The organism is Kovacikia sp. CALU 1929, assembly GCF_056784235.1.
Genome location: NZ_JBXBCF010000082.1, coordinates 1 through 57,671, shown reverse-complemented (window position 1 = coordinate 57,671; position 57,671 = coordinate 1). Strand labels below are relative to the sequence as shown.

The 57,671-nt window shown below is 50.9% G+C and carries 49 protein-coding genes and 1 pseudogene (1 of these 50 running past the window's edge); 22 read left to right on the top strand and 28 right to left on the bottom strand.

The genetic code is table 11. From position 1 onward, the window contains the following. Positions 1 to 368, bottom strand: partial view of a CHASE2 domain-containing protein gene (locus AC1S52_RS21970; RefSeq protein ID WP_482031181.1) — the 5' portion only. It extends 922 nt beyond the left edge of the window; only the first 368 of its 1,290 coding nucleotides appear in the window; the start codon lies at positions 366 to 368; its stop codon lies beyond the left edge, outside the window. Between the two features lie 132 nt (positions 369 to 500). Here AC1S52_RS21970 and AC1S52_RS21965 point away from each other — a divergent pair, with 132 nt between their 5' ends. From AC1S52_RS21965 to AC1S52_RS21950, 4 genes are all read left to right on the top strand, one after another. Continuing rightward, complete coding sequence (locus AC1S52_RS21965; protein ID WP_482031180.1) at positions 501 to 1,781, top strand: hypothetical protein; 1,281 nt, start codon at positions 501 to 503, stop codon at positions 1,779 to 1,781. A 282-nt stretch (positions 1,782 to 2,063) separates the two neighbouring features. Further along, entirely contained in the window at positions 2,064 to 2,804 is a 741-nt protein-coding gene (locus AC1S52_RS21960) for an LmeA family phospholipid-binding protein (protein WP_482031179.1), read from the top strand. A gap of 370 nt (positions 2,805 to 3,174) precedes the next feature. Next, on the top strand, positions 3,175 to 3,696 hold the full coding sequence (locus AC1S52_RS21955; RefSeq protein WP_482031178.1) for a DUF2231 domain-containing protein: 522 nt from the start codon (positions 3,175 to 3,177) through the stop codon (positions 3,694 to 3,696). A gap of 261 nt (positions 3,697 to 3,957) precedes the next feature. After that, complete coding sequence (locus AC1S52_RS21950; RefSeq protein ID WP_482031177.1) at positions 3,958 to 4,812, top strand: lipopolysaccharide assembly protein LapA domain-containing protein; 855 nt, start codon at positions 3,958 to 3,960, stop codon at positions 4,810 to 4,812. 28 nt (positions 4,813 to 4,840) lie between these two features. Here the strand turns inward: AC1S52_RS21950 and AC1S52_RS21945 are convergent, their stop codons facing one another. Both AC1S52_RS21945 and AC1S52_RS21940 read right to left on the bottom strand, forming a co-directional pair. Then, on the bottom strand, positions 4,841 to 5,401 hold the full coding sequence (locus AC1S52_RS21945) for a hypothetical protein (RefSeq protein ID WP_482031176.1): 561 nt from the start codon (positions 5,399 to 5,401) through the stop codon (positions 4,841 to 4,843). A gap of 123 nt (positions 5,402 to 5,524) precedes the next feature. Then, positions 5,525 to 6,604: a RuBisCO accumulation factor 1 gene (locus AC1S52_RS21940; RefSeq protein WP_482031175.1), complete on the bottom strand. Its 1,080-nt coding sequence runs from the start codon at positions 6,602 to 6,604 to the stop codon at positions 5,525 to 5,527. A gap of 406 nt (positions 6,605 to 7,010) precedes the next feature. Between AC1S52_RS21940 and pstS the strand changes: the two genes are divergently transcribed. The 5 genes from pstS to psb27 all read left to right on the top strand — a co-directional run bounded on the left by pstS (position 7,011) and on the right by psb27 (position 11,970). Further along, positions 7,011 to 8,114 carry a phosphate ABC transporter substrate-binding protein PstS gene (pstS, locus tag AC1S52_RS21935; RefSeq protein WP_482031174.1) on the top strand — a complete coding sequence of 368 codons (1,104 nt, stop codon included), beginning with the start codon at positions 7,011 to 7,013 and terminating at the stop codon, positions 8,112 to 8,114. A gap of 181 nt (positions 8,115 to 8,295) precedes the next feature. Next, positions 8,296 to 9,249, top strand: coding sequence for a phosphate ABC transporter permease subunit PstC (gene pstC, locus AC1S52_RS21930; RefSeq protein ID WP_482031173.1), 954 nt, complete (start codon positions 8,296 to 8,298; stop codon positions 9,247 to 9,249). Positions 9,250 to 9,477: 228 nt separating this feature from the next. Beyond that, on the top strand, positions 9,478 to 10,380 hold the full coding sequence (gene pstA, locus AC1S52_RS21925) for a phosphate ABC transporter permease PstA (RefSeq protein ID WP_482031172.1): 903 nt from the start codon (positions 9,478 to 9,480) through the stop codon (positions 10,378 to 10,380). A 69-nt stretch (positions 10,381 to 10,449) separates the two neighbouring features. Further along, a complete protein-coding gene (pstB, locus tag AC1S52_RS21920; RefSeq protein ID WP_482031171.1) occupies positions 10,450 to 11,256 on the top strand; it encodes a phosphate ABC transporter ATP-binding protein PstB in 807 nt (268 codons plus the stop codon). A 306-nt stretch (positions 11,257 to 11,562) separates the two neighbouring features. Further along, entirely contained in the window at positions 11,563 to 11,970 is a 408-nt protein-coding gene (psb27, locus tag AC1S52_RS21915) for a photosystem II protein Psb27 (RefSeq protein WP_482031170.1), read from the top strand. A 140-nt stretch (positions 11,971 to 12,110) separates the two neighbouring features. Here psb27 and AC1S52_RS21910 read toward each other — a convergent pair whose 3' ends face one another. Further along, entirely contained in the window at positions 12,111 to 13,166 is a 1,056-nt protein-coding gene (locus AC1S52_RS21910) for an adenosine deaminase (protein ID WP_482031169.1), read from the bottom strand. A gap of 425 nt (positions 13,167 to 13,591) precedes the next feature. Between AC1S52_RS21910 and AC1S52_RS21905 the strand changes: the two genes are divergently transcribed. Continuing rightward, positions 13,592 to 14,956, top strand: coding sequence for an adenylosuccinate synthase (locus AC1S52_RS21905; protein WP_482031168.1), 1,365 nt, complete (start codon positions 13,592 to 13,594; stop codon positions 14,954 to 14,956). 86 nt (positions 14,957 to 15,042) lie between these two features. Next, entirely contained in the window at positions 15,043 to 15,636 is a 594-nt protein-coding gene (locus AC1S52_RS21900; RefSeq protein WP_482031167.1) for a 50S ribosomal protein L25/general stress protein Ctc, read from the top strand. 79 nt (positions 15,637 to 15,715) lie between these two features. On the opposite strand, the gene AC1S52_RS21895 is transcribed toward AC1S52_RS21900, so the two are convergent. Together AC1S52_RS21895 and AC1S52_RS21890 are read right to left on the bottom strand one after the other, a co-directional pair. Next, the gene (locus AC1S52_RS21895) at positions 15,716 to 16,348 is read right to left on the bottom strand and encodes a hypothetical protein (RefSeq protein WP_482031166.1); all 633 of its coding nucleotides are present in this window, start codon (positions 16,346 to 16,348) and stop codon (positions 15,716 to 15,718) included. Between the two features lie 435 nt (positions 16,349 to 16,783). Then, on the bottom strand, positions 16,784 to 17,965 hold the full coding sequence (locus AC1S52_RS21890; RefSeq protein WP_482031165.1) for a pyridoxal phosphate-dependent aminotransferase: 1,182 nt from the start codon (positions 17,963 to 17,965) through the stop codon (positions 16,784 to 16,786). A 265-nt stretch (positions 17,966 to 18,230) separates the two neighbouring features. Here AC1S52_RS21890 and kefF point away from each other — a divergent pair, with 265 nt between their 5' ends. Next, on the top strand, positions 18,231 to 18,929 hold the full coding sequence (gene kefF / locus AC1S52_RS21885) for a glutathione-regulated potassium-efflux system oxidoreductase KefF (protein WP_482031164.1): 699 nt from the start codon (positions 18,231 to 18,233) through the stop codon (positions 18,927 to 18,929). Continuing rightward, positions 18,922 to 20,790 carry a monovalent cation:proton antiporter-2 (CPA2) family protein gene (locus AC1S52_RS21880; RefSeq protein WP_482031163.1) on the top strand — a complete coding sequence of 623 codons (1,869 nt, stop codon included), beginning with the start codon at positions 18,922 to 18,924 and terminating at the stop codon, positions 20,788 to 20,790. Before kefF ends, AC1S52_RS21880 begins: the two co-directional genes overlap by 8 nt. Here AC1S52_RS21880 and AC1S52_RS21875 read toward each other — a convergent pair. From AC1S52_RS21875 to AC1S52_RS21835, 9 genes are all read right to left on the bottom strand, one after another. After that, a complete protein-coding gene (locus tag AC1S52_RS21875; RefSeq protein WP_482031162.1) occupies positions 20,787 to 21,131 on the bottom strand; it encodes a hypothetical protein in 345 nt (114 codons plus the stop codon). The genes AC1S52_RS21880 and AC1S52_RS21875 overlap by 4 nt on opposite strands. Positions 21,132 to 21,797: 666 nt before the next feature. Further along, a complete protein-coding gene (locus tag AC1S52_RS21870) occupies positions 21,798 to 22,748 on the bottom strand; it encodes a PRC-barrel domain-containing protein (protein ID WP_482031161.1) in 951 nt (316 codons plus the stop codon). A gap of 46 nt (positions 22,749 to 22,794) precedes the next feature. Next, positions 22,795 to 26,517, bottom strand: a complete 3,723-nt coding sequence (gene smc / locus AC1S52_RS21865; RefSeq protein WP_482031160.1) for a chromosome segregation protein SMC — start codon at positions 26,515 to 26,517, stop codon at positions 22,795 to 22,797. A gap of 190 nt (positions 26,518 to 26,707) precedes the next feature. Next, on the bottom strand, positions 26,708 to 27,886 hold the full coding sequence (locus AC1S52_RS21860; RefSeq protein WP_482031159.1) for a nucleotidyltransferase family protein: 1,179 nt from the start codon (positions 27,884 to 27,886) through the stop codon (positions 26,708 to 26,710). Between the two features lie 515 nt (positions 27,887 to 28,401). Next, complete coding sequence (locus tag AC1S52_RS21855; RefSeq protein ID WP_482031158.1) at positions 28,402 to 29,253, bottom strand: segregation/condensation protein A; 852 nt, start codon at positions 29,251 to 29,253, stop codon at positions 28,402 to 28,404. A gap of 210 nt (positions 29,254 to 29,463) precedes the next feature. Further along, positions 29,464 to 29,829, bottom strand: coding sequence for a lipopolysaccharide assembly protein LapA domain-containing protein (locus AC1S52_RS21850; RefSeq protein ID WP_482031157.1), 366 nt, complete (start codon positions 29,827 to 29,829; stop codon positions 29,464 to 29,466). A gap of 168 nt (positions 29,830 to 29,997) precedes the next feature. Then, on the bottom strand, positions 29,998 to 31,086 hold the full coding sequence (locus tag AC1S52_RS21845; protein ID WP_482031156.1) for an AI-2E family transporter: 1,089 nt from the start codon (positions 31,084 to 31,086) through the stop codon (positions 29,998 to 30,000). A 129-nt stretch (positions 31,087 to 31,215) separates the two neighbouring features. After that, complete coding sequence (locus AC1S52_RS21840) at positions 31,216 to 32,043, bottom strand: DUF3153 domain-containing protein (RefSeq protein WP_482031155.1); 828 nt, start codon at positions 32,041 to 32,043, stop codon at positions 31,216 to 31,218. Between the two features lie 77 nt (positions 32,044 to 32,120). Continuing rightward, positions 32,121 to 32,648 carry a hypothetical protein gene (locus AC1S52_RS21835; protein WP_482031154.1) on the bottom strand — a complete coding sequence of 176 codons (528 nt, stop codon included), beginning with the start codon at positions 32,646 to 32,648 and terminating at the stop codon, positions 32,121 to 32,123. 282 nt (positions 32,649 to 32,930) lie between these two features. Between AC1S52_RS21835 and AC1S52_RS21830 the strand changes: the two genes are divergently transcribed. Further along, entirely contained in the window at positions 32,931 to 33,551 is a 621-nt protein-coding gene (locus AC1S52_RS21830; protein WP_482031153.1) for a hypothetical protein, read from the top strand. 22 nt (positions 33,552 to 33,573) lie between these two features. On the opposite strand, the gene AC1S52_RS21825 is transcribed toward AC1S52_RS21830, so the two are convergent. Both AC1S52_RS21825 and tmk read right to left on the bottom strand, forming a co-directional pair. Next, complete coding sequence (locus tag AC1S52_RS21825) at positions 33,574 to 34,548, bottom strand: DNA polymerase III subunit delta' (protein WP_482031152.1); 975 nt, start codon at positions 34,546 to 34,548, stop codon at positions 33,574 to 33,576. 131 nt (positions 34,549 to 34,679) lie between these two features. Beyond that, positions 34,680 to 35,372 carry a dTMP kinase gene (gene tmk, locus AC1S52_RS21820; protein WP_482031151.1) on the bottom strand — a complete coding sequence of 231 codons (693 nt, stop codon included), beginning with the start codon at positions 35,370 to 35,372 and terminating at the stop codon, positions 34,680 to 34,682. 156 nt (positions 35,373 to 35,528) lie between these two features. Here tmk and AC1S52_RS21815 point away from each other — a divergent pair, with 156 nt between their 5' ends. Next, on the top strand, positions 35,529 to 35,876 hold the full coding sequence (locus tag AC1S52_RS21815) for a hypothetical protein (protein ID WP_482031150.1): 348 nt from the start codon (positions 35,529 to 35,531) through the stop codon (positions 35,874 to 35,876). A gap of 34 nt (positions 35,877 to 35,910) precedes the next feature. On the opposite strand, the gene AC1S52_RS21810 is transcribed toward AC1S52_RS21815, so the two are convergent. The 5 genes from AC1S52_RS21810 to AC1S52_RS21790 form a co-directional block, all read right to left on the bottom strand. Further along, on the bottom strand, positions 35,911 to 36,333 hold the full coding sequence (locus tag AC1S52_RS21810; RefSeq protein WP_482031149.1) for an FHA domain-containing protein: 423 nt from the start codon (positions 36,331 to 36,333) through the stop codon (positions 35,911 to 35,913). 429 nt (positions 36,334 to 36,762) lie between these two features. After that, on the bottom strand, positions 36,763 to 37,356 hold the full coding sequence (locus AC1S52_RS21805; RefSeq protein WP_482031148.1) for an FHA domain-containing protein: 594 nt from the start codon (positions 37,354 to 37,356) through the stop codon (positions 36,763 to 36,765). Positions 37,357 to 37,534: 178 nt separating this feature from the next. Beyond that, positions 37,535 to 40,036 (bottom strand): heavy metal translocating P-type ATPase, encoded by a 2,502-nt coding sequence (locus AC1S52_RS21800; protein ID WP_482031147.1) that lies wholly within the window; start codon positions 40,034 to 40,036, stop codon positions 37,535 to 37,537. 189 nt (positions 40,037 to 40,225) lie between these two features. After that, entirely contained in the window at positions 40,226 to 40,447 is a 222-nt protein-coding gene (locus tag AC1S52_RS21795) for a hypothetical protein (protein ID WP_482031146.1), read from the bottom strand. 37 nt (positions 40,448 to 40,484) lie between these two features. Further along, positions 40,485 to 41,999 carry a CPBP family glutamic-type intramembrane protease gene (locus AC1S52_RS21790; protein WP_482031145.1) on the bottom strand — a complete coding sequence of 505 codons (1,515 nt, stop codon included), beginning with the start codon at positions 41,997 to 41,999 and terminating at the stop codon, positions 40,485 to 40,487. A gap of 142 nt (positions 42,000 to 42,141) precedes the next feature. On the opposite strand from AC1S52_RS21790, the gene AC1S52_RS21785 reads away from it, so the two are divergent. Continuing rightward, complete coding sequence (locus AC1S52_RS21785; protein WP_482031144.1) at positions 42,142 to 43,506, top strand: histidine phosphatase family protein; 1,365 nt, start codon at positions 42,142 to 42,144, stop codon at positions 43,504 to 43,506. A 50-nt stretch (positions 43,507 to 43,556) separates the two neighbouring features. Further along, positions 43,557 to 44,891, top strand: a complete 1,335-nt coding sequence (locus tag AC1S52_RS21780; protein ID WP_482031143.1) for a dihydroorotase — start codon at positions 43,557 to 43,559, stop codon at positions 44,889 to 44,891. Positions 44,892 to 45,041: 150 nt separating this feature from the next. On the opposite strand, the gene lepB is transcribed toward AC1S52_RS21780, so the two are convergent. After that, positions 45,042 to 45,647 carry a signal peptidase I gene (gene lepB / locus AC1S52_RS21775; RefSeq protein WP_482031142.1) on the bottom strand — a complete coding sequence of 202 codons (606 nt, stop codon included), beginning with the start codon at positions 45,645 to 45,647 and terminating at the stop codon, positions 45,042 to 45,044. A gap of 252 nt (positions 45,648 to 45,899) precedes the next feature. Between lepB and AC1S52_RS21770 the strand changes: the two genes are divergently transcribed. Both AC1S52_RS21770 and AC1S52_RS21765 read left to right on the top strand, forming a co-directional pair. Further along, complete coding sequence (locus AC1S52_RS21770; RefSeq protein WP_482031141.1) at positions 45,900 to 47,231, top strand: dihydroorotase; 1,332 nt, start codon at positions 45,900 to 45,902, stop codon at positions 47,229 to 47,231. Between the two features lie 407 nt (positions 47,232 to 47,638). After that, positions 47,639 to 48,229 (top strand): DUF2808 domain-containing protein, encoded by a 591-nt coding sequence (locus AC1S52_RS21765; RefSeq protein WP_482031140.1) that lies wholly within the window; start codon positions 47,639 to 47,641, stop codon positions 48,227 to 48,229. Between the two features lie 63 nt (positions 48,230 to 48,292). On the opposite strand, the gene tsaE is transcribed toward AC1S52_RS21765, so the two are convergent. Then, entirely contained in the window at positions 48,293 to 48,772 is a 480-nt protein-coding gene (gene tsaE / locus AC1S52_RS21760; RefSeq protein WP_482031139.1) for a tRNA (adenosine(37)-N6)-threonylcarbamoyltransferase complex ATPase subunit type 1 TsaE, read from the bottom strand. Between the two features lie 135 nt (positions 48,773 to 48,907). Then, on the bottom strand, positions 48,908 to 50,287 hold the full coding sequence (locus tag AC1S52_RS21755; protein WP_482031138.1) for a gluconeogenesis factor YvcK family protein: 1,380 nt from the start codon (positions 50,285 to 50,287) through the stop codon (positions 48,908 to 48,910). 687 nt (positions 50,288 to 50,974) lie between these two features. Here AC1S52_RS21755 and AC1S52_RS21750 point away from each other — a divergent pair. Next, positions 50,975 to 51,757 carry an ABC transporter ATP-binding protein gene (locus tag AC1S52_RS21750; RefSeq protein WP_482031137.1) on the top strand — a complete coding sequence of 261 codons (783 nt, stop codon included), beginning with the start codon at positions 50,975 to 50,977 and terminating at the stop codon, positions 51,755 to 51,757. Positions 51,758 to 51,905: 148 nt separating this feature from the next. Beyond that, positions 51,906 to 53,132, top strand: a complete 1,227-nt coding sequence (locus AC1S52_RS21745; RefSeq protein ID WP_482031136.1) for an MlaD family protein — start codon at positions 51,906 to 51,908, stop codon at positions 53,130 to 53,132. Between the two features lie 788 nt (positions 53,133 to 53,920). Here AC1S52_RS21745 and AC1S52_RS21740 read toward each other — a convergent pair. The 3 genes and pseudogenes from AC1S52_RS21740 to AC1S52_RS21730 form a co-directional block, all read right to left on the bottom strand. Beyond that, entirely contained in the window at positions 53,921 to 54,760 is an 840-nt protein-coding gene (locus tag AC1S52_RS21740; protein WP_482031135.1) for an alpha/beta hydrolase, read from the bottom strand. 18 nt (positions 54,761 to 54,778) lie between these two features. Beyond that, entirely contained in the window at positions 54,779 to 56,995 is a 2,217-nt protein-coding gene (gene recJ / locus AC1S52_RS21735; protein ID WP_482031134.1) for a single-stranded-DNA-specific exonuclease RecJ, read from the bottom strand. A 134-nt stretch (positions 56,996 to 57,129) separates the two neighbouring features. Beyond that, positions 57,130 to 57,567: pseudogene (locus tag AC1S52_RS21730) on the bottom strand (IS1 family transposase); the annotation flags it as partial. Between AC1S52_RS21730 and AC1S52_RS21725 the strand changes: the two are divergent. Then, positions 57,481 to 57,671, top strand: a 191-nt coding sequence (locus AC1S52_RS21725; RefSeq protein WP_482031189.1) for a sigma factor-like helix-turn-helix DNA-binding protein, incomplete at its 3' end; no start/stop codon positions are given. The pseudogene AC1S52_RS21730 and the gene AC1S52_RS21725 overlap by 87 nt on opposite strands.

Here is a 57,671-nt window from a genome sequence, read left to right as displayed (position 1 = left end):
GCTGGATAGTTGCGATAGATATCCAGACCAATTGCCAGTGGCACTGCCTGTTCTAGCTTTGCCAGCAACCGATTCAGCGTCCGATCCGACAGGGAAGCCACCCCCCGTTCTGCCACGGGTTGGGATTCCACATCCTGCTCGGTAATTGTTACCAGCAATAACCGCTGGTCTGGTCCTTCCTCTGGACGCAGCCGCAGGAGTTGATCAAAGGCAGTCAGTTCCCAGCGTTGCAGTATCCCCAGCGATCGCAGACCAATCAACCCGCCTGCTATCAACAGTCCAGCGGCGAGTCCGCTCCAGATGGGCAGCATGGGTGCAACCGATTCAGCCATGCCCAATTCCTGGCGAACCCACCGTCGGTCGAACACGGTTTGGTAAATCCGGTTAAAGACGACAAAGTAGCCTCAGTAGATCGCAATAACGTCTTCCGATTATCGACGGATTCTACGATTCAAGTTATCAATGCGGGTCTTAGCATTAGCTTCTGAGGAGGAACCATCATGCGATTCTTTGCGATTTCTGCCCTGTTTGCGAGTGCCCTATCTCTCCTGGTTCCATTCAATGCCCATGCGGTGACCGTCAGTCCAAGGGGTGTAAACGTTCGTACTTTTGGTCCAACCACCGTATTTCTTACCTTCTTTGGGTTGGATGAGGGGCAGCGTCCCGCGGAAGCCCTCTGGTGTGGTGCCATCAATGCCGACCAGTCCTGTGTTCCCGGTACAGTGTTTGGGCGTTTGCCCGTTCGCAGTAATCTGGCAAAGCGTAGTGGTATAAACAATCTCACAGATATTATGACGATTCCCGCTTCGGTTGCTCGCCGTGCCTATCAGGATGCATTACGGGGGAACTCTTCCGAATTCTTCTATGTCCGGCGATTTGTCAGTCGGACAGGCGGACCGGATGAATTTGTTGCTGTCACCTGTCGCTTAGCTGGAGGTGGCGCACGAGTTCCCTTGGCGTTAACGAATGTGCGACTAGATTTCCTGAGCAGTCCGGGGTCTCGCCAAACTCCATCCAGTCCAGTGATTCAAGTTGTGTCACAGGGGCAGCAACCACCCGCGCTGCAAGCCAACATTCGTTACAACGGATCAGGAAGACTCAAAGGGCGTTGGGAAGTCGTGTTACCGGGCGACAGCCCCCCTACCCGGCAAGATTTATTGACCGAAGCAACCCTGCCCATTGAGCAGCGGGGGCAACAACGTCGGTATACGCTTGTGGAGGCGTTCGATCGCTTCCTACCACCCACGGGTGAAGTGAGTCTGCCCGGTCCCGATCCAGCAAAGTTGCCCCAAAATACAACCGGGCTGCACCTGCTTCTGTTGCGGATTGAAGCAACGGACGATCGCGAGGGAAATTCGTTTACCGGCGTGGGCACGGTGAATAGCGGTGGAGTCGCCGGGTTTCCGATGCCCGTATTGCGCTACTATGTCAGCCCCGGTGCCATTCCCCCAGAGGCATCAACGGACTTAAAACCGCTGTCACTGCTAGAACCCGCTGCCAACGCTCAACTGGTTCCGACTGCACCCATTACGTTTCGCTGGCAAAGTATTCCCAATGCCAGGGCATATAAACTCGAAGTTCGACAGCAGGGCAGTGAAGCTTCAATACTATCTGCTGTTCTCAATCACGAAACGACCAGTTACACTGCACCTCCCTGGCTCCAGGAGACAATTGGACCGTCCCTCAGTTGGCGGGTGGTCGCAATTGGGACAGAGGGCAGGGTTGTTAAGGAATCTGACTGGCGCGACTTTCAGTTGCAGCCTGACAATAAAACCCGATAAAACTGACTTTTGCCATTTCCGACTCTGCTTACAGCCGTTTCCGCTTGCATAAGCCACCCATCCACCCATCCACCCATCCACACGCCATTGTGGTTTACTCATCTGAAGATTGCTGTAAGGCGAACTGGGAAGCATTGGGAACTGAGCCTCAGGCTAATAGTTCATGATTACTGCTCCCGTAGACAGATGATGATCGAAACTCTCCCTTCTGACATATGAACATTTTGTTCAATCTTTGTCTGATAGAACTACGCAACCGATTGCACTGTCAGGAGATAAGAGATGACCAGCGGTGAGCCAGACATTGGTGAAAAGGCGATCAGCAAAATAGCAGAAGTGGCAATTAGCAGCCAGCTAGATGGGGCAGAAGATTTGAATGTTGACATTCGGACTAACCCACTTAAAGTAGTTCAGGGACAAGTAGATTCTGTTGAGATTGAAGGCAAAGGTATTGTTGTTCAAAAAGACTTACGAGTAGAGGCATTCAAGATCAGCACAGATAGTGTTGCAATTGACCCTCTGAGCCTACTGTTTAACGGAATTGAGCTATCTCATCCCACCAGTGCTGAGTCCAGAATAGTTTTGACAGAAGCCGATCTAAACCGTGCCCTCAATTCTGAGTATGTGCGCCCTAAATTGCAGGACTTAAAGATGCAAGTGCAAGGGAAGCCCGTTACGATTGACCTGCAACGGGGAGAGATTCAGTTACCCGATCATGAAAAGCTTCTGCTGAATGTGGAGTTCTTAGTCCGGGAAACGGGTGAACGCAAACATTTCACAGGAACGGTTGTCCCTAAATTGGAGCAAGATACACAGCGTATTTCGCTGGAAATTTTGTCTGCTGAAGGGCAGGGATTAACTTCAGAACTGATTTATGCCCTGCTGGAACAACTCACAAACCTTCTCGATCTGAGTAACTTTGATATTCCTGGAATATCACTTCAACTCAGAGAGTTTGGTGTTCAGCCAGGGCAAATGGTCCTTTTTGCCAACACAATCATTGAGGAAATTACATCGGATTAGTGATCGTCAACAATTATTTCGTGGGTTGAAAACCCCAAAATAATAACCCTTTTTCTATCCCAGACTCAAAAACAAAAAGTTGACAAACCGCTAGTCTCTTTCTCTAGAGAGAAGTCAAACCAGTTGCTGTTTTTTACACTGATGAGATCTTCATCCTGTCAATTGGAGGATCTCACACGATTCTTCAGTGACAGGATAGAAGAAGCGCGATTGAACGCTTGTCTGAGCCTTAACCAGCTATGGAAAAGGCTGCTCCGAGACAAGCAGGAGATCTTATTGAGCAAATACTGTTTAGCTAGCAAGAGTGGCTAACACAACATTGACTGACATAAGCAGAAATTGGTAACCAGCAATCCTTCAGGAGAACATTATGACGCAAACTCCCAATATTCCACCCTTTGTTGAAAGTGATGAGCGCGAGTATCGTGACAGTGGTATCGTCAGCACGGTTGCGATCGCCGGACACCCGCTTCATCCCCTACTTGTCACTTTCCCAATTGCCTTTCTGACGGGTGCTTTCGGCACAGATGTCGGCTATTGGTTAACCCATGATCCTTTCTGGGCAAGAGCTTCCTTATGGCTACTAGGAGCAGGTTTTGTTTCTGGATTGGTGGCTGCGGCTACAGGAATGCTGGATTTCCTCAAAATTGATCGGGTCAAAAAGCATAGTGCTGGATGGATTCACGCGGTTGGCAATGCTGCCGCTCTGGTTCTGACACTGGTTAATTGGATCCAGCGCTGGAATAATGTAGAGAGTGCAGTTTTACCCGTTGGGTTGGTTCTCTCGCTGTTTGTGGCAACCTTGCTGGGGATCACGGGCTGGTATGGTGCAGAACTCGTTTACCGACATAAAGTTGCGGTAATTGGTTATAGCAGCCGAAACGAGCCGTAAATTGCGTCAGCGGCACCTATGGGTTGCGTCAGAGATGGAATTTATTGGTGTTGCTGAGCCGCAGGATAAACAGCAGGATGAATTGAGACTTCGGTTCAATTCATCCAACTCTAAACTCATCCCCAGAATCAGCCCGGCCGTAGAATTCTTCCAAAAGGAAAATACAGTGTACCAGATTTTATTCAGGCACGTAAGATAAGCTGATAACGTGAACTCATTTTGAGTGACTGGCAAACTGCTAGTAGTCAACAGTCAGATATCATGCTTTTTCGTCTCGTACTGCTGTTCGCGATCGCCAGTGGTTTGATCATTTTTACCTGGTCAAACCTGCAACCCATCACAATTACATTTCTGGGCATTCAGACGCTACAATTTCCTCTGGCGTTATGGGTTCTGGGAGCGATCGTGGCGGGTATTCTGACCACGATCGTGATTAATACTCTGTTCAGCATCTCTAGCTTTGCGACTGGTCGAGAGGTGCGCTCCCAGTTCAAACAAACGACCCGCAGCCGATTTGAGCAATTACGGCGCGATAGAGTTTCAGCCGACTCTCCTACCCCAGAGTCTGTTTCCTCATACCCTCAGTCTCCCTCCGCCAAAAAGCAAGATGATGCCGCCTGGAGAGATTGGGAAGGCTACGAAGAGCCGGTCGATCGCCAGCAATCAGTCAGGCAACCCGCTCCTACAAAAGCTCTGGATGATGACTGGAATCTTAGCCCTAACGATGATTGGGAAGTTTCCTCCCAAAGCACTCCTGTAGACCGACCTAGAACTGATGCTGCTCCCAGGTCGGGCACTGACTATAAAGTAACGCCGCCGTCTGGAGTGGCACAGCCTGAAGCGGCACCACAGCCTAAGTCATCTTCTCAGGCAGGGTCGGTCTATTCCTACGGCTATCGAGACCCTGCTGAGTCTGGTGTGGGCAGGCAAGAAAAGGTTGTGGATGCTGAATATCGGGTGATCGTTCCCCCCTATATGCCGTCTGTGCCTCCGCCTCCCACTTCACCCGCTGCAACCGATCCTACGGTAGAGAGTAAGGATGAAGAAGATGCGGATGACTGGTTTGATGATGACAGCGATGGTGCTGGAGAGGATGATCGGTGGAGGTTCAGGTAAGAAATTGTTCGTAGACGAATGCCAGGGATTAGTTCGCGATCGAATAGATCCCATCAAACTTGCCCCCGGTCAAAATTAAGTGGGCATCAACCCGGTTTAGTTCTGCCTGCATGAGCAGGAGTTGCATCATATTTTCAGTTGTGATGGAAGAACTGAGATAGCTGGGTGGGTTGGGGCGCAGCATAAGTCGCTGATTAATATTTCGCCGAATCCGAGGAAACTCGGCAACGACTTTCTCCAGTTCACCATCCCGACAGGTTGCTTGCAGATTTCTGGCGGGTTCCTGATCGCACTTCCAATACCTGAAGGCTAAGGCGTATGCAGTTGATGAACTTTGCAGCAGCTCAACCACACGCGGAGGAGTGTGTTCTGGAAGCCGGTCAATGGCTGTATTGACATGAGCAACCAAATAGGGATAGCGGGAGGGACTGAGTCCAGATTTGACCTGACGTTCAACATGCTTGAATGCTTGAATGGATTCAATAAATTCAGCGTCGATCGCTCCTGACTTACGCGGGGAATAGCTGAAAGCAGCCACGGCTGCGATGGGAATACAGAGAAACAAAAGAAGCGATCGCTGAATAAGCATGTTCTTAAAGAATAAAGGAGTATTAAACTCTTACCGGATCGGCTGAACTGCTGCAAATGGTCTTGGAGCCAATGTTATCGCTAAATAAACGATTCCAACAGATACTACGTCATGTCTTTTGCCTTACTCGTCAATCTGCCAAATCTCCTTAGTGTATTCTTCATCCAGCACCTTCTTAGGACGCATTATCAGGATAACCTGTCCCAAAAGGGGGACTTCAGGCTGATTCTCAAACCACTGGATTTGCAGTTGGTCTGTCTGCTCAACGACGCAGTAGCGGCGGGAATCCCACTCCCGATCTGCCCGGTCTATCACCACTAACACCTCTTCCGGCTTGCCAGGGAGCGGCGTTGGCAATGCTTCACTATTACACAGGATAACGACCGGATCTTCGGCTGCCAGGATGACCTGCCAACCAGGGATAGGCACCCAGGCACCTGTGCCCGAAAATTTGACTATCCGAAACGGCTGAATTTCTTCCACCAGTGGAACTGCCTGAAGGTCTGCTTTGGTCAGGGGAAATTTTCCAACCACAGGCAGCAGCCGGGGCAACTCTTCGGTGTCTTCCAGGCGATACACCGGCAGCCGGGGAGGCGGAGTGACCGGGGCAACGGAGAAGTCGGTCAGCAGTTGCTCAATCTGCTTACGGGCAGTCTTGCTGTGGGCAAAGCGTAGCCCTTTGGCAATCAGGCGCGATCGCTCTTGCAGATCAGCCTGTTGCCGTGCCAGTTTCCATGATTGATAAGCGATCGCATCCCCCGGATGGTCTATAAATCCTTCCGGTTTTTGACTCAAACGGGAAAAATCCTTCATCGCTTTGGCAGCGTCGTGCGCCTCATCCATATCCAGGCTTTTCTCCAGCGCAAACTCTGCCATCGCTGCCCGCTCTGTTTGGGTCAGAACACGAAATTCATACAGCACATCGCTGCCTCGGGAGCCAAAGTGTTGCTTAACAGACTCTGGCACTCCTAAGTTAAGGATGCTGGTGTAAACCTGGCTTGCAACCGTAATCTGGTTCTGCTGAATCGGTTCAAACCCTGTCTCTTCAAAAATGGTTTGAGGGTTGTAGCCAGCCTTTTGCAGGGTTTGGCACGCTTGTCCCCACTCCACCCAGGTGCCCTCTTTACGCCGGAGCGATCGCAGCAGCCCTTCTATATCTACTTGAGCATCAGACTTGGGAGAATCTTGAGGAGTTTCAGTCATAGGTTCTGGGGTCATTCGTCATTCGTCATCTATATGTACTTGTCAATGTAGATATAAATAAAGGGAAATTGCTGTTTCTGAGGATGGAACAAGGTACTCGATGAATTAAAACGTTCGCCTGAGCACTCACGTCAAAGGCTTCGGATCAACCTATCCAGCTTCTCAGCACGCCCATCAAGGATCTCCTCAGCAACAAATGGCTTGCCATCAAATTATCGCGCTATCCCTTGATAAAGACCAGTCTCCAATCAGAGGAGTATCTATCCCCTCATCTCCCCACCCCCTCTCCCACCCTCCCCCTTACAAAACTTAATTTCTCTCAATAATCCTATGGACTCAGCTTAACCTTGTCTTTACTGACCTGGTGTAGTGTAAGGGGGAAAAGTTCACCGAGCTACAGAAATTTATGTTTTCGTCTCTGAAGGTAACTCGTAGGGCGGTTTCCGTTTCCGCAATTGCCCTGGCGCTGGGTTTGGCATCCTGCGGACCCACCTCTACCACTCCCCCGGCAGCGACTGACGGTGCCAGTCCGGCTGCAACGACTGGCGGTGGAACTGTCTCCCTTAGCGGCGCAGGCGCTACATTCCCCGCTCCTCTTTATCAGCGCTGGTTTGCTGAGTACAACCAGCAAAACCCCAATGTCCAAATCAGCTACCAATCTGTGGGTAGTGGTGCAGGTGTGCAGCAGTTTCTTGCAAGAACCGTGGATTTTGGTGCATCAGATGCGCCCCTGACTGACGAAGAGCTTAAAAAATATCCTGCTGAACTGGGTAAGCCTTTACAGATCCCCATGACTGGGGGAGCGGTTGTATTCGCCTACAACCTCGAAGGTGTAGACAACCTGAGGCTTTCCAGAACTAGCTACTGCGGCATCGTAGCAGGTGAAATCAAAACCTGGAACGATCCTCAACTGGTTAAGGATAATCCAGGCGTTAACCTGCCAGGTTCAGCCATTACCTTTGCCCATCGCTCAGACGGTAGTGGTACTACCTTTATTTTCACGAACCACATCAGTGCTGCCTGCCCTAACTGGAAGGCAGGGGCAGGTAAGTCGGTTGAGTGGCCCACTGGAACTGGCGGTAAGGGGAATGAAGGTGTGACAGCGGCGATTCAGCAAACCGCAGGTTCAATCGGGTATGTGGAATACTCCTATGCCAAAGAAAACGGGTTGAGCATGGCAACGATTGAAAATAAATCTGGAGAATTCATTACCCCTTCTCCAGAGTCTGCTGCTAAATCGCTTGAAGGACTCACCATTCCGGCAGACTTTGCGCTGGTGGTTCCCGATCCAGAAGCCAAGGAAGGCTTCCCCATTGTTGGGTTAACCTGGCTGCTGGTTTACGGTAAGTACGATGATCAAACGAAAGCGAATGCACTGAAGAGTGTGATCAAATGGGCATATGCTGATGGTGCCAAGTTCGCTACTGAGCTGGGCTATCTGCCAATTCCCAATGATGTGTCCAGCAAGGCACTTGCCGCATTGGATACGATCCAGGTTGCAACCAAGTAGGTTGGGTTTTGTTGATTGCTGTAGTCTGTCTAAAAAGGTTTGCAGTCAGACTACAGCCCAAAGCCAACTATTCTCTGGTGATGCCGAGTTGCTAGTATGGAGTAGTTGGCGTGGTAGGTTTGCTATTCAGTTTGGATTTTATTGCTGCCAAACGCCGTCCAACAGCTTTCTGATTTAACCTATGGCTCCGATAGTCGATACCTCATCGGCACCTTCCTGGAAAAGGACCGATACTTCCCGCCTTGTTGACAATGGCTTTGTCTGGTTGACTGCTGCTTTTGCCATTGCAGTAGCGATTTTGCTTATTGCGATCGCCTTTCAAGTTGGCGATCAGGCATTTCCAGCCATTCAAGCCTTCGGACTGGGATTCATAGTTAGTAGCCGTTGGGATCCGGTTTCCAACATCTATGGCGCATGGCCCCAGATTTACGGAACGATTGTTACTTCCCTGATTGCGCTTGTCATTGCCATGCCTATCGGGGTAGGGATTGCATTGTTTCTTAGCGAAGACTTTTTACCCTCAAAGATCAAGCAGCCAATCGTGTTTCTGATTGAGCTACTAGCGGCAATTCCCAGCGTGATTTATGGGATTTGGGGCATTTTTGTTTTCATCCCATTTATTCGACCGTTTGGTAATTGGTTGTATGAAAACTTTGGTTGGATTCCCCTGTTTAGCACTCCGCCAGCCGGTCCAGGTGTTTATGTGGCAGGCATTATTCTGGCAATCATGATCCTCCCAATCATTGCGGCAATTTCGCGGGATGCCCTGATTGCGGTGCCACCAGAGTTACGCCAAGCCTCTTACGGTTTGGGCGCAACCCGCTGGGAGACCATCTTTAAAGTGATTTTGCCAGCGGCTTCCTCTGGGATTTTGGGTGGAGCGATGCTGGGCTTGGGTCGGGCAATGGGAGAAACGATGGCGGTAACCATGGTGATTGGCAATTCCAACGTTGCTTCTCCATCCATTCTGAACCAGGGTTCAACCGTATCTTCATTACTAGCCAACCAATTTGCCGAAGCAGGTGGATTGCAGGTGGCTTCGCTGATGTATGCAGCGCTTGTTTTGTTTTTGTTGACGCTGATTGTGAATGTTGTAGCACAGTATATTGTCAGCCGCATCCGATTAAAGTACTAGCCAAGGGCTTTGGCACTTAGGAATGAGAGTTAAATAAGTTCGGAATTGGGTAGGGGCGGGTTTTGCCGTCAAATCCATCGCACCAGGCAAATTGGACTGCTAAACCCGCCCGTACAGTTTGCGGGGTTATTAAATCCAGGATCCTTAGAGAAAAGCTCAAAGGTTAGGTAATTATCGATTCTCCAACAGACATAAACGCTAGTGATTTGAGAGAGATAGGACTGTAAGATGGAAGGAAATGATTTGGCGGCTGATTCTTTCCCAGGACGGACTCTAAAGAAGAGACCAAACTCCTCCCGTACCCTGTTTTCAACCATTATGTCCGGGGTTGCGGTGGCGTGCGCTGTGCTTGCCCTAATTCCTTTATTTGCTGTACTTTCCTATATCTTGGTGCAGGGGTTTTCCTACTTAAGCCTCGATCTATTTTTTAAGCTACCGCCCCCACCACTGGTCAAGGGAGGAGGCTTTGGTAATGCGATCATCGGTACCCTGACTACCGTTGGGCTGGCTTCTTTAATTTCTATTCCGTTTGGTGTGATGGCAGCCGTCTTTCTAGCGGAGTTTGCTAGAGATACCAAACTCGCCTACTGGGTCAACTTTTTTACTAATGTACTCAGTGGTGTGCCCTCCATTGTGATCGGGGTGTTTGCTTACGCGCTGGTTGTGCTGCGGACTGGGAGTTTTTCGGCAGTGGCGGGTGGTGTGGCACTGGCAGTGTTGATGTTGCCCACCATTGTCAGAACCGCCACAGAAGCGTTAGAAGCTATACCGAGTGATTTTCGTCAGGCGGCGGTGGGTTTGGGGGCAACCCGAATTCAGACAACGATGGGAATTGTTTTACCTGCGGCAGTTCCAGCGATTTTAACTGGGGTCATGCTGGCGATCGCCCGGGCGGCGGGGGAAACGGCACCCATTCTGTTCACCGCTCTATTTAATCAGTTCTGGAATCGACCCGTCTGGCAAGGTGGGCTATGGGAGCCAACTGCCACCATGTCGATGCTGGTCTATAACTTCTCCGTAGTGCCCTATAAAAATCAGCAGCAGATTGCCTGGGCTGGGGCACTAGTTCTGATGGCAATGGTTCTGTTTACCAGCATTACAGCCCGGTTTTTAACCCGACAGCGTAAATAGGATTTCTAATTGCTGGTGCTTTTCTAGCTCTGTATCGCCAAAAACCAACTCCATTCAAGCAACTGACCTATGACTTCCGACCTCCAGATCGCTCGCCAAACCGAAACCGTTTTCCGCACGGAAAACCTCGACATTTACTACGGCAAATTCAAGGCAGTCCGGGATGTCAATATTGCCATTCCCAAGAATGCCATTACCGCCTTTATTGGACCCTCTGGCTGTGGTAAAAGTACCGTTATTCGGTGTTTTAACCGTTTGAATGACCTGATTAAGAGTTTTCACATTGACGGCAAAATCTTCTACCACGACCAGGATCTCTACGCATCCGATATTGACCCGGTTGAAGTGAGACGGCAAATTGGCATGGTGTTCCAGAAGCCGAACCCGTTTCCCAAGACTATTTATGACAACGTTGCCTTTGGTCCTCGGTTGTTGGGCTTTAAGGGCGATATGGATGAACTGGTTGAGCGTTCCCTCAAGCAAGCGGCTCTGTGGGATGACGTGAAAGATAAGCTGAAAGCAATGGGAACTGATTTGTCGGGTGGTCAGCAACAGCGACTCTGCATTGCGCGGGCGATCGCCGTTCAGCCCGATGTGATTTTGATGGATGAACCCTGCTCTGCTCTCGATCCAATTTCGACCCTGAAGGTTGAAGACCTGCTTCAGGAGCTTAAGGAGAAGTACACCATCATCATTGTCACCCACAATATGCAGCAGGCATCACGGGCTTCTGACTTTACTGCCTTCTACAATGTCCACGCAAATGAGAAGGGTCAGCGCACGGGCTACATTGTGGAATACGAACCAACCGAAGCCATCTTCCAGAATCCTCAGCAAGAGGCAACCAAGGAATATGTCAGCGGTCGTTTTGGTTAATCTCCAAATTCAGATACTCTTTTGTCGCCAGTAGAATCAGGTGTTGCTGCCAGGCAGGGTAGTTTGGGTGGAGGTTGCAGATAGCAATTACCCTGATTACTCCAATCATCGGCAACGCTAGAGCGAAGTCAATATACATAGGTCGGTGAATTACCAGGAGGGCATTAAAACTGCCCTCTTTTTGTTGGAGACTTAATTCGTCCCTAACCAGGGAATGATCCCCAGGGTCTTAAATCACGATAGGATAATTAAAACTCAAGCTTTTTCGGAAGGCTAGAACATCGTCCCGTCTATTAACGCATGTTTATGAAGCGCTATCTATCACGCCTGTTTTCCCTCTTTCTGGTCGTTTGCATTGGTTTAATGGGATGCTCTGCTGCACCCGACGGCTCAGTGGGTATGACTGGTGACTACCCTCAGGATACCCTCGCAGTGGTTAACACCTTGAGAAGTGCGATCGCCCTACCAGACGATTCACCCGAAAAGGTACCTGTCCAGGCGCAGGCGCGTCAACTCATTAATGATTTCTCGGCTCGCTACCGGCGGGAAGACTCCCTCACCCGACTCAGTTCCTACACAACCATGCGGACTGCCTTGAACTCTTTGGCAGGGCACTATAGCTCTTATCCCAACCGTCCCATTCCCCAAAAGCTGAAGGATCGGTTAGAAACCGAATTTAAGCAAATCGAACTTGCCATCAACCGCGGGGCGTAAACGATAGTTCAAAAGGCATTCCCTGGATTTGGAAGCAATAGGGGCGCGAAATTCGCACCCCTATTCATTGTGGTTAAAATCATCAGTCCCAATTAACCTATCTACTTAACACCTGGCACCTGGCACCTGGCACCTGGCGCCTATCTCTGCCCCACCATCTCATAGGAACCATCCCGATCGCCCTCCACCTTCAGCAATCCAGTCAATAAAGAGGCTGGACCCTGAGGGTAGGGCCACGCAAAGGCATGGCGAAAGGCGGCATCCTGACAGGCTTGTAATTCCTGGAAGCCAATAATGTCATGGGTCAGTAAGTTTTCATACTCAAATGGCAACCGGACATTATGTAAACCTGCGTTGTCTGTGCAAATGGCAATATCCACCCCCGCATCAAAACAGCGATCAAATACCTGTTTTAGTTCCGACACGTCCTTCAAGGTGCCGGTTTTGGGATAAGTGGTGGGACATACCTCCAGACATTGACCCCGGGCGGCAACCTGTTTCAGCAAGTGGGGATAGTGGAGGGGAATCTGAATTCCATGACCGATCCGCATCAGGTAGGGCAGCAGTTCTGAATAGCAGCCTTCCCGCGTCTCATACAAATGTCCGGTGGTTTTGATGTCGAGCGATCGGGCATAGGCATAGAGTTCTACAAACTCTTCCAGCCGTTCTCCATAGTGGTTATCCCCCCCTGCCAAGTCGATCGCGCAGACGTATTCCCGCGACTGAGCCGCCAGATCCACAATTGCCCGGTTGACTTCATAGGGCAACCGCGAGTGCATACAGAGAATTTGGCTCGTTACAATCGGGTATTCATTTAACCGGCTGGCTTTGCCCACAATGTCTACAATTTGCGCCATCAAATCGATCCGCTGAGACTGAGGCAAATGATCCGGCGTGCGGAGAAAGGGCGTATAGCGTAATTCCAGATAAGCCAGATTCTCAAAAATATAGGCACCCCGCATCAGGCGGTAAACAAAATAGGGGAGTGCCTCCGCCGTTTGTACACTTTCGACCAGGGTGTGTAATTCCAGATACTCGTCCAGGGTGTTACGCGGGCGCGTGTAGAAATCTTCAAATTCACCATAGATAGGAAAACGCTGAGCCAGGTCAGAATCATTGCGTTGGAGATACCGCCACAGAATACGAGGTACGACAGAGCCGCCAAGGTGGCGGTGGAGTTCAGCATACAGAGCCACGGGCACCTCTCATAGGGATAAAGGATTGTACGGATCTTTTCAGTCAATGATGGAGTTTGAGCTGCGATCGCTCACGGGGGCATCCATTCTAATACAGCCACATTTGCCTCAAGCAGATACCCTTGAACAACCATTCAACGATTTGAGGCATCTTACAGCAATTTTCATTGGTGTATGCCACACGGAACGTTGGTTGTGCCTTAATATAACGGCATTCATTGTGTGGCACTCGTCTAAAAACTGCTGTAATCTACATCATAGAAAATGCAGCAAAATCTGCCCTGAATCCTACGCCACTTCAGCAAAATGGCTGGGTATACCTCTACACCTGCGATACCGGCAACCGTAACAAAATTCCATTTGACAGTTGTGTCAAATACTGTCGATAATGAATGTTTGTGCAAACTCTAGCTTAATAAAAAATCTTGGCTAACGTCGTTGTGGTCGGTGCCCAGTGGGGCGACGAAGGAAAAGGGAAAATTACTGATCTGTTGAGTAAGTCGGCAGATGTGGTGGTTCGGTATCAGGGAGGGGTCAACGCTGGACACACCGTTGTTGTTAAAGATCAGGTGTTTAAGCTGCACTTGATTCCCTCCGGCATTCTTTATCCAGAGACAGAATGCATTATTGGCTGCGGCACAGTAATCGACCCCAAAGTTCTGATTGGAGAACTGGATCAATTGGAGACGCTGGGGGTTTCCGCCGATAAGCTATACATTTCTGAAACGGCTCACGTCACGATGCCCTATCACCGGGTAATTGACCAGGCATCGGAGCAGCGTAGGGGTGAGCATAAAATTGGTACCACTGGGCGAGGCATTGGTCCCACCTATGCCGACAAGTCAGAACGAACCGGCATTCGGATGATTGACTTGATGGAGCCAGAAACGCTTCGCAAGAAATTGCGCTGGACCGTAGAGTACAAGAATGGCATTCTCGAAAAACTCTATGAACTGCCGCCTCTTGACCCCCAGGAAATTATTGATGAATACATGGGCTATGCCGATCGCCTCCGTTCCCATGTCATCGACAGTTCCCTCAAAATCTACGATGCCATCAAGCGCAAGCGCAACATTTTGTTTGAAGGTGCCCAGGGAACCCTGCTGGACTTAGACCACGGCACCTATCCCTATGTCACATCCTCCAATCCGGTAGCTGGAGGAGCCTGTGTCGGTACAGGGGTCGGTCCCACCATGATTGACCGGGTGATTGGTGTTGCGAAGGCATACACCACCCGTGTCGGTGAAGGTCCCTTTCCCACAGAACTCCATGGCACAATGGGAGAGCATCTCTGCGATCGCGGGGCTGAGTTTGGCACAACCACCGGGCGTAAGCGTCGTTGTGGCTGGTTTGATGCTGTGATTGGTCGCTATGCCGTCCGCATCAACGGGTTAGATTGTCTCGCGATCACTAAGCTAGATGTGCTGGATGAGCTAGAGGAGATTAAGGTCTGCGTTGCCTATGAAGTCGATGGTGAGCATTGCTACGACCTGCCCAGCAACTCGCGCCAGTTTGCCCACTGCCAACCGATTTACACCACCATCCCTGGATGGAAGCAGTCTACCGCCGACTGCCGCTCTCTGGAGGATCTACCCAGGCAAGCCCTGGACTACCTGAAACTGCTAGCGGAATTAATGGAAGTCCCTATTGCGATCGTTTCTCTGGGAGCCAGCCGCGACCAGACCATCATCGTCGAAGACCCCATTCACGGGCCCAAACGCGCCTTGCTATATACCAATGGCACGGCATCGAACGAATCTGGGAGTCAAAAGCTAGAAGTCAACTCTTGAAAGGATGAAGGGTGAAGGCTAAATTTCATCTTTCACCCTTCATCTTTCATCTTTCATCCCGCATCCTTTCCTCTATAACCTGAACTATGGAACTCTCACTTGAATGTCAAACCCGTCCCGCAGATAGTAAAGCCAATGCGCTCAGGCATTCTGGCGTAATCCCTGCTGTATTGTATGGTCACAGCGGAGTTGAGTCCGTGGCTATAACGGTAAAGGCGAAAGACGCTGAACTCCTGATCCGGGATGCCTCTGTGAACAACACACTGATCACTTTGAATGTCCCTGACTTGCCCTGGACTGGTAAAGCACTGCTGCGGGAAGTGCAATCCCATCCCTGGAAAGGCACCCTGTATCACCTCAGCTTTTTCTCGGTTGCTTCCCAATTAACCCTGGATGTGGACGTTCCAGTTCATACAGTTGGAGAAGCTCCCGGAGCCAAAACAGGCGGTGGTTCTCTTGACTTGCAAATCAATGAACTCCGCGTTCGCTGCGCCCCGGATCGAATTCCAGAGGTGATTGAAGTGGATGTGTCCGGTTTGAAGGTTGGTGATGCCCTCCATGTCCATGAAATCACCCTCCCGGAAGGAGTAACTGCTCTGGTCGAACCTGATCAGATTGTGGTGACGGTTCTTTCGGGTGGGGGTGCTAGTACTGAAGCTGAAGAAGAATCTGAAGCTTAATTCTTCCTGATTTCATCTGAATTACAAATTTCTGTTTGAATCCCCGGCTTCTTCAAAAAGCTGGGGATTTTGGTTCTTCTTAGGCATCTAAAGCTCGAACCCAGAGTGCAAGCCCACCGCCTCGACCCCGTGCCGCAATAAAGTCCTCTGTCACCAGGAAAAAAGCGAAGAAGGGAAGTCTGGAAATTGGCTGTATGGAAAATTCCTCTGTCTGTGCCTTACTACCGCGGACTGCACCACTGTAAAGGACACGCCCCATTAAGCGAATTTGCATCTGGGTAAAGTCAAATGCCAGCAGGTTCTTTTTGCCCAGGTATTTACAGGGACCCGTAAAGCTGACCAAAAGTGGACCTAAGCAAGCTTGATTAGTAATTCTGCCATTGTCTGACTCCGCTTCTGGCATCTGGGAACCCGTGAAGGAAATTTGGGCTTTGGCAACTTTAGGCATATACCAGCCCCGTCCTAACAAAATCGCTCCTCGCTGCCGTGCTTTGCGAGTACCCGTGGCAAAGCAGAGTTGCCAATCAGCGAGTAGAGGACTGAAGGGATAGGTCAACCGCTGTTGCTTGGCGGCTTTTTCTGCCTGAAGTAGCGCACTGACTACAGCCGCAGCCGCAGGGCGCGGAGATGCTTCACCACGAAATGCCGCGATCGCAGATGACAGGGTTACGAGGTAAGCAGATTGATCGGTAGCGGGTAAATCTCCTGTCATCGAAACTGTCTCCCAAACAAAACCACTTGCATCAGGCTATCAAGATAGCGCCAGTTCTTTCAAAGAACTTCTGCAAGTGGTCTGAATGTAATAGTCTGAGAGCGAAGGTTGCTATTTCCCAGATGGGGTGCTTGATACAGTATCAATCACAGTCACCTGGCTCTTAAACCCTGGATAAGGCAGAAGGGTAGCCACTAGCGTTACAACACCCAGACAAACTAGCGTAGGGAAGAGTTTAGGTCTAACAGATTTCATGGCAGAGCGGCGAGAAGGTACAGTGGTTGGCATTGGGGCAGCGACCTCTTTATACATGTAAATACTCAGGCTCAATCAAAATATCCGGCAATTTCACCGCTCAATTGAGTGTTTGCAGGCAAAAGTAGCTACAACCAGATTCCGTAGTCTACGGATGGTTTCAAGATATTCTGAGTATTTTCACGCCTTTGGTGGATTTTCTAAAATAGTTTTTAATCCTTGAACGAGTCGCTTGACTCCTGTGGCAGCGGTTTCCAGGGGTAAAGCACCGTAGGCAACTCGCAGGTAACAGCCTTCCTCAATTCCAAATGCCGAGCCTGGAAGGGCAGCTACTTGATGTTCCTGAATTAATCGCTCGACCAGTTGCATGGAAGTCAAGCCAGTATAGACGCGAAGCAGAAAATAGAATGCCCCGTTGGCAGGAGGAATGGCAATTAAGTGGCTGATATGGCTGAGTTCATCGAGGATGAGATGGCGAACCTGAACGATCGCCCCTAGCTGCCCGCGGCAGTAGTCAACTCCAGACTGTAATGCCCCCAAGGCAGCATACTGGGAAATCACCGGCGGACAAATAACATTCGTATCCTGTATTTTCATTACAGATGTTAAAAGATGGATTGGAAAAACCATGTAGCCAATTCGCCAACTGGCAAACCCATAGGCTTTTGACAACGTGTAGAGCGAAATGGTGTGGGGGGCACTGTCAGGAATAGAACCGGGTGCAAAATGTTCCGAACCATCGTAGGTGAAGTATTCATAGGCCTCATCTGTAATGTGGTAGATTCCTCGACTGGCACAGAGGGCATTGACTTGACACAGATCTGCAACCGGGTAGATAGCCCCCGTGGGATTGTTGGGTGAGATGGTGACGATCGCCCGGGTTCGTTCTGTAATTGCCTGTTGCAGGGCATCCAGTTGTAATTGATAGTTGTCGTCAGTCGGAACCAGAACGGGGCGGCATCCAGCAATCACGATCGCCATTTCATGGTTAAAGTAATAGGGCGTAGGTAGGATAACTTCATCGCCTGGAGTCGTGATTGCCAGGATGGCATTTAGAAATCCCATGTTGCTGCCTGCGGTCACTACGATTTGCCGTTCGTCTCCAATCTCAATTCCGTTTTCAACTTTTAGCTTGGCAGCAATTTGCTTCAACAACAGCGGAATGCCCTGAACAGCTTGATACTTGTGCAATTCAGGATCGGCAAGGAATTGAGAGAGTTGGGCGATCGCCTCTGGCGGCGGTCCATAGGACACTACCCCCTGCCCTAAGGAAATCGTCCCCGGATTTTGCCGAATCCATTCTCCCACAATTGGAATAATCGGCGACTGAACAGCTTGCATCCGGGCAGTTTCCGAAAACATGGGGAATTGATCCTTTATTAAGGGGAGAGTTGGTCAGCCCACCACCGACTAGTGCTCTAATAAATTAAATTTGACAGAGCACTAATAAAAGGGAGGAGTGCGGACAGAGGAGCATTTATGCAGTAAGCCCACTCTACAATCATTTGATGGGAAGAACGCTTCGTAAACCCAATTGCGCAATGGTCGCTACCTGCCTCAAGGTAAGTCAATGGCATAGTTGAAGGAGATGAAGGGCAGCCCCCACCCTTTTGTTCCAATTCAGAAAATGAATGGGACACTGAATATTTATTACGAAGATCATTCACCAGACTCTCTGAATCTAATCTCTATGGGCACTCCCAAGTCAGTCCTGATCTTGTTTGCACATCCGGCGCTAGAGAAGTCACGGGTCAACCGCCATTTGATTCAAGCCGTTCAAGGGCTGGATTCTGTGACCATTCACGACCTCTATGAGACCTACCCAACCTTTCACATCAACGTCAAGGCTGAACAAAATTTGCTGTTGACCCATGACATTATTGTGTTTCAGCATCCTTTCTATTGGTACAGCGGTCCCGCTTTGCTGAAGGAGTGGCAGGATCTGGTACTGGAATATGGGTTTGCCTATGGCAACGAAGGAACGGCTTTGAAGGGGAAAACGGTTTTGTCGGCGATTACCACGGGAGGGAGTAAAACAGCCTACTGCCGACAGGGACATAACTTCTTTACCATTCGAGAGTTGTTGGCACCGTTTGAGCAAACGGCGCGGCTCTGCAATATGGAGTATCTCCCTCCCTTTGTTGTGCATGGGACCCACCAACTGCGCGAACGAAGCCAGATTGCCCAGTATGCAGCCGACTATCGGACGGTGATTGGGGCACTGCGGGATGACGCGATCGCCTGGGAAAACCTTACCCAATGTCGGTTTCTGAATGATGACCTGGAGCAAATCATCCTGAAATCAGAGGTGCCCCACCATGCATAGCCAAAGCTTTTTCTACCAGGCATTTGTGTACCTGGTGGCAGCCGTCCTTTCAGTGCCGATCGCCAAACGCATGGGGCTAGGGTCTGTCCTGGGTTATCTGATCGCAGGGGTCCTCGTAGGTCCCTTTGGCTTTGGCTTTGTGGGACGGGCAGACAGCACGGACGTGATGAACTTCGCTGAGTTTGGCGTGGTGATGATGTTGTTTCTGGTTGGGCTGGAACTACAACCCGCTCTCCTATGGCAACTGCGGATTCCCATCCTGGGACTGGGAGGCTTACAGTTAGGCATTAACACCGTGTTAATGACGACCCTTGGTTTGATGGTAGGGTTGCCCTGGAAAATGGCATTGGCGATCGGACTGATTCTGCCCTTGTCCTCCACTGCGATCGGGGTGCAGACCCTCAACGAGCGGGGACTGATGAAAACCGAGGGTGGTCAGTCGGCATTCTCTGTGCTTCTGTTTCAGGCAATCGCCGTCATTCCCATCCTGGCTTTTTTACCCCTGCTGACCATGGATGGAGCGATCGCCGCTGACCAGGCAGCCCAACCCAGCAATAGTCTGGCGGGCTGGCAACAAACCCTACTGGTTATTGGCACCGTGGGTGGGATTGTGCTGGGCGGTCGGTTTTTAATGCGTCCTGTATTTCGCTTTATTGCGTCAACCCGTCTGCGAGAAATATTCACCGCCACTGCATTACTGCTCGTCGTTGGCATCACGCTAGCCATGCAGCAGGTTGGGCTTTCTCCAGCCCTGGGTACGTTTGTTGCAGGGGTCGTTTTAGCTGAAAGTGAATACCGCCACGAGCTATTAAGCACTATTGAACCCTTTCAGAGTTTACTGCTGGGGCTATTCTTTATCTCTGTCGGAGCCAGCATCGACTTTAACCTGATCTTCCAGCAGCCCTTGCTCATTTTGGGGTTAATAGCGGGAGTTACTTTCCTCAAATGCACCGTCCTGTTTGGGCTGGGAAATGTTTTCAAACTTGCATTAGGGCAGAGCCTACTGTTCGCCTTTGCACTGGTCCAGGGAGATGAATTTTCGTTTGTTTTGTTCTCCTTTGCAGCCCAGAGTAGTGTGCTGCCAGCCAATACCGCTGGGGTTCTGGTTGCAGTTGTGGCATTATCCATGTTGCTCTCTCCCGCGTTCATGATTGCCTATGAAAAGCTTGTGGAATCGCGTTTCTCAACGCCTTTACCAGAGCGGGAACCCGACGAAATCGATGACAACGAAAATCTGGTGATCATTGCAGGCTTTGGACGGTTTGGGCAAATTGTCGGACGTTTACTATTAGCCAACGGCTGCAAACCCACGATCCTGGATCACAATCCTGGGCAAATCGAACTCCTACGCCGGTTTGGTTTCAAAGTATTCTATGGGGATGCTTCCCGAATTGAACTGCTTCAGGCAGCCGGGGCTGAAAGCGCCCAACTGCTGGTCGTTGCCATCGACCAGCGAGACACAATTCTGGAAATCGTTGAACGGGTGCGTAAGCGCTTTCCTCACTTAAAGATTCTGGCACGGGCAATTGACCGCAGCCATGCCTATGAACTGATTCGGCTCGGAGCCGATGTCATCCAGCGAGAAACCTTCAGCTCAGCCCTGGATCTGGGGGTGGAGGCGTTAAAGCTGTTAGGGGTTCGTTCCTATAAAGCCCATCGTGCCGCACTGACCTTCCGGCAGCATGACGAAGAGGCACTCCAGGAAATTGCCCAGACCGAGAAACAAGATGAAACGGTTTTGATTGCGCGATCGCGCCAGTTAGCTCAACAGCTTGAGCAACTGTTACAGTCTGACGACCACGAACTCATCCATGAAGCTGATCGTGCCTGGGATGTATCAGCTCTGCGTAAGGACGTTTAAATCGCCGATTTCTGCTGTTCAGAAACCATACTAGGAGATAAGGAATCTGAATACCTTTTGCATTGAAAATTGTCCCAAATATCAAACAATCCATCATCATCAGCGTAACCAGCCACATCGATGCCCATGTCACCAGAGCCAGAATGACGACGGATGAGTTTATAAGAGCCAGCCATGCCTGCGCTTGCCCACTCCTCAACGAAGACTTCCCATTCATCTGGTGAGAATCCCTTAACACGCAGTTCTTTGGGAATAGGGATGCCGTTAATAACGTGGTCAGTCGATGGGTTTCCTGGGAGAGTACGTGTTGAAAGCGGACTCATATCTTCGCTGGTAACCAAATGCTTCTAACCTCGCCTGTCATGTATTCAAGCGTAGTGGTTGGGGAAAAGTCTAACTATTATTTGAGCGGCATTCCGCTCTTCTAAACAGACTAATATTCCCCGCAGGAATATTTATCCGACGTCCAAGTCAGCTATCTATTGGGAATATAGATAGATAGCCTGCAAAAATGCTGGATAAGCACCCGGATTGGTATATTATTCGACACCCGTGCAGGCTATTTACCCACATGGGGGATGGACATCTTGGGGGCTGGATAATACACCTGAACCGCCTTTTATCCAGCTTTTGAGTCGTACATTAGCTGCGTCAGAGCATTTTATCCGATAGGCTTCGGCAAATCTTTATCTTCTGTACGGAGTGCCTGTGGGTAATATTTAATGCGATCGCCCCTCGCCGTAAGTGGGTTGACAGCAGAAAACCCAACATAACCAGACCAGGCGAAAGGGTGTGATTCAACTATCTTATTGATGCAGTCGCTAATAGTTGCAACCCTATAAATGTTGGGTTACCTGGCGGAAAGCAAGCTAAACAGACTCAGCCCAATCTGCAAGGTGGGCGATCGCACTTTGTTCAGTCTGCTCAAACTTTAAATTTTTATAGGCAGATGCCAGGTGATAGGGTACTCACCGTCGAAGCCCGATCCCTAATCAATACTCGATATCCTAATAACCTTCCTCTTCATACTCCGGAGCTTTCTGCTTTTCTGGAATGTTGACGCGAGGCGGTTGATAGGTCTTGTCCTGCTCCGCCCAAGCATCTTCGTAATCTTCCTCGTACTGGTCTTCCGGGTAAGGCTGGGGTTCAGAATACCGATCGTACTTTTCTTCGTATTGGCTGGTTCCGCTGGCTTCGCTCCAGTTCTCTTCCTCGTCGTCGTAGTAAAGTGGTTCCGCCCGACGCTGCTGCTGAAGCTGACGGGGTTCTGGCTCACCCCAATTGTCATCATCCCAGGTTTGCTGAACAGGTTCCCTCGTCTTAACCGGAGTTGCAATGGGTTGGCGAATGCCCGTGGGAAGCTGATTGTCGGGGCGGACGGTGGAGACATACCCCTCATCAAACTCATCCCGTTCCCAGGGTGCCCTGCCAATACCCAGGCGCTCCATTACACCCACAGAAAGTTGAGATAACCGCTCCTCTGCGCCTTCAAACACAATCAGGCGATCGGGTCCGCTGCTGACAATCTCTTCGATTGGGAGTTCGTAGGTGCTGACTACCTGATCGGGAATCAGGGGAAGACCAAGGGAGGCAATGATTAGCGAAGTCAACCTGCCATCATCCACATCAAACTTGTAACCTCGAACTTTGCCCAACAGTTCTCCAGTTTCAGTAATTACTTCACACCCAATCAGACTGCTGTAGGATTCGACATCAATGTCTTCAATCACATTTTCATCATCGACCAGAATCACATCGCCAATCTGACGGATGCTGCTCAAAAACATGGGTTGAGGCGTACCGTAAAGCAGATTTGGACGTAGACTGATCGCTGCAACTTCTCGCTGGTCGATATCGACCCATAATTGACTGACAACTCCCAACTTTTTACCCGTGTCACGGGTGACAACGAGGGTGCCAAGAAGGTCAGAGCGTTGGCGGATTTCTTCAGATGCCATTTTTTATTGCCGAATCCTGATTCGCGAATCCTAAATCAATATCAAATCACATAGAGGCGCTTTGGGGCAGCAAATCAATCCCCAAGACTTGAGTATAAGCCCCGCGTGCCTGGGTAACCCCAATGGTACGCTGGGCAGACTCAATCATGGGACGCCGGAGGCTCACGACAATAAACTGCGCTTGCTGTGCCTGCTGTTTGATCATTCTAGCTAATCGTTCCACATTTGCCCCATCCAAAAACATGTCGACCTCGTCGAACGCATAGAACGGCGATGGGCGATAGCGCTGGAGAGCAAAGATAAAGCTTAGGGCAGTGAGGGATTTTTCTCCTCCTGACATCGAAGCAAGGCGTTGGACGGGCTTACCTTTGGGGTGTGCTACAAGATTAAGACCCCCATTGAAGGGGTCTTGGGCATCTTCCAATTGTAGGTGACCGTCGCCTTCAGACAGTGTAGCGAAGATTGCCTGAAAGTTAATGTTGACTGCATCAAAGGCTTCTTTAAAGGCACGCTGGCGCAGGGTCGTGAAGTTCTCAATGCGGAGCAGCAGTTCGGTGCGCTCCTCTTCCAGGGTTTTGAGTTTGTCAGTGAGTTCTTCTAGACGCTGTTGGGTGCGATCGTATTCTTCCAGCGCCAGCATGTTGACGGGTTCCATTGCCTGGATCCGCTTTTGGAGGGCGCGCAGTTCGTGTTGCAGGGAGGCGAGATCGCGGGTTTCAATATCGGGGGGAACTTCCGGCAGGGGATCGGGAAGTTCCTGGCGTTCCGTTTCCAGTTGTGCATGCACAGTTGCCAGTTCTTGGCGGCGGGTTTGCTGGGTTTCCTGGAGTTTTTGTTGCTCCCAGGTTAGTTGTTGCTGGCGAGTCTGGTGTTCCCGCAATTGGCGATCGCTGCGATCTCGCTCCTGTTTCTCTGCCCCCAACCGGCGTTCCAGTTCTGCCAGTGCGGTACGGGTTACCTCAATCTGGCTCTGGATAGCGGCTTGCTGATCCCGGAGAGCAGACTGCTGGTTGAGCTGGGTCGTTTGCTGGGAACGGGACTCCTGTATACGATCCTGCCCCTGCTGAATTTTCTCCTGGCTTCGCTGACGCTGGTTTTCCAGGTCTTGTAGCCGCTGCTCGGTGGTGCGGACTGCCAGTTCCCGTTGATTTAGTTCAGCTTCCTGACTGCGTAGGGTTGCCTGAATTTGCTGCCATTCGCTATGGGTCTGGGACTGCTCCATTTCAGCAAGGGTCTGTCTTAGATCCTGGAGTTGACCCTCCTGATGGGGTAGTTCAGACTCCAGCACTTGCAGGCGATCGCGGGCATAGGCAAGTTCCTGAGCGTTCTGATCTCGTTGGGTATTTAGTTGAGTCAGCGAGGATTGTAGGGCTTGTAGCTCTTTCTCAAGTTGGGTTGCTTGCAGTTCTGTCTCACGATGCTGCTGCCGGGCTTCTGTGAGTCCCTGGGTGCGCTCCCTGACCAGCTTAGTTGCGCGTTCAATGCTGTTCTGGCAGTGATCCAGAATGCGGTCGATTTCCTGGAGGCGATCGCGCAGTTCTGCCACCTCTGCCGACTCTGCCGGATCGACCGTCCCAAAGTGAATAGCTTGGCGCGTACTGTTGCTACCACCCGTCATCGCCCCGCTAGTTTCCAGCAGTTCGCCATCTAAAGTGACAATGCGGTACTCACCCAGGTAGCGACGGGCATCTCTCAACGTTTCAAACACGACGGTTGTCCCAAAGACGTAGGCAAACACATCGCGATAGCGCTGGTCAAAATCAACCAGATGGATGGCGTAGTCAATACAGCCAGGGCGCGATTTCACTCCACCCCCAGCCGGGGTACGACCGGACTGGAGCTTGTTAAGCGGCAGAAAAGTTGCCCGTCCAGCTTTCCGCTGCTTCAGCAGTTCAATCCCAGCCGCGGCGATCGCATCATCTTCAACGACTAGATGCCCCAGCCGTGCGCCCGCAGCCGTTTCCAGCGCCAGTTGGTAGCGAGGATCTACTGTTCCCAGTTGAGCCACCAATCCACAGACCCCTGGCAGGTCAGATTTGAGAATCAACTGTGCTGCATGGGTGCCCTGAGCCTCCTGGATTGCCTGGGTCTGGGCTTCCAACCGATCTAACCGACGCTGTTTGTCACGTTGTTCGTTCAGCAGGCGAGTTTGAGTCTCTTGCTGAATTTGTAATTCCTGCTCGGCAGCAGCAAGCCCCTGTGCTAGAGCCTGCACCTGCTGCATCGTTGTTCCCTGGAGTGCTTTTACGGTCGTGTGCTGGTCTTGTTTCTCGGCAATTTGCTGTTCCAGGGTTTGCAAGCCCTGGACTTGTTCCTGGATCTGTCGTTCTAGCTGGCGGGTTCGTTCCTGTAGTTGCGCCTGTTCAGAGCGCTGAGGTTCCAGTGTATTGAGCAGGGTTTCAATCTGACGGTGGAGGGTTGCCTGCTCCTGGACAGAGGTTTCGGCACTGGCAGCGATCGCGTCTGCGGCTGCTCGTGTTTGCTGCAAAATTTGCCGTGCCTGATCCCGTTGCTGCTGGAGAGCGGTCACGTTTTCCGTTTCGATCGCCTGTTCCTGGGTGAGGGATTCCAGGGCTTGCAGGTGCTCTTGAATGTTCTGCTGGGTTTGGGTCAGGCGGGTAGTAACTTCACGGCTGGCGGTTTGCAAATCCTGCTCTTGGCGCTGAAGCTGCCGGAGTTCTGCCTCACGGGTTGCCAGGGTGGACTGGAGAGCAAGCTGCTCTTCTTCACCTAATGCCCGGACGCGGGCGTTTAACTGCTCCAGTTCAATCGTTGCTTGACGAATTTCAGTCGCCAGTGTGGCAATCTGTTCCGTGATTTCAGCGGATTCGCGATCACTGGCTTCGATCTGCTGCCCCAGTTTTTCAACGGCGCGGGCAGACTGGCGATAGCGGATGATAATTTCCCACTGCTCCTTTGCCTGTAGTTCGCCCCGTAATTTCTGGTATTTCTCAGCTTTGATCCGATCCTGGGCGAGGCGATCGCGTTGGTCAATCAGTTCTCGCTCCACAATGTGATAGCGGTCTTCTCGCTCCTTGACGGCGTTCAGCTTTTCCTTTGCCTGGTTGATTTTGCGATCGAAGGTGGCAACTCCTGCCAGTTCATCAATAATCTCCCGCCGCTCCCGGGAATTCATTGAAATAATCCGAGTGACATCCCCTTGCAGCACCACGTTGTAGCCTTCTGGGTAAACCCGCAGCCGGTTCAACTCTTCATGCAGCTCGGTCAGGGTACAGGGAATCCCGTTGATGAAATAGTTTGAGGTGTAGGTCCCTTGCTGAGTCACCCGCAGCTTACGGGTCACGCTCCATTCTTTCAAGGCTGGCAGTTGTCCGTATCCGTTCTCTGAATGTCCGTTCTGCGATTGCCCATTGCCTGAGTTCCCATTTGAATGTCCATTCAGACTTGCCGCCTCATGCGTGCCAGCCTTTGAAGCATCCGTGCCTCCTTTCCGCCGATCGCTGACCTGGCGCTCAATCACATCATCCAACAGTTCTGGCTCATCCGAAAGATCAAAAGTGACGGTCACACTGGCTTCCACCGCCGAGCGGTTACGGCTGATCTGATTGTGGTTGACCAGATCAGGCAAACGCTCTGCTCGCATTCCCTTAGATCCCGCTAATCCCAGGCAGAATAGGAGCGCATCAATCAAATTGGACTTGCCAGACCCATTCGGACCGGAAACCACAGTAAACCCTGGCAACAACGGGATTGGTGTTGTGCCGCCAAAGGACTTGAAATTGGTCAGTTCCAGGCGCTTAATGTACACAGCCCGCCCAGGATGTTAAGGGTAGGAAAGGTCAGAGTTTAGTGTAGCTGCTAGATACCTGTTTGAGCGGAAATCTCGCAATTCTCTATTTCATAGCATGTTTGGAACAAACGTTCTAGTGCTATGGGGAGTAAGTAGGGAAAATTGCTCAAGGTGAGAGGGTAGTAAATTACCCTCTCACCCCCACTCATTACACTCCAATTGTTTTATTTTCAGTGCCCAGAAGCTCTGCGATCGCCTGTCGCTCGGCGGGGGGTTGGGCAGGGGGAACCTGGCGGGCATCCGTGATCAGCCAGTCGAGCGAGGCTGCCTGAACGTCAATCGTTGCACCTGTTTTATCTACGCAGTAGCGACCAAATACCAGCTTATCGACCAGGCGCACCGCTGGACCCAGTCGGGAATATTCAAAAATGACGCTGTTATCGACAACGGCACCACTGCACACCCAGCAGTTTGGACCAATCATCGTGGGTCCAATAATGGTTGCGCCATCTTCAATATGAGTCATGCCGCCAATGTAAACAGGACCCTTAATCTTGACTTTGTCCCAGTTCACAGCCACGTTCAATCCGGTATAAATGCCAGGAGCAACCTGATGACCAGGGATCTGAACGTTTTTGACTTCGCCGCTTAGGACTCCGCGAATGGCGTGCCAGTAGTCGGGCACCTTGCCAATGTCTACCCATTCAAAGTCCATCGCAATCCCATAGAAGGGGGCACCCACCTCAACCAGTTTTGGAAAAAGCTGACCGCCAATGTCGTATTCCACGCCGGAAGGGATGTAGTCAAAAATTTCCGGTTCAAAGATATAAATCCCCGTGTTAATGCAGGTGCTGAGTGCCTCTTCAACCGACGGTTTCTCCTGAAACGCTTTAATTTTGCCTTCCTCGTCGGTAACCACAACTCCATAGCTGGATACATCTGCACGGGGAACTTCTCGCATCACAACAGTGGCGATCGCCCCCTTTTCGCGGTGCCACTTCACTGCCGCCGTCAGATCCAGATCAATCAGGGCATCTCCACAGAGGACAATAAATGTGTCATCAAAAAAGGGCGAGAAGTCCTGGATTTTGCGCATCCCACCGGCAGAACCCAATGCTTCCCCAACCAACTTACCATCCTCAATTCGCCCTTCAAACGAATAGGCAATTTCTACACCAAATCGTTGACCATCCCGGAAATAGCTCTCAATTTCATTCGCCAGATGGCTAACATTTACCATAATCTCGGTAAACCCATGCTGACGTAGCAATTCAAGTAGAAATTCCATCACCGGCTTTTGCAGGATGGGAATCATCGGTTTGGGAATGGTGTAAGTAATTGGACGAACACGAGTTCCCTTACCAGCTGCCAGAATCATGGCTTTCATAGACGTATATCTCCCCAACCCTTCGCCATTAGCTCGTAATCAGTTACACGTTCACGATTTGATAAACACCCCTACAAACGATCCTTCGCTCCAGGGTTTAACTTAAGATTCCCCCATCCTGAACTTTCCTCAAAAAAAGAGAGTCCTTTGAAGCCTGGAATCTAAGGTGCCGGTATACGATTGACCATCCAGATGCTAGAAGATTCTCTGGACAAATAAAACTAAACTTTAGATTCTTCGCAAATCTCTGGCAGTTCTTAAGACTTTCTTCACAAAACTTACATCTAAACATCTATACAAGTCTATTGGAAACTTCTGCGATGCGATACGGCAATCTATCTCAGAGGATGTTTAAAGAGTCGCTTTTATCATTCTGAGGAGGGAGGCGCAACGTTGCCAAAGCCTGCTGAGGGCTTAGAATTTTCAGGCTTTAAAGCACTATACCGAGAGGTTAACCCGAAACGCCTTAATTGCCAAAGCCTGTTAACAGACGTAGAAAGTTTTCGGATAGCCTTTTAATCGGGTGAGGCACGGGCGATCTGGGCAGTGGGGTCGGCAACCCCAGTAGAGGCAGACTCATCAGTCAGTAGCCGAATCTTGAGATCCTGGTAAAACTCTGCCTGTTCTAGCTCAACTTTAGACTGGGATGTTAATAGTAAGAGCGCCCAAAAGACCCCCACCCGGTCATGGTTAGGAGAATGGTTGGAAGTCTCCGGCTGGGAATGGGAGGATTTAATTTGAGTCCAAAATTCGAGTAGTAGCTCAAAGTCTAGCCAGTTTTGCTTTTGGGTAATGGTTGACCAGTTTTCCTGAAAGAATTCCTCCAGGGCGATCGCCATCTCTGACAGGTTTTCCTGGTGAGCCAGTTGGGCGATCGCCCGCACTGCCTGACTTCGTGACTGAGGACGGGGACGGCGTATACGACTGCGGGGTGCTTTGTCTTCTAGAGCCGCAGCAATGCTATGAATTTGGTCAATCAGTTCTTTGAGCGTGACTCGACGGCATTTGGGAGGTTGGGCAACCGCACGGCGACGTAATCTGCGCTCTAAAAAGGGAGGCAGGACAGACCCACTTAAATCGCCCAATTCTTGAAATTCGCCATCATCCTGAATTTCAGGGTTTTCCTCAACCTCTGGTTGGGATAAACTTTCTGCTTTCAACAGCACCAGCATGGATGCATACAAAAATGCCTGTCCCGACTGCGACAGGGTCGCCTCATAGGGCTTTCCTTCTACACTTTGGGGAGTCAATTCACTTAGAAATCGATCAATCACATCAATGACTTTGACATCCCAGGGATCAATTTCGCCCCGCTCTGCCAGATCAATCAGAAAGGCGATCGCGTCCTGCGCCAGGGAAAGGGTCATGGAGAAAGACCTATCGAATTGGAGTCCGGACAAAGAAAATGGCTGCCACCAGGATTAGCCCTAAAAGCAGCAGAGGTACCCATAGACTCCAGAGATTAAGTGGAGTAATAAACGCTGACCAATTCATTCTTTGTATGCTAACGCACCTGTAAAAGGATGAAGGCTAAAGGCTAAAGGCTAAATAATTTCATCTTTCATCCTTCATCCTTACTACTGGGCTGTCAACACCTCGGCATCGGTGTCTTCAACCGTTTGCTTGGCAGCAGGAAGCAGGCGTTGCTGCTCCTGAATCTCTGCCCGATAGCGCTGTACGTCTTCCTCTAGCTCTTGAATGCGGGTCTCCTTGACACGAATTTCCTGACCCGTTTCTAACATTTTCTGCAATTGCGTCCAAACACTGAACACCCAAGCCAACACTGCCCCAATCCCCATTGCCAGGATCAACTCAATGGAAAGGGGAGCCTGTAGCTGCACTCCTTTCACAATATGGATCACCGCAGGTTCAGTATTCTCGATCCCAAATAGAACGAGAGCTAGAGAGATTACAAAGATGATGACGAAATTAACTTGTCGCATAGCAATTTTCACCTTTACAGGTAACGTTCTGATGGTTCCAGAGATCGTTGATTGAATATATCGATCCCAGACATGCTGATCAAATTTGTACCAGAGGGAGGGAACAAATGACGAATGTCTGGGAATTGTTTTGGAATTATGGGTCTCGTCCCTTCATCCTCGCATCCTTTACTTTCCCTCCAGCGGCGGTTCAGGAATTGGCTCTTTTCCTGCCTGGGACTGGGATTGAATGCCTAAAATGACTTCCAGGGTGCCTTTAATCGTTCCGGCAATGGGGACCGCAACCACCACACCGAGGAAACCTGCAATTTGAAGCCCGACGAGCAGGGCAATCACAATCCAGATGGGGTTGAGTCCAATGAAGTCTCCCATCATGCGGGGAGCTAGAATATTATCCCGAATCTGATGCAAGACTGTGGCAGCAATTCCGACCTGGAAGCCCAACCCTGGATTTTGTAACATCACAACCAGGGCGACCAAGCTGATTCCTAATGCTGCCCCAATGAAGGGGATTAGCTCTGAAATACCGATCAGAATGGCAAATAATAAGGCAAAGGGCACTTGCATCCATACAAATATGGGAATCAGGGCGATCGCCATAAAAATTGCTAGCAAAATCTGGGTGATGAAAAAGTTTTGAAAGTTCAGGCGCAGGGACTCGCTCAGTGGAATTCCAATTTGGGGTGGCAGCAGGTTGATTAAACCCTGCCAGAGGCGACCGCCATAGAGCAGCATATAAAATGCCAGCACGAGTACCAGCACCGTATCTATCACCCCGCTAAGGGTGCCCAATGCCAGCCCAACGGCTTGACTTGCCAGCGTTTGTAACTGACTTTCAATCTGGGTATTGATCCGACCACTGAAGCCTCTTAGATCGAGGGGCAGGTTATGCCGCTTTGCCCAAAAATCGAAGGCATCTAGATTTTGACGACTGGCTTCTAGCCATTCAGGAATTTTGCTAACGAGTTGGGTGGTCTGTATAGTCACCAGGGGAACCAGGGTCAGTCCTGCCAGTAACAGCACTGCAAAAGTAACTAGTAGAACGACGGTGACTGACTGTGCCCTACTTAACCGGATGTACTGAAACAGACGGACAGGATAGTTGAGCAGAAATGCCAGGATCGCAGCAACGACCAGTAGTGTGATGAGATGCTCAAAGTAGCGAAAGACCTGACTCAGCAACCAAACGTTAAGAGCCGCAATTGGACCGATCAGACCCAGAACTAGCAGACGTTGGAGCTTGACTGGACGGTGCATGTTGAACTCTGATCAAAGTTTTTCTATTAATTGATTTCTAAATCCGCACGCTTGGCGATTGATGCAGCCTGAAGCTAAATATTTATCCTATACTTCTGGCTATCTTCCTACGGAACGGATGTAGAAATTTCAGGTTAATGCATTTGGTTTGGAGCGTGCAGCTTGAGTCATGGATGGGGTTTTGCGAGAAAGCTTGTGGGGATACCGCAGGTAGGTGCCGATGAGAACCAGAAGGGCAATGAGGAGAGTTCCAATTCCCAAGGGACTGGGGAGCCAGAAAATGGCTTCTAAATGGTTCAGTTGACCAGGAACCAGTTGCCAGACAAGTTCTTTTCCTCTTTGATGAACTTTAGGTTGAATAGAGTCTGGGCTGGCGTTACGGGCACCCCAGGGTGTATTTAGTCGAAATTCCAGGTCAATTAAAGAACCGGGGCTAAGCAACAGATTACCGCTGGAAGAGACGATGCCCAGCGATCGCAGGTCCAAATCGTACTGGAGCCAATTACGCTCAACCAGCAGAAAGTTGTTCCGGCTTGCTTGCAAGCGGGACTTGACTTCAGGAAGATCGTGAGCAGCGATCGCAGCCCTACCTTCTCCCAAGGGTTGAAAGAATTCGTTGAACTTGGCTTCTAGTTCGCTATGGTTGCTGAAGGGAATGGTCACCATCAACGCTTGTTCTGGCAACCGTTCTACCCGTCCACCCAAACGGTGACTACGTTCCTCAATCTCATCCAACCACTGCTCAGTGGTGGCACCGCTGAAAGTCTTCAGTCGTTCGGCTATCTGAACATGCTGTACAATCCTTCCCTGGCTGGAATGATCAAACTGAAGGGCAACATCAGATTGCACACAACCAGAGAGAAGCAGCGCCAACAGCAGACTAATTCCCAGGAGGGGCGATCGCAGGACAGTGCTGGTAAAGCATTGCTTCCAAAACGAGGCGATTCTTTGTCCCACAGTGCAGAACATGGCAGGTTGAAAATTGGGTTATAGGGAATGGAAGAACAGGCACAGTTTCTCCCACCCTACCCTTATTAGGTGAGCCAGAGCAAACTTCCTAATAGCACTAACACTACCGCTACCAGAGCCACCCAGATAAACCGATTATCTTCCGTATTTACCTGACCCGGATCCATCGGTTCTAGTTGAAAAGTCGGTTGGGTGGGTTGGCTACGGCGCTGAGACGTAGAAAATCCTTTCCGATCCTGGTTATCGCTCTCTGCCAGATTCGTTAAATCGGGGATCTGGGTCAACCATTCGGGGCGACTTTTGAGCTTGGGGGCTTCCAGAATATAAAGTAGCCGCTTCCCCTGTTTTCGGGTATTCAAATCCGGGTGACGGCTGATCACCCGACAGAGCGTGATCGCCTCTGACCGCTGCCCTGCTGCTTCATAGGCAGTCACCAACCAGGTCTGAATTTCCCCTTGCAAGCGGGTTCCAGACTCAGCTAATGCATTTGCCTGCTCTAAATGTTGCACCGACTTACGGTACTCACCGCGCTCAAACGCAATTTTACCCGCTTGATACTCGGCTTGAACGGTTTCGAGACTATCCGAACTCACAGCAACAGTAATTAAATTAACTTCTTCTGCCCATGATAAGGGGTGGAGGGGGAAGTGGGGAGATGGGAGATGGAAGATGGGGAGAGGGGAGACTCATCCACCCTTACCTGCGACCCTACACTCTGCTCCAATTCCCCAACCTGATTGAAACGAGCTAACCTGAAGAGGTAGGCTCAAGGCTTCCCATCAGCCAGGTCATTGGAACACCTGCCGGATAATAGCCGTCAGCTTCACAGGGTCGCTTCCTATGCGTGTCTTGTCCTTAATGCTGGAGATAAACCTATGGCTAGAGCAAACTTGCGATTTCAATCGTTTTGGGTTCGGTGGGCACCCTCTCTGGCACTAGGGGCGATCGCATCCCTTACGACTTTCTCTTCCGCCAGCGCAATTCCGATTCGCCTTGAAGTGAACACCTATCCCAGCCGTGGTCAGTCCGTATATAGGCAGCCTGTGTACAGTCAACCTGTGTATAGTCAACCTGGCTATGGTCAGCCTGTATATGGCACCACCGTTTACGGAGTCCAGACCTCCTATCCCTCTTCCTATCGCTCTGGCGGATTTGGCATCACGATTGGTGGCTATTCCAGGGAGTATCCCTACACCCATCCCGCCTACTCCCCTCCTGGCTACCCATCTAATTCCGTGATTTTTCAGCCAGGGTACACTCCCTATTCCCCAGGTTTGAATAATTCTGTGCTCGTCAGCCCTACCGTTGTTGACAGCCAAATTTATAATCCAACCCTGATCAACCCCAGAATTATTGACCGTTCCAGGTACCCCCGAAGAAGCAGGCATAGAAACACTACAACCATCATTCGCTATCAAGTCCCCTTTGGGGCATCAGGGATAACTGTGCCTCTCAATCCTTATCCCTACCGGACGTATCCTTACTTTCAGAGATAGGAGTCAGTTGCTCCTCGCCCTCTCACCCCTTCACCATCCCCAGCAGTGTCACTTCCCAAACCAGCCGGGGTTGCACGTAGCGTCGCAGGTGTTCACGGGCTTTCTCCAGGCGTTGTAGCGGGACAAAGTTGGGGATGACGCAGGCTGACAATTCTCTTCGGATCTGCTGCCAGTAAGTCTGCTGAAGGTAATCAACTAACCAGAGCTGCGCCTCTGTATCAATCGCCCGATCAATTTGACGGGCAAGCTCCAGGGCTTCCCGGTGAGAGCGGGGCAGATGAGTTACGGCTTGTAGTAAGTCGGGAGGGATTTCTTGAAGCTGTTGCCAGTGGGCGATCGCCTCCCCCGGACTGCCTTCAGCTAGTTGTAATACTTGGGGATGATCCAGAACTTCTGAGTGCCCTACCCGACGTAGCACCTCAGCAACCCCCTCAGCCGCCAGTCGGTAAAAGGGAATTCGCTGGCAACGAGAAACCAGGGTAGACAACAGAGCCTCTACCCCTGGAGCAATCAAAATTAAGGTCGCCTGTCCTGGTTCTTCCAGGGTTTTTAACAAACCATTTGCCGGTGCTTCCGCCATCGTTTCTGCCTGTTCGATGATGACAACCGACCGGGAAGCCTCCAGGGGCGATCGCGAGAGAAACTGAGCAATTTCCCGCACCTGTTCTAACCGAATTAATGGTGGAGACTTCCGCTTGACCCCTGCCGCCGCTGCCTCTGCTGCCGATAACCGCTTTCCCTGATGCAGGTAAGTTGGTTCTACCCACAGCAGATCAGGGTGGTTTCGCTGGCGAATTCGGCTGCGTAATGCATCTCCGACACCCGCTGGGTTGGATTCTCCAAATAACAGTTCAACAAAACACTTTGCTGCTAGACTTCGCCCTACCCCTGATGGTCCTGCAAATAAATAGGCAGGAGCAACTTTGTCTCGCTTCACTGCCTGGTTCAGCAGTTCGATTGCCTGGGGTTGTCCAATCAGGGAAGTGAAGGAAGGCATAGGGCGGAAGGCGGGAGGCAGAAGGCGGAAGGTGGAAGCATAAAAAATAATTATGGCAGTTGTTACAGGTGTTCCCCACACCCGGTTTAATCAAATTCGAGCGAGAGATTTTATCCTTCCGCCTTCATCCCTCATCCTTCCACTTGCTCTCCATACCATTGTTCAAGCCGCTGACTCAAGACAGCTTGAATTTGCTCGGCGACCTCTAATTCTGAGCGGTTGGCATCAATGCGGAAAATCCGATCGGGATAGCTTAGGGCAAGGGCTACAAACCCCTGTTGAACGCGCTGATGGAAAGCAAGGTCTGCCTGTTCCATGCGATCGCAGGTTCCTCGCTGCCGCATGCGTGCCAACCCAATTTCCACATCCAGATCTAACCAAAATGTAAGATCGCTCTCCAAGCCGTTGGTGGCAATCTGGTTGAGCTGATGGATGAGTGCCAGATCGAGTCCTCGACCATAACCCTGATAGGCAATCGTGGAATCGGTGTAGCGATCGCACAGAATCAGTGCGCCCTCCATTAAAAAAGGTGTGAGAAATCCGTCTACATGCTGTGCTCGATCAGCCGCATACAACAGCAGCTCTGCTCGGTCTTGTAGGGGTTCCTGGGTGGGTTGTCCCAGTAAAAGCTGCCGAATATTAGTACCAATCTCAGTCCCACCTGGCTCACGGGTAACGATTACTTGGGGGGAAAGCGCCTTTAATTTCAGTCGCGATTGCCATTCACTATCGACAAGCCATCGCTCTAATCGTCGAAGCTGGGTTGTTTTACCACTGCCTTCAACGCCCTCAAACACAATCAATTTGCCCTGCTTCTGATTCATTCGGCTAATCTTTAGAAAAATCCCTCTCAAGGGGATATTTTTTTTTCGCTGTGTAATCTGTACTAGCATCTATTGATACTTTAGACTGGGTATAACCATGCCATCCTAAGAAAGCTATGATGGCTGAAGACTTGATGTCACGCGCTGAGGTTGGTCATGGCTCGTTACACCTGTTTAGTCACAGTTGAAGCGTCTGAAGGCGGTATCAAGCAACCGCTAGGTCAAACGCTGGAATCCTGTAATTTTGACATTATTTATGAGGCACAGGACTATATGGTCGCCCGTGAAGTGCCTGGTGGAGTCACCTATCCTCAGTTGGTGACGGTTGAAGTCTTGATTGAAGATACCCCTGTTGATGATCGTGGGGTCAGGATGAATTTTGTAATGAAAAATGAAGAACTTCCGCTGCAAACGAATAACCATTGCCGCCGGATGTTTGACCGGGTCAATCAGGCGATCGCTGAAAACAATCAGTGGCAACTGATTGAGGCTGTTGCTGGTTAAGAAGTAGCTGCTGGGGAGCAGCAGCCCAGAATGCTTAATCCTCAGGGTCACCCACCATCCCAGGGTGGATCAGGGTAATGTCAAATTCGTCTGGGGGAACCGTTAAAATCGCGTCCCGTTTCAGAAGGTAATAAATTGCGCGCACCTGAGGGCCAAATACAACTTCATCCTCATTTTGCAGATCATGGGCTTGCAATTTGCGCCCGTTAATCAGGAGCCCATTCGCACTGGGCTTACCCTTCAAATTGCCATCAACGATTCGGTAATAGTAACTGCCGTCTTCATTCAAAAGTTGTACCAGCGTAGCGTGACGCCGAGAAACGAACTGAGACACTAGCCGAATGTCGCACTTAGGATCTCTGCCAATTGAGTACACAGAACGGTCGAGAATATACTCCCGACGTCCCTTATCATCCTCAATGATGAGCAAATGGTTCAGATGCGGTTCTAAGGGCATTGGATGATTGGGTGACGCAGTTGAGTTCAAGTAACGAATCCTAATAGGTGAACAAATTAATCTAAACAGTTTGATCTAAAAAAGCGTTGCTCCACGCTCTAAACTAGGGCGATTAAAAACACACATGGTCATCAGTCGGAGAAAAGGTATATCCCCCTTTTTGACAGACTATTGCCATCATAGCCTTAGCAGTTTGCGGTTCCATCTTTCGCGGTTTCATCTAATTACCAGAGAAACACCTGTCAACAAAACTCACACAGCCTGATGAGTATCGATGAAGAAATTCGTCAGGTAAAGCAAGCGATATAAATATTAAAAGTTTTATAAACATTAATCTCGCTTAACCCATTAATTCTACACTCTCCCCCTAGCAATGGCGATCAGCATAATTAAGGCTGCTGGGCGATACCCTAACAGGGCAATCAGTAATTACTGCGATCGCTCACTTCGAAACCGAAGCTCTGGATCGGAACTGAAGTTAAAAAACCTGAAAAAAGATTGCACTCGTCTGCGAATTAAATTAAGTCGTCGAGGTGGTCTACTGAGGGGCACCTGGAGAGAGTCTAACGGATCAGACTTGTCCGCAGTCCTGGGATTAATGAGGGTGACATCATCAAAGACACCATCCGTCGGCTCAGTCGGAACCGTATCTCGCTTCAAATAGAAGTAGGTAAACTGAACCTGGGGTCCAAACACGACCTTATCTTCATTCTGCAAGTCGCGAGACCGAAGCCGTTGCCCATTGACTAAAAGACCATTGGCGCTACGCTGCCCATCCAGATCGCCATCGACAATTCGATAGAAAAAGTCTTCATCATCGTTAGAAACTCGCACTAGTGTGGCATGGCGACGAGAAACGAACAAGGAAGCTAACCGGATATCGCAGTCGCGATCCCGCCCAATGGAATAGACAGGGTCTTCTAAAATTAACTGACGACTGCCTTGATCGTCTTCGATGATTAACAAGTGCTTTTGACTGGTTTCTGGGGGCATTCGCTGAGCATTACGAGGGGCTTGAGACATTAGGAGGGGCTTGGAAACATCAAAAAAGCTCTCTTGATCAACTCAATTACACCGAGATACCGGGCACCAACTAGTGATATGCCATCTCATAAAGCAGTCCTAAATTGTTCTTGGAAAAGAAGGGACGTGAAACTAATTTCCCTGGCGGGAAAGTCCTTTCACAATCCAAATAGGATGACTATAGAGGCTGGTTATCAGGTGGAGCGAAGGTAAGGTAAAGCAACAGGGAATTTGTCACGACACTAATCGAACTAAACGCCATCATAGCGCCTGCCGCAGCAGGACTCAACAGAACACCCAGGGTAGGTAATAGCACACCCGCTGCCAGGGGAATTCCCAGAATGTTGTAAGCAAATGCCCAGAATAGGTTTTGGCGAATCTTGTTGAAGGTTGCGCGACTAAGACGAATTGCCTCCACTACATCACTCAAGCGATCGCGCATCAGAATAATCCCGGCAGTTTCAATCGCGACATCGGTACCAGAGTGAAGTGCCAGCCCGACATCGGCTTGAGCTAGGGCAGGCGCATCGTTGATGCCATCACCAACCATTGCCACCCTGTTGCCCTGCGCCTGAAGTTGGGCAATGATCTTTGCTTTGCCATCGGGTAGTACCTCTGCCAGAACGGATTCAGGGGCTAATCCAAGGGAATGGGCGATCGCCTCAGCCACGTCCCGCCGATCTCCAGTCAATAGCAAAACCCTGAGACCCATCTGCTGCAATTTCTGTACGGTAACAGAGGCATCTGGACGTAGAGCATCTGCCACAGCAATCAACCCAATCAGCTTGCCATGCGCCGCCACATAAATTACGGTTTTCCCAGACTTGGCGATGGTTTGCGTCCATTCCTTGTCTGCCTCGCTCACCTCTATGTCGTTTTTCACCAACCATCCAGCAGTCCCCAGAACCACACGGGTATCTGCTCCAGGTTTACCCACAGAAACGGTCGCTGCTACTCCAAAACCAGGTTCCGTCACAAAATCTTTGGCGGGTAGCAGGGAAAGCCCTGCCTGCTCTGCTTGTTGTCGAATGGCGACGGCAAGGGGATGGCGAGTGCCGCTCTCAACGCTGGCGGCAAGTTGGAGGAGATGGGAGGAGGGGGCGCAGAGGGGAGGGGAGGGGAGGGGTAGCAGAGGGGAGAGGGGGATGCAGTCGGTGACAGAGGGTTTACCTGTGGTCAGGGTGCCGGTTTTGTCCAGAATGATTGTGTCGAGGGCATGAACCTGCTCTAAAATATCGCCGCCCCGAATCAGGAGTCCTCGTTCTGCTCCAATGCCTGAGCCAACCAGGATAGCGGTTGGGGTTGCCAGTCCCAAAGCACAGGGGCAGGCGATGACGAGAACCGCGATCGCGAGTTTGAGGCTGAGCAGGAGAGAAGAGGGGTGAGGAGTGAGGAGTGAGGAGTGAGCGTTAAGAAGATGGGTCATGGCGTGCCCAGCCCCAATCGTCCATTGCCCACTTCCCATCAATACATGGGACCAGAGGCGAGTACCGATCAAATACCAGAAGCAGAAGGTGAGGGCAGCGATCGCCATTACCCCATAGGTGAAGTATCCAGCCACGGTATCTGCCAGAGCTTGGATGGGCGCTTTGCGGGTCTGAGCAGATTCCACCAGGGCAATAATCTGTGCCAGGGTAGTATCCTTGCCTGTCCGGGTCGCTTGCAGGGCGATCGCACCTGTCTGATTTAAGGTTCCAGCGGCAACAAAATCGCCCACTTGCTTCAAAACGGGTAGGGGTTCCCCGGTCAGCATGGACTCATCCACGGTTGTCTGCCCTACCCTCACCTGCCCATCCACCGGAATTTTGTCTCCCGGCAGAACTTGCAGCCACTCCCCAATCCGCACGCGATCGGCAGGAATCTCAATATAGTTCTGAGTTGAAAGTTGAGCGTTGGGACTCCACCCCTGCCCCTCTGCGCCACTTTCTCCCACTGGGATCAGTCTGGCTACCTTGGGCTGAAGTGAGAGTAAGGCTTGAAATGCTGAGGCGGCACGATTCCTGGCTTTTTGCTCCAGCGTTCGCCCCAGCAGGATGAAGCCCACCAGCATCACCGGCTCATCAAAGAAGCATTCCCAGCCCAGTTGGGGAAGCAGGAGCGCCACCAGACTGGTCGTGTAGGCCGTTAGCGTGCCCAAACCCACCAGGGTATTCATATTCGGGGCATTGCGGCGCAGTCCCCGCCAGCCATCGACCAGCATGGAACGCCCCGGTCCAAGCAATGCAGCCGTTGCCAGTCCACAGTGCAGCCAGATATTGCTGAGTCCGGGAAGGGTGAACCCGCCCAGTTGCCCAATGTGCCCCAAAGAAGAAAAGACTAGCAGGAGAGCGGCGATCGCCAGTCTTACCATCTGCTGCTGGGACTCCAACCGTCGCTTTTCTTCCAGATTAATCAAATCCGGTTCTTTCGAGAATGGTTCATCCGGGAGATGCCGGGGTTGGGATGGAAAGCCTGCATTGGTTAGGGTCTGTGCCAGTGCCTCTGATCTGACCGTGTTGGGGTCGCATTCCACAACCGCTACTTCTGTCACCAGGTTGACACAGGCAGAAAGCACACCGGGTTGCTGAGTCAGTTGGTTTTCTACGGCTTTAACGCAACCGGCACATTTCATGCCACTGACATCCAGAGTAATGATTTCCGAGGCAAAGGGAACGGGGGAAGTTTCTGAAGTGAGTTGCATGAAATCTCAAAAAGTGAACGGGTGGTGCTGGTTCTTTCAGCATCCTTTTCTTGGGTGGTGCTAAATAGCAGTATGAATTGGAACGAAGTTCAATTCATACAACTCTCAATTCATACCCAAAATCAGCAACGCCTTTTCTTGAGGGTAGATGAAGCGAGGGGCAATCAACCAGCACCCCTAATTTTTTCGTCAAAACTCATCTTCCTGCCGCTGTTTCTGATACCGGGAGGTTCCTTTAAACTGCCCGTTCCAGTAGAGATAAATCAGGTAGAGGCAAGCCCCCGTCTGAAGCGCGAGAATCACCCAGGCACTTGGAAAGAAGTGGTTTTCCAGGCTGGAGTAGGCGCTGAAATAAGCGCCTCCCGCGATCGCCAGCAGTGCAGCCAGAGCAAATTTCCTTGGTTTGAGCATGGTGGTTCAGTCAATGGTTGGTTTCCACATCAACGGATTAGCCTGTATTCCCCAAAATAACCAGGCTGAGCAGGGTGCCACTGTTCCATAAGCCGTGGAGCAGCATGGAAGCAAGTAGATTGCGCGATCGCACGTAAACAAAGCCCAATACAATTCCCAGGGTTGCCAGTGGTAACACCTCCGACAGGTTCAAGTGAGCCACTGCAAAGATGAGCGCACTGAGGGCGATCGCCCCCCACATCGGCACGTAGCGGGTCAAGGACGGCAACAGAAAACCGCGAAATAGAGTTTCCTCAAAAAAGGGAGCCGCGACTCCGGCGGTCAGGAAGAAAATAAAAAGTGCTGCATTGTCTCTGCTTTCGAGGGCGATCGGTAACAGCGGATTGCTGCCTCCCTGTCCCTTCCAGATTGCCTGGTTAATCAACGACACCACAATCACCAGGGGCAATGCGGCAAAGTAGCCACCCAATCCCCACCAGACCCAGTTGCCCTTCCAATTGAATCGGAACCAGCCCTCTGGCAGTGGGAAAAAAGGCTGGATCAAAAAGTACAGAACCCCTAAGCCGCCGGTGGTTAACAGAATATAATCCATCAGAATATAGACCGCTTTACCCCGCACACTTAACAGCGTTGGATTGAACCCAGATAAGCCCTGCACCAATTGCAATACCAGGGGTAGCAAAATTTGCCCAACCAGAAAAAAGCCAAAAATTAACACCTCCCAGACCAGTTCCCCATCCCAGGGAACCGTCCAGGTTGCCATGCCCGCAGGAGACAGGAAGGACTGCTTCCGCTGTACCAGCCATTGCCCCAGGAGAAACAACAAAATGCCGCCCCCAATCAAGCAGCCCAGGATAGGAATTCCCCCCACGACTGCCAGATTCCTGTAAGCCCGTTCTGCTGCCTGCTGCTGTTCTAGCTGAAGAGCCGTAAGGGCATCCTGACGTTGCTGTAATTGATAAAGCTGCGATAGGGATTGGTAACGAAACCATCCGTCCAGGTTCTTCTTTAACAGTGCTTCTGCATCGGGCACTAATTGGGCAGGCTGGTTCCATAAGCCAACCAGGGTGCCTGCCGTTTTGCTCAACGATTCCAGGTTAGGCTGGGAACCTGCTTGTTGAATCGCATTTGCCCAGGTTTGTTGAGCTTCCTTGATTTGTCCCTGAGTGACCTGCAAAATGCCCAATCTCAGATCTAGTTCCAGGGCAAGTTGCTGCTGTCTGGATAGGGTTAGCTGAAGGGTTTCGGATTCAACGGGAGATGCCTTCAGCAAAGACTGGGTCTGGTCTAGATTTTTCGCCGCCGATTGACGGAAATTCTGGTACTCTTTTGCCGCCAGCTTATTCGGTTCTGCTCCTAACAAAGCTTTACGAGCGGAATCTAAATTGGGATCCTCGCCCCGATATTCCGATGCCTGAAGCACCAAATTCGTTTGATAAAGCTCTAACCGACTTTGAAACTGGGGCTGACTCCAGCTTTGCCATAGCCTTAAGCCAACGGAAACTGCTACACAGACCGTTAGCATAATTAAAATCAACCGCTTGAATGTCATGACCCCTTCCATGAAAGCCGCATGACTGGATTATGACACTGTAAACGCCTCCAGCAGTCATTTGCCAGGAGGATTGTCTGCCCAGATGCCTGAGGTGCGTCTCTGATCAGGTTAAAATTCTTATGTTTTAAGCACTCCTCCTATGCAAACCAAACCCTTACCTACCCGTGTGATTCTCGTGCGTCATGGCGAGAGCAGTTTTAATCTGGAGCGACGAGTTCAGGGACACTGGGACAAATCCACCCTGACTGAAAAGGGGCAATTATCTGCCCATCAGGTGGGTGATGCGCTTAGGGAGATGAGGTTTGATGCGGTTTACAGTAGTCCTTTGAGTCGGGCAAAGGACACCGCAAACATTATTCTTTCCCGTCTAAACACACCACCTGCCAGCCCGCTTCACATCACGGATAGCCTCAAGGAAATTAATCTGGCGTTGTGGGAAGGGATGCTATTTACTGACATCGCAGAGCAGTACCCGGAAGAATACCGTAACTGGCAGGAGGCTCCGGACAAGGTGCGGATGGTGATCCCTGGGGCTGATGGAGAACCAACGGATTTTTATCCGGTTCCCGCTCTATTTGAGCAAGCCAAGGATTTTTGGAAGGAATTGTTGCCGCGCCATGCTGGACAAACCATTCTGCTGGTTGCCCATAGTGGAATCAATCGGGCGCTCGTCAGTACCGCTGTGGGGTTGCCGCCCGATCGCTACCAGGCGATTCATCAGTCCAACTGCGGCATCAGCGTCCTCAACTTTTCTGGCGGTTGGGGCAATCTGGTGCAGATGGAATCCCTGAACCTGACTGCCCATCTGGGAGAACCGTTGCCCCCGATGAAGCAGGGACGGAAAGGACCCCGGTTCCTGCTCGTGCGTCATGGCGAAACCAATTGGAATCGAGACAAGCGATTTCAGGGTCAGATCGACGTGCCGTTGAATCAGATGGGACAGATGCAGTCGGGGCAGGCAGCCGAATTTCTGAAAACCGTCCCGATTCGCTATGCCGTTACCAGTCCAATGCTGCGACCCAAAGAAACGGCTGACATCATTCTTCAGTACCATCCTGATGTGGCACTGGAACTGGAGGATAACTTGAAGGAAATCAGTCATGGGTTGTGGGAAGGCAAGCTAGAAGAAGAGATTGAGCAGGGCTATCCGGGGATGCTGCAACAGTGGCAGAATGCGCCTGAAACCGTACAAATGCCAGAGGGTGAAAACCTGCAACAGGTCTGGGAACGGGCGATCGCTGCCTGGGACAGCATCGTGCAGTCCGCCTACCAGCGGCAGGAACCAGGGATAACGCTGGTGGTTGCCCATGATGCCATTAACAAAGCAATTCTTTGCTACGTTCTGGGACTGGGACCGGAGCATTTCTGGAGTTTTAAGCAGGGGAATGGTGCCGTCAGCGTGATTGACTATTCTCAGGGGAGTGAAAAGCCTGTTCTCACCGCTATGAACATTACCAGCCATTTGGGCGGTGTTTTGGATAGAACCGCGGCGGGGGCGCTTTGAGGTGAGGTGTGAGGGGGTGAGTTGGGAGTGATAGCTGTATCCACAAACTAATGACGTGTGAATTACTACAACAGGTGCGTGTCCTCGATCCCGTCATGGGGAGCGATCGAGTGGCAGATGTTTTGATTGAGGATGGTGTGGTCAAGGCGATCGCCGATGTCCTGACCGACTCTCCAGAGGATGCAACTATTCACAACTGCCGGGGATTGATTCTGGGACCGGGACTTATCGACCTCTATAGCCGTTCTGGCGAACCGGGCTTTGAACAGCGGGAAACCCTGGAATCCCTCATGCGAGCAGGGGCAGCGGGCGGTTTTACTCAGATTACTGTTCTACCCAATACGATTCCAGCGATTGACAACCCCGCCACTATATCGTGGTTCCAGGAAAAAGCAACCCACCACAGGCAGAGTATCAGACAGAGTAAAAGCTCAAGCAATTTCCCCTCTCCCCTCTCTCCTCTCCCCTCGCCTCCCTCCCTCCCCCATCTCCACTGTTGGGCAGCACTCACCATCGACACCAAGGGAGAACAAATGTCAGAACTGGCAGAACTGGCAATGGCTCACATTGTCGGGTTTGCCGATGGAAAACCGCTCAACAATATGGCGTTAATACGCCGGTTATTGGAATACCTGAAACCATTGGGGCAACCCATTGCCCTCTGGACTTGTGATCCGGGTCTGGCAGGGAATGGGGTGATGCGTGAAGGGCAGGAATCTATCCAGTTTGGCTTGGTAGGAGTGCCAGCAATCGCGGAAACGACTGCCCTATCGGCTCTTCTGGAGTGCGTTGAAACCACTGGCACCCCCGTTCACCTGATGCGTGTGTCCACCGCCCGTAGCGTCGAACTGATCCGGCTAGCCAAAGATCGCGGTGTCCCGGTGACAGCCAGCACTCCCTGGATGCATTTGCTCCTGAATAGCGAAGCGGTGGGTAGCTATGATCCTAACCTGCGCTTAAATCCCCCACTGGGAAATCCCGTCGATCAGGAAGCACTGATTAACGGACTTCAGGAAGGCGTTTTGGATGCGATCGCGATCGACCACACCCCCTACACTTATGAGGAAAAAACCGTTGCCTTTGCCGAAGCTCCTGCCGGTGCGATCGGGCTAGAACTGGCATTACCACTACTTTGGCAGGGATTGGTGGAAACTGGCAGATGTTCTCCCCTGGAGCTATGGCGTTCCCTCAGTACCCACCCTGCTAAGTGTCTGAACCAGAAGCCAACCAGCATCTCCCCCGGTGGTCAACCCACCGATCTAACCCTGTTCGACCCACATCAAGCCTGGATTGCTGATAGGCGATCGCTGCAATCCCTCTCTAGCAATACTCCCTGGCTAGAGCAGTCGATTATCGGACGGGTTTTGAAGACCTGGTGCAGTTGAGGGGAAGGGGGCAGGGGCAGCAGTTGAGAGTTGAGAGTTGAAAATTAGAAGTTAAGAGTTGAGAATTAGAAGTTGAGAGTTTGGGTTTTGGAGTCATGTCTCAATCGCTGACTCCTCACTCCTCACTCCTCTCCAACAACTAACAACCCCTTAATAACTCGGCTCCGGTGCAATTTCCCCAACCCGTGCCAGGGGCCAAAAGCGAACGATGGCTCGACCAATAATTTTCTCCCGTGGGACAAAACCCCAATAGTGGCTGTCATAGCTATTGTTACGGTTGTCACCTAAGACCAGATAGGACCCTTCTGGCACAACCTGGGGACCCCATTGGTATTGGGGATTATCGGCAATATAGTTTTCGCGCAAAGGCTCATCATTCACGTAGACTCGCCCACCTTTCACTTCCACCTTTTCGCCTGGTAAGCCGATAATTCGCTTAATGAACGCATCATTAAAGTTTTGCTTTTCCAACGCTTCTGTCGGCGCGAATACGACAATATCTCCTCGTTGCGGAGTTCTGAAGTAGTAACCTACCTTATCTACAATCAAGCGATCGTTGACCTGGAGAGTGGGCAGCATCGAGCCAGAGGGAATATAGCGAGCCTCCGCAACAAAGGTGCGAATGCCAAATGCCAGGACAGCGCTTAAGCCTATTGTCTTAAGCCCTTCTACCCAGGGATTTTCAGTCGCTCTTGGTTGTGGATTGGGTTGTTGGGGAGAGTTGTCATCCGACACTTTGCTTTCTACACGGGTCATAGGATTTAACTGTCAGGTACCACTAAAGTCAGAGAATTTGAAAGATGCTGAAGATTCGTAAGAAACGATATGTTTGATTTATCTATCAATAAAATTGATTCGTCTAGCTATCGCCTACCTTATCTATCGTCCATCTATATAGTTGACATAGTTGACTGGTTTGTCACAGATAATTAGGATCTATGAGCTTTTCGGAAAATCACCATCCATTCCTAAACTACTCCAGGATTAAGAATCCTGCATGACAAAATCATGACATCCAATGCTTCTTTAATTATCCGCCATGCCCAAATTCTTCTCCCAAATGGCGAGTTTATGCTGGGTGATGTTCAGGTACAGGATGGTGCCATTGTACAGGTGAATTCCGAAATTTTATCTTTTGCTGAGGGACCAGCTATTGAAATAGACGCTGATGGACTGACTTTGTTGCCAGGGGCGATCGATCCTCAGGTGCATTTTCGGGAGCCGGGTCTGGAATACAAAGAAGACTTGTTTACTGCCAGTTGTGCCTGTGCCAGAGGGGGGGTGACTTCTTTCCTGGAAATGCCTAACACTCGCCCGCTGACCACTACCCAGGCAACCTTGGATGACAAATTGCAACGGGCGGCTCAGAAATCCCTGGTCAACTATGGCTTTTTCATCGGAGCTACCGCAGAGGTGTTGCCAGATCTGTTGGAGGCAACTCCCGCTGCGGGAATCAAGATTTTTATGGGTTCCATGCATGGACCTTTGCTGGTGGATCAGGATGAAGTGCTGGAAAAGATTTTTGCCCAGGGAACCCGTTTGATTGCGGTTCATGCGGAAGACCAGGCACGCATTGCCGAGCGGCGACAACAGTTTGCTGGAATGACTGATCCAGCGATTCACTCCACCATTCAGGACAATCAGGCGGCGTTAAATGCCAGCCAACTGGCACTCCGGCTCTCCCAAAAATATCAGCGCAGGCTCCACATTCTACACATGTCAACAGCTGAAGAAGCTGAGTTGCTGCGTCAGAATAAACCCGCCTGGGTCACGGCTGAAGTAACCCCTCAGCATTTGCTGCTAAATACCAGTGCCTATGAGCAAATTGGAACGCTGGCACAGATGAACCCACCGCTGCGATCGCCCCATGACAATGAAGTTCTCTGGCAGGCACTTCTGGATGGTGTGATTGATTTTATTGCCACTGATCATGCCCCCCATACCCTGGAGGAAAAAGCCCAGACCTATCCCAACAGCCCTTCTGGGATGCCAGGAGTGGAGACTTCCCTGGCTCTGATGCTGACCCAGGCAAAAGCAGGACGCTGTACCGTTGCCCAGGTTGCCCACTGGATGTCTACAGCGGTGGCGAAGGCATATGGCATTCCCAATAAGGGCGCGATCGCCCCTGGCTATGACGCGGATCTGGTTCTGGTGGATCTGAACACTTACCATCCTGTGCGACGGGAAGAACTGGTAACCAAATGCAAATGGAGTCCCTTTGAAGGGTGGGATTTAACCGGCTGGGCAGTCTACACCATTGTTGGCGGCAAGGTTGCCTACGAACGGGGAACACTCCATACCGATGTCCGGGGACAGGCACTCAAATTTAACGCTGCTTGAATGGATGCTATAGCCATAGCCACCTGATTCAGGACGGGGGGCAGGGGGTCCACCCCTGGCTGAGTGCCTTTTAACCCCCAATGTACTAGGCAACCTGGCGATAGCTATACCGCTATCAAAACCTCCGAAATCTCCAGGGTTTTGGAGGTTTATGTCAAGGTTTCCTTACATTGAAGCCAGAAAAACTGACAACCTAAATAGTTTGAGGAATTTGTATTCTAAAATACAAATAAAAATCACCCTTTCGGCACTCTTCTTTTCTTCCTTGTTTATTTACTGTTAAGTTTTGTTGAGCCTCTCGAAAAGGCGGCAGGTGTTCCCGATGAAGGCTAACCGCCTCATGGATGAATGCCTTGAATGAGTTTTTCGTTGGAAGGTTCAGCGTTTGAAGCATAGGGAGTTAAATCATGTTTAAAAAATCTGCTCATTTCTCATCTAATTGGATCAACATTTGCCTGGTGGGTACGACCCTGACAATTGGAGTCGCTATCCCAGCATCAATCAGTGCTTTGTCTGCCAATGCTGGACAGCTTCCCAGCGGTCAGAGTTTCTTTAACCGTGCTCCCCGTCTAGTCAGAACTGCCGCTTCGTTCCAATCTGTGAACACCCCCTCCACCTATCAGTTCACGGTGAAAGTGCCTGAAGATGCGGGTGCCAATCTGCAAGCTGTGAGAATTGGTCAAGATCAGGAAACTTATACTGTTGATTTTGATCCCAACCAGAGCACAGCTTTCCTGGGCAACAGCTTTGCCGGTGGACCCAAAGTACCGCTGGCAAGCATTGGGGGCGACATGCCTGCTGACTCAGATGCAGTCACGGTCGTTTTTGATCCACCGATCGCCCCTGGTCAGACGGTGACTGTCTCGTTGCAAGCCAACCGGAACCCACGGGATGAAGGTGTCTATCTGTTTGGAGTAACCGCCTTCCCTGAAGGCAAAAGTAATCAGGGTCTATTTCTGGGGCACGGTCGGGTGAATGTTTACGAGAATTCCAGATAGGAACTGGGAGGGAACCAGGAGTCAGTTATCCTTCTGGCTTCTGGTTGACACCGGCTCTTGGTTTTATCGGGCGATCGCCTGAATGATTGGCTGCAAAACAGACTGCCCGATCAGCGTCAGAACTACCTGTCTCCCTGAACTGGAGTCGTAGGTCAGGTGAATGTGCAGGTAGGTCTGCGGTCGATGTAACAATCGCTCTGCCCACTCGATCGCCACAATGCCCAACTCGACCTCACCGGCTTCCCAGTAGGTTTCGGGGTAAAGGTCAGCCACTTCGGCTGGGTTCAAACGATAAAGGTCCAGGTGGTAAAGCGGTAGTCGCCCATCCAAATATTCATTAATCAGGGTAAACGTCGGGCTATCCACCGCATCTTTGATACCTAAACCCTGCCCAATTCCCTGCACTAGAGTCGTCTTACCGCTCCCCAAATCGCCCTCCAATAACAACACACTTCCCGCCGGAAGACTCTGACCCAACTGGACGCCTAACTGCTTCGTAGCTTCTGCATCAGACAGCAAGAGGGTTTTGGCGGAGGAAAGCATTGGGAAAGTGAGAGGTGAGGGGAGTTGAGAGTTTTGAGTTGAGGATTTTGAGTTGAGAATTGAAAGTTCCGAGTTGAAGTTAAGAGTTAGAGATATTTATCCTTCATCCCTCATCCCTCATCCTTCGCTCCACCCTCACCGACTGACTTCAAACCCTTGCACCCGGCTATACCACCGTAGTAATACACGAGCTAAGGCAATCGGGTCGTGACGAATTAAGCCAGTTTGTTCATCTTCGTACATGATATTCGCCAGGATGGCGCGTCGTCCGAGGCGGGTTACGGTGTCCCGATCCAGGGGGACCGGGTTGGAGTTTTCTTGAGCATAGCGAATCAGCGCCCGGGCGGAGGGAACTTTTCTCTGCACGAGTACGGCTTCAAAGAGTCTGCGCCCACAGGCCTGGTCGATCGCCCGAATGTGGTCACCAACGCTATACCCCTGGGTTTCCCCTTCCTGGGTCATGATGTTGCAGACATAGATGCAGGGGACTTTGCGCTGGGCGATCGCTTCTGTAATTTCCGGTACGAGCAGATTAGGAATAATGCTGGTATAAAGGCTACCGGGACCAATGACAATAAAGTCTGCCTCCCGAATCGCTCGGATCGCTTTTGGCAAAGCGGGAGGATTGGCAGGCGTACAGCCCATGCGGACAATGCTGCCTTTGGCTTCGGTAATGCTCGACTCACCCTCAATTCGACGACCATCGGTTAGTTCTGCCCAGAGGCGCACATCCGCCAAGGTAGCGGGCAATACCTGACCTCGGACGGCAAGCACCTGGGAACTGGCAGAGATCGCCTGCTCTAAATCCCCAGTCACCTCGCTCATGGCGGTCAGAAACAGGTTGCCAAAGCTATGCCCAACCAGTCCATCGCCTGCCTTAAAGCGGTACTGAAATAATTCTGTGACCAGTCGTTCCTCGTCTGCTAATGCTGCCAGACAGTTGCGAATATCGCCCGGTGGCAGTACCCCAATTTCTCGACGTAAGCGCCCGGATGAACCGCCATCATCGGCAACAGTGACAATGGCTGTGATGTTGGCACTGTATTCCTTTAATCCCCGCAACAGATTAGAAAGTCCGGTTCCGCCGCCAATGACCACAATTCGGGGTCCCCGGTGGAGCCGCCGATGGGTCAGCAACAGATCGACCAGTTCTTCATCCTTATCGGGCATCAATACTTCTGTAATTGAGCCAAGGGTGCGGGTCTGACCTAACCAAACGAGCAAGAGTCCGGTTGCGATCGCGAGCGGTCCTGTCACGTAGCTGGGAAGCAGGTCTGTAATGGTTTGTAGGGCATCTCCAATAAACTGGGTGATGCGATAAATAGGGGTTCGTTTTGTCCAGATAGCCAGCCCCAGAAAGGTGAGCATCATGCCACTGGCGCTTAACAACAACCACCGCTTAACCAACAAACCAGGAGATAGCCACTTGAACCACTGGTTCACCCGATTAGGCGTGCGATAAAACGACTCTTGCCGAAGCATATGGAGCGCATGTTTCAGTAAACCGATTGTCATGGTTAGCCACTAACAGGGTAGGAAGGGATTGCCAGTGAACAAGCGAACTGTTTTGAATCTAACAGCAGAATAATCCAAACCCCAACTCAAGCCCCAAATTCAATTGCCTGGAAATTGTATCTTGTAGTTAAGAGAATTCTCTGATGCAAATCTGCCTTTTATCGGATGACCTGCTTAAAGATACCATTTGCATTTTGGAGCGTCAGGAACCTGGAGTTAGAATCCTGGAGATTCTAGTCCACTCTGTATCAAAAGTGCTACCTTTTTTTGGAGAACTCGCTTGAATGAAATGTGTCAGCGGCAGTTGAGAAGCCAGGATATAACCTTGTATCTAGTCTGTGGCGTAAGTTTGGCACCTCTGGTTCAGCCAGGGCAGAGTTTGGAGGGCAGAGTTTGAAGGGCGGAGTTCGGATTGTGGAGTGCGAAGGGTGGAGAGTGGAGTGCAAAGTAGGTCAGTGTATCTAGATTTCCGCCTATAGGTACTAGTTCCTACTGGGGGAAAAGATCTTCTCTGATAAAGTCTTATAAAGTTCTAGAATCTGATAGCTCTAGGTTTACCTCCTCAGGCTGATGGAGTATTCCAGTCCCAGTTTGATAGGTTATAGGTTTTCTAATAGCGTCCCCAGGCTGAAATGCCAGTTTCTGCCGGACTAAACTGGTTTATGGTTACGCTGCTCTATATCACCAATGGCTGAACCGCTGATTGAATTAAAGGGAATTTCCAAGGCATTTGGCAGCAATGTTGTGCTGGACAATGTTGACTTGACAATCTATCGGGGCGAGGCATTAGGGATTATTGGTCCATCGGGGACTGGCAAATCTACCATCCTCCGAATTATTGCTGGTCTGCTGGCTCCCGATGCCGGAGAAGTTTACGTTCAGGGGCAGCGGCGGCAGGGATTGATTGATGATTCGGAAGACCCGATTGGGATTGGGATGGTATTTCAGCAGGCAGCCCTGTTTGATTCTTTAACCGTGGATGAAAACGTTGGGTTTCTGCTTTACCAACACTCGAAGCTGACTCGACGACAGATTCGGGACCTGGTTGAGCAGCGGCTAGAAATGGTCGGTTTATCAGGAATCAGCGATCGCTTTCCGGCAGAGCTTTCAGGGGGGATGCGAAAGCGGGTCAGTTTTGCCCGTGCCATTATGTCCAATCCCGATAATCCGAAAGACACTCCCGAAGTGCTACTTTATGACGAACCCACCGCTGGGCTTGATCCAATTGCCTCCACGGTGATTGAAGACCTGATTCGCCAGTTGCAGCATGTTCATGGTGGTTGTGGCACCTACGTCATGGTTACCCATCAGGACAGCACCATCCGTCGGACTACCGACCGAGTTGTGTTTCTCTATCAAGGCAAAGTCCAGTGGGAAGGGACTGTTGATACGGTAGACTCTACCGATAATCGTCTGGTTCGGCAGTTTTTTAGCGGCAAGGTTGAAGGACCGATTCAGGTGATTGGCTAGGGCAGCGGTAGGGGGCTACCACCTAATCCCCTACCCACTGACTCGTTGGAAACCTGCAAAATCTCTCAAGTCTTCCTTGTAGGATTGAATAGCTGCCAACTTTTGGTTGAACTTTTGGTTGGTAGATGAGCAGTAGCAGTGAGGTGAGATGATGCGATCGCGAACCGTTCGGGAAGGCTCTGTGGGGTTGTTAATCCTTTTAGGACTTGGTCTTTTTGCAGGGCTGATCCTGTGGCTACGAGGTTTAACCCTGGGGCAGCGTAGCTACAAAGTCATCATTGAATTTGCCAACATTGCAGGTTTAGAAATGGGTGCCCCTGTTCGTTATCGGGGGGTAAATGTGGGGCGAATTACTGCCACTCGACCGGGACCTAATGGGGTTGAGGTTGATGTAGAAATTTTTCCTGCTGATTTGATTATTCCCAGAGCGGTCGTTGTAGAAGCCAGCCAGTCAGGGCTTTTGGGAAGTACCTTTATTCAAATTAATCCGACCAAACCCCTGGCGACGGTTGCCCAAGCCACCGCCCTTGAACCTGACTGCGATAGCACCCTGGTTATTTGTAATGGCGATCGCCTTCCTGGAGAGATTGGCGTGAGTGTGGATGAGTTAATCCGGGCTTCTACCCGGTTTGCTGATGTCTATAGCGATCCCAAATTTTTTGAAAATGTTAATGCCGTTGCCAAAAATACGGCTGAAGCTGCCTTAGAAGTTGCCAAACTAAGTCGGGAGTTTGGGGAGACAGCGGCAGTCGCCAAACAGGAAATATCCACGTTCTCAGGGGCAGCCCGGTCGATTACTCAGGCAGCTAATAAGCTGGCACTGACGACGGATGAGGTCAATCAGCTATTGGTCAGCAATCGGGCAACGCTGGTTAGTACCCTGGAGAATATCAACCAGATTACAGCTCAACTGCGAACCACAACCTCCAACCTGGATCCGATTGTGAGTCGCGTTCAACAAGGGCAACTAATTGAGAATTTGGAAGTGTTAGCCGCAAATTCAGCAGAAGCATCTGCCAGTTTGCGAGACGCTTCTAAGGCACTCAACAACCCCGCCAATATTCTTGCTTTGCAGCAAACCCTAGACTCCGCTCGTTCCACTTTCCAGAATGCCCAGAAAATTACCGCTGATCTGGATGAACTGACTGGAGATCCCGCTTTTCGCGAAAATCTGCGGCGGTTGGTGAATGGTTTAAGCAATCTGGTGTCTTCTACCCAACATCTGAACCAGCAGGCTTACTATGCTCAGTTTCTAGCCCCAATGGCGGCGATCGCCAATGACCCCACTTCACCTTCACCAAAAGCCTCAGAGCCATTGCCTGCCCCCCACCAACCAGTCCCTTCCGCCCCTGCCCCCAACCTTCAGGAGCAATAACGAGAGTCAGCTTACTGGAAGCCACTCTGTTGTTTAATCTCCTGTGTCCCGCTGTCTTTAACCCGCCCTTTTACCCAAGAGGTTTACTTTGATAGATGGGATACTGGAATCCATTATTTCCGGCATCGTTGCATTCTTTGCTACCAGTATCGATAATCTGGTGATTTTGACGGTATTTTTTTCTCAGCTCAACACTCGGTTTAGCTGGCAGCATATCGTTGGTTGACAATATTTAGGATTTACGGCACTGATCTATAGCGTCGCTGCCGTCACCTTTGCCAATGGGGGAGACAATATGGGTGTCTATGTTCCTCTCTTTGCCAGCAGTACCCCTGTCGTTACCCACTCAAACTGTGGGAGTCCTTCTACAATCACCAGCGGTTCCCTCAAGGATTGGAGGGGCAAATACCCATAGAGGTGCATAAAAAAGGCTACAGAATTCATGCTTCTACACGTATGCTAATTTAACTTGTCATTACAGGTAGGTGTTAGTTATACCGATTTAAACGGACTTGTGGGCACATCGAAGTTCAGGAGGGGCTTGGCACTGCCAAGCCCATACCGGGATCCGCCGTGGTTTTAATTCAAATTGGTATTATTTACAATCTAGGGCTGTTCGCTTTCTCGTTACCAAGCTCCAGCTTGGTAATATAGCCTGAAAGCTCCAGCTTCCACTCGGATTTAGACAATCGCAGCATCCATAGAATCCTTGCCAGCGGCGAGTTCTGCTCCAGGAAGCCAGTCCCCTACTTCAAGCCAACTTAAAAGACGATCGCACTTAAAAGAAATCACGGAGAGTTTTGCTGGTCTGAAGCTTTTACGAACTGCCCAAAGTCTTGCAAGGCTTGAAAATACTGCGCTCCGCCAACCAGCATGACATCGTTGTGGTCTGCGCCCTCCACTGCCAGAAACTGCTTGGGTTCGTTGGCGCGCTTGAACAATTCCTGACTGTGCCAGAAGGGAATAATGCGATCGCGGGTGCCGTGGATAAACAATACGGGACAGCGGACATCCCCAATTCGCTCCAGATTAGGAAACTTGTCAAACGGGTAAAGGGGAATCCGGGTCATAATCCGAAAAACACTGGTAAACGTACTTTCCAAAATTAATCCTGCCACTGGCTGACGGCTTGCCAGGTAAATGCTGGGACCGCCCCCTACAGATCGCCCATACACTATGATTTCTGTGGGCGATTTCTTCAAGGTGGATATTAGATATTCATAGGCGGCATCGATATCACGGTAAGTATTCTGCTCGGAAGGGGTGCCCTGACTGGTGCCATATCCCCGATAATCGTAGGCAAAAACAGCAAACCCGCTTCGCCGGATCTGTTCTAGAAGGGGGCGATTGTCGCCCAGGTCTTCCGCATTGCCGTGGCTGTAGAGGAGGGTATAGGTTGCCTGGGGATTGGGTAGGTAAAGGGCAGAAATTTGCACTCCGTCGCTAGTCGTTAGCTTCAGAATGTCCCGGCTATCCTGATAACTGGACGGGAAAGGACGAAAAATCAGACCTTCCGCAAAGAAGAAGCCATAGGCACCGATCGCCAGGTAGACAAAGATCAGCGATCGCACCAGCCGTCCGACAGACAGCTTTCCCAGTAATCGTTCTAGTAACCGCCTGCGGTTCATGGCTCCTGGGATTTATGGTCAATGACCCAATGCGCTGAGCGCCGCCTTAATAATATCGAAGTAGGGCGCTTTAGAAACATCGACTGGAAGCGGATCTTGCTGGTCTTTGCGGAGAGTGCCCAGGCGTTGCCCCTGACGCACAATCAGCACTTTGCCATCCCCATTTTGAATCCTCAGTTCCTGCCCGTTGCCGTTTTGAGAAAGGTTGCAAGTATACGGGCGATCCTGATGGGTAAACTCTGTACCGGGCTTGGTAGCAGGCAAGCGCACACCGACCAGCTCCAGTTCAACGGAAATCTCTCCATCCCAATCATTGGTGCGCAGGCGATAGGCAATATCCAGATAATCGGGAAGGGGGTAGTAGTCGCCCCAGCGCCACGCGATCGCCTTAAACTTGCGTTTGACTCCCAGCCCTTCATCCTGCACAGATAGCTTCAGGTGTCCCTTGCCAATCGTCTTTTGCTCACAGATCCGCACATTGGCTGACCAAAACACCGGCTCTGGGTTGGCAATGCCACAGGGATGGAGGGCATCAATCTGAGCATAGAGGTGGTGATCGACCTGCGCCAAGGAAGCCTGGACATCAATTTCAACCAGGGGTTTGAGTTGATCGGGTTGCAAGCATTGGTGGGCAAAGGTGCAGAGGCGATCGCCAAATGCCTCCAGGTTCTCTGCTTTGAAGCTGAAGCCCCCCGCTGCCCGGTGCCCGCCATGTTTTTCCAGCAGGTCTTTGCAGAACTCCAATGCCTCAAACACATTGAATTCGGGAATACCTCTGGCGGAACCACGAATTTTGGCAACCCCTTTGCCATCTGGCTCCGTTGCCTCTTCTTCATAGGTGCCAATGAAAACCGGGACTCCGTAACGCTCCACCAGACGCGAGGCGACAATCCCAATCACGCCATGATGCCAGTTGGGTTGTACCAGCAGCAGCACCCGATCGCCCCGGATCGAGGCTCCCCGGTCTTCGCAGAGGGCGATCGCCTCTTGTTCAATCTGCTCACACAGTTGTTGCCGTTGCTGGTTAATTTGCTCACACTGCATGGCCCGTTCCAGCGCCACCCCCATTTCATCGGTGGTGAGTAGCTCAATCACAATTTGTGGATCTGCCAGACGACCAACGGCATTGATGCGGGGACCCAGGCGAAAACCGATCGCCTCTGGCTTCAGATCCTTTGCCCCACTTAGCCCGGATACCTGAATCAGTGCCTGCACGCCGGTCAGCTTGGATTTGGGCAACAACTGTAGCCCCCGCCTGACCCAGCGACGATTGACTCCAGTCAAGGGAGCCAGGTCAGCAATGGTGCCCAGGGTGAATAGTTCTAGCAGGGGATTGGATAAACCCTGTGCCTTACCTAAACTTTGTGATAGGGACATTGCCAGCACGTAGGCAACCCCCACTCCCGCCAAACCGTAGTAAGGTGACGTTTCTGCAATCAGTTTCGGGTTGAGGATAGCGTTGGCGGGTGGCAATTCCGGTGGCAGATCGTGGTGGTCGGTAATGATCACCGTCAGTCCCAGTTCACGGGCGTGGGCGATCGGCTGGTAGGCGGCGATGCCGTTATCCACCGTCAGAATCACCTCTACCCCTTCCTCATAGAACTCATCCACAATCCGCTGGTTAATGCCGTAGCCCTCCTTCATCCGGCTGGGAATGGCGTAATCAACTCGTGCCCCCAGAGATCGCAGTGCCCGCAGCAGCAGTGCCGTGCTGGTCATGCCATCCGCATCGTAATCGCCACAAATGGCAATCCGCTGGCGCTGGTTAATCGCATTGATTAACAGTTCCAGACTAAGGGGCAGGTCAGGAAAATCTTCCAGGGGCGAGGGCAACTCCAGCAGTTCTGGGTTGAGAAAGGCGATCGCTGCCTCCGGCTCATCAATTCCGCGATTCAGTAAAACCTGTGCCAATAGCGGCGACAAATCCGTTACCTGCACAATCTGGTTGACCTGCTCTGGTGTAGGCGAGGCAATGCGCCACCGTTGGTCGGGTAGTTTACGGGAAGAAACGGCTTGAGAACTGAGTTGGTTAACCACTGGGTTTTGAAATGAGGGGACTGGAAAGAAGGGGCGATCGCTGGATAGGCAGCAAACCCATTTACAGCAGTTTTTAGACGAGTGCCACACAATGAGTGCCGTTATATTAAGGCACAACCAACGTTCTGTGTGGCATCCACAAATTAAAATTGCTGTGACATCCAATTCGTCTGCTTTACCGCTTTGATCAGTATTCACCGGAGTTCTGGCAAACACTCATCTGAATGCTGGCAATCAGTACAAATGCATTGCTTACAAAGGCATTGCTAAATTTACCGCAAGTTGGCAGAAATTGAGCCATTCTTAACTGCAAAAAAATGAAGGTAGTGCCATTAGGTAAAGGATAGGGAAAAATCAGTCATCTGCTCGCGTTGTAATTTCTCTCGAATCTTCTGGTTGTAGTGATGGATGAAGTTCCAAATCGCACCAATGTGATTTTCGAGCTTCTTAGAAAATGACAAACTCCGTCGCACTAACCGGGAGATGCGCTGACGCAACGTGTTATTCAATCGCTCAATATGACTCGTTAAACCCGAATCTTTATCCACCGCAAAATGCCGTTTGCTGGGCAGTACACTCCCATAGGCTTCCCAATGGTCAGTGTAGATGCGCGCATATTGGCGGTAAAGGCGGGGCAGTGACTGCCACAATGCTTGGGCCGATTCAGTAGAACGGTCTCCCACATGACACCCGATAATTTCACGACTGGCTCTATCCATCGCCAGCCAGACCCACTGTTTATTGCCCTTTTCCTCTATGACCTGACCCAGAAGGAAACGGCTGATCGCCTCGGTATTAGTGCGGTCACGGTTTCTCGGCGGGTTAAGAAGGGGCTGGAATCGCTGCAAAAGCTGATGGCTGGAACTGAAGACTA

What these genes read in the sequence shown, in the direction of transcription:
- AC1S52_RS21870 (WP_482031161.1), bottom strand. Translation starts at nt 22,748, where the DNA reads ATGGCATCTGAAGAAATCCGCCAACGCTCTGACCTTCTTGGCACCCTC.
- AC1S52_RS21800 (WP_482031147.1), bottom strand. Translation starts at nt 40,036, where the DNA reads ATGCAACTCACTTCAGAAACTTCCCCCGTTCCCTTTGCCTCGGAAATC.
- AC1S52_RS21755 (WP_482031138.1), bottom strand. Translation starts at nt 50,287, where the DNA reads ATGACAATCGGTTTACTGAAACATGCGCTCCATATGCTTCGGCAAGAG.
- AC1S52_RS21770 (WP_482031141.1), top strand. Translation starts at nt 45,900, where the DNA reads ATGACATCCAATGCTTCTTTAATTATCCGCCATGCCCAAATTCTTCTC.
- pstA (WP_482031172.1), top strand. Translation starts at nt 9,478, where the DNA reads ATGGAAGGAAATGATTTGGCGGCTGATTCTTTCCCAGGACGGACTCTA.
- kefF (WP_482031164.1), top strand. Translation starts at nt 18,231, where the DNA reads ATGAATGGGACACTGAATATTTATTACGAAGATCATTCACCAGACTCT.
- pstB (WP_482031171.1), top strand. Translation starts at nt 10,450, where the DNA reads ATGACTTCCGACCTCCAGATCGCTCGCCAAACCGAAACCGTTTTCCGC.
- AC1S52_RS21740 (WP_482031135.1), bottom strand. Translation starts at nt 54,760, where the DNA reads ATGAACCGCAGGCGGTTACTAGAACGATTACTGGGAAAGCTGTCTGTC.
- AC1S52_RS21940 (WP_482031175.1), bottom strand. Translation starts at nt 6,604, where the DNA reads ATGACTGAAACTCCTCAAGATTCTCCCAAGTCTGATGCTCAAGTAGAT.
- AC1S52_RS21895 (WP_482031166.1), bottom strand. Translation starts at nt 16,348, where the DNA reads ATGACAGGAGATTTACCCGCTACCGATCAATCTGCTTACCTCGTAACC.
- AC1S52_RS21845 (WP_482031156.1), bottom strand. Translation starts at nt 31,086, where the DNA reads ATGCACCGTCCAGTCAAGCTCCAACGTCTGCTAGTTCTGGGTCTGATC.
- AC1S52_RS21745 (WP_482031136.1), top strand. Translation starts at nt 51,906, where the DNA reads ATGATGCGATCGCGAACCGTTCGGGAAGGCTCTGTGGGGTTGTTAATC.
- tsaE (WP_482031139.1), bottom strand. Translation starts at nt 48,772, where the DNA reads ATGCTTTCCTCCGCCAAAACCCTCTTGCTGTCTGATGCAGAAGCTACG.
- AC1S52_RS21880 (WP_482031163.1), top strand. Translation starts at nt 18,922, where the DNA reads ATGCATAGCCAAAGCTTTTTCTACCAGGCATTTGTGTACCTGGTGGCA.
- AC1S52_RS21780 (WP_482031143.1), top strand. Translation starts at nt 43,557, where the DNA reads ATGACGTGTGAATTACTACAACAGGTGCGTGTCCTCGATCCCGTCATG.
- AC1S52_RS21815 (WP_482031150.1), top strand. Translation starts at nt 35,529, where the DNA reads ATGGCTCGTTACACCTGTTTAGTCACAGTTGAAGCGTCTGAAGGCGGT.
- AC1S52_RS21855 (WP_482031158.1), bottom strand. Translation starts at nt 29,253, where the DNA reads ATGACCCTTTCCCTGGCGCAGGACGCGATCGCCTTTCTGATTGATCTG.
- AC1S52_RS21750 (WP_482031137.1), top strand. Translation starts at nt 50,975, where the DNA reads ATGGCTGAACCGCTGATTGAATTAAAGGGAATTTCCAAGGCATTTGGC.
- AC1S52_RS21785 (WP_482031144.1), top strand. Translation starts at nt 42,142, where the DNA reads ATGCAAACCAAACCCTTACCTACCCGTGTGATTCTCGTGCGTCATGGC.
- AC1S52_RS21960 (WP_482031179.1), top strand. Translation starts at nt 2,064, where the DNA reads ATGACCAGCGGTGAGCCAGACATTGGTGAAAAGGCGATCAGCAAAATA.
- AC1S52_RS21810 (WP_482031149.1), bottom strand. Translation starts at nt 36,333, where the DNA reads ATGCCCTTAGAACCGCATCTGAACCATTTGCTCATCATTGAGGATGAT.
- AC1S52_RS21955 (WP_482031178.1), top strand. Translation starts at nt 3,175, where the DNA reads ATGACGCAAACTCCCAATATTCCACCCTTTGTTGAAAGTGATGAGCGC.
- AC1S52_RS21860 (WP_482031159.1), bottom strand. Translation starts at nt 27,886, where the DNA reads ATGAAAGCCATGATTCTGGCAGCTGGTAAGGGAACTCGTGTTCGTCCA.
- AC1S52_RS21965 (WP_482031180.1), top strand. Translation starts at nt 501, where the DNA reads ATGCGATTCTTTGCGATTTCTGCCCTGTTTGCGAGTGCCCTATCTCTC.
- AC1S52_RS21825 (WP_482031152.1), bottom strand. Translation starts at nt 34,548, where the DNA reads ATGCCTTCCTTCACTTCCCTGATTGGACAACCCCAGGCAATCGAACTG.
- AC1S52_RS21890 (WP_482031165.1), bottom strand. Translation starts at nt 17,965, where the DNA reads ATGTTTTCGGAAACTGCCCGGATGCAAGCTGTTCAGTCGCCGATTATT.
- AC1S52_RS21830 (WP_482031153.1), top strand. Translation starts at nt 32,931, where the DNA reads ATGGCTAGAGCAAACTTGCGATTTCAATCGTTTTGGGTTCGGTGGGCA.
- psb27 (WP_482031170.1), top strand. Translation starts at nt 11,563, where the DNA reads ATGAAGCGCTATCTATCACGCCTGTTTTCCCTCTTTCTGGTCGTTTGC.
- AC1S52_RS21900 (WP_482031167.1), top strand. Translation starts at nt 15,043, where the DNA reads ATGGAACTCTCACTTGAATGTCAAACCCGTCCCGCAGATAGTAAAGCC.
- pstC (WP_482031173.1), top strand. Translation starts at nt 8,296, where the DNA reads ATGGCTCCGATAGTCGATACCTCATCGGCACCTTCCTGGAAAAGGACC.
- AC1S52_RS21790 (WP_482031145.1), bottom strand. Translation starts at nt 41,999, where the DNA reads ATGACATTCAAGCGGTTGATTTTAATTATGCTAACGGTCTGTGTAGCA.
- AC1S52_RS21850 (WP_482031157.1), bottom strand. Translation starts at nt 29,829, where the DNA reads ATGCGACAAGTTAATTTCGTCATCATCTTTGTAATCTCTCTAGCTCTC.
- AC1S52_RS21945 (WP_482031176.1), bottom strand. Translation starts at nt 5,401, where the DNA reads ATGCTTATTCAGCGATCGCTTCTTTTGTTTCTCTGTATTCCCATCGCA.
- pstS (WP_482031174.1), top strand. Translation starts at nt 7,011, where the DNA reads ATGTTTTCGTCTCTGAAGGTAACTCGTAGGGCGGTTTCCGTTTCCGCA.
- AC1S52_RS21765 (WP_482031140.1), top strand. Translation starts at nt 47,639, where the DNA reads ATGTTTAAAAAATCTGCTCATTTCTCATCTAATTGGATCAACATTTGC.
- AC1S52_RS21950 (WP_482031177.1), top strand. Translation starts at nt 3,958, where the DNA reads ATGCTTTTTCGTCTCGTACTGCTGTTCGCGATCGCCAGTGGTTTGATC.
- tmk (WP_482031151.1), bottom strand. Translation starts at nt 35,372, where the DNA reads ATGAATCAGAAGCAGGGCAAATTGATTGTGTTTGAGGGCGTTGAAGGC.
- AC1S52_RS21795 (WP_482031146.1), bottom strand. Translation starts at nt 40,447, where the DNA reads ATGCTCAAACCAAGGAAATTTGCTCTGGCTGCACTGCTGGCGATCGCG.
- AC1S52_RS21805 (WP_482031148.1), bottom strand. Translation starts at nt 37,356, where the DNA reads ATGTCTCAAGCCCCTCGTAATGCTCAGCGAATGCCCCCAGAAACCAGT.
- lepB (WP_482031142.1), bottom strand. Translation starts at nt 45,647, where the DNA reads ATGACCCGTGTAGAAAGCAAAGTGTCGGATGACAACTCTCCCCAACAA.